This window comes from Streptomyces sp. NPDC018045 (genome assembly GCF_044327445.1).
GTDB lineage: Bacteria > Actinomycetota > Actinomycetes > Streptomycetales > Streptomycetaceae > Streptomyces.
On the sequence record NZ_JBIRFL010000001.1, the window covers coordinates 229,692 to 287,362 of the forward strand.

The 57,671-nt window shown below is 73.1% G+C and carries 50 protein-coding genes and 1 riboswitch (2 of these 51 cut by a window edge); of the genes, 16 read left to right on the forward strand and 34 right to left on the reverse strand.

Annotation, left to right across the window (positions count from 1 at the left end; translation table 11 throughout):
* The 4 genes from ACH4EB_RS00900 to ACH4EB_RS00915 all read right to left on the reverse strand — a co-directional run.
* Positions 1-184, reverse strand: the beginning of a protein-coding gene (locus ACH4EB_RS00900; RefSeq protein WP_398345101.1) for a Na+/H+ antiporter. The gene continues 1,418 nt to the left of window position 1, outside the view; the window shows 184 of its 1,602 coding nt (coding positions 1-184); the start codon lies at positions 182-184; the stop codon falls past the left edge of the window.
* Positions 185-333: 149 nt separating this feature from the next.
* Positions 334-1,275, reverse strand: coding sequence for an RluA family pseudouridine synthase (locus tag ACH4EB_RS00905; protein ID WP_398345102.1), 942 nt, complete (start codon positions 1,273-1,275; stop codon positions 334-336).
* A 95-nt stretch (positions 1,276-1,370) separates the two neighbouring features.
* A complete protein-coding gene (gene lspA, locus ACH4EB_RS00910; RefSeq protein ID WP_398345103.1) occupies positions 1,371-2,048 on the reverse strand; it encodes a signal peptidase II in 678 nt (225 codons plus the stop codon).
* A 160-nt stretch (positions 2,049-2,208) separates the two neighbouring features.
* Entirely contained in the window at positions 2,209-3,081 is an 873-nt protein-coding gene (locus tag ACH4EB_RS00915; RefSeq protein ID WP_398345104.1) for a TraR/DksA family transcriptional regulator, read from the reverse strand.
* Between the two features lie 615 nt (positions 3,082-3,696).
* On the opposite strand from ACH4EB_RS00915, the gene ileS reads away from it, so the two are divergent.
* Positions 3,697-6,837: an isoleucine--tRNA ligase gene (ileS, locus tag ACH4EB_RS00920; RefSeq protein ID WP_398345105.1), complete on the forward strand. Its 3,141-nt coding sequence runs from the start codon at positions 3,697-3,699 to the stop codon at positions 6,835-6,837.
* Between the two features lie 564 nt (positions 6,838-7,401).
* On the opposite strand, the gene ACH4EB_RS00925 is transcribed toward ileS, so the two are convergent.
* The 16 genes from ACH4EB_RS00925 to rsmH all read right to left on the reverse strand — a co-directional run bounded on the left by ACH4EB_RS00925 (position 7,402) and on the right by rsmH (position 26,022).
* On the reverse strand, positions 7,402-8,523 hold the full coding sequence (locus ACH4EB_RS00925) for a DivIVA domain-containing protein (RefSeq protein ID WP_398345106.1): 1,122 nt from the start codon (positions 8,521-8,523) through the stop codon (positions 7,402-7,404).
* Between the two features lie 49 nt (positions 8,524-8,572).
* The gene (locus tag ACH4EB_RS00930) at positions 8,573-8,866 is read right to left on the reverse strand and encodes a YggT family protein (protein ID WP_030676138.1); all 294 of its coding nucleotides are present in this window, start codon (positions 8,864-8,866) and stop codon (positions 8,573-8,575) included.
* A 70-nt stretch (positions 8,867-8,936) separates the two neighbouring features.
* Complete coding sequence (locus tag ACH4EB_RS00935) at positions 8,937-9,557, reverse strand: cell division protein SepF (RefSeq protein ID WP_030024677.1); 621 nt, start codon at positions 9,555-9,557, stop codon at positions 8,937-8,939.
* Between the two features lie 123 nt (positions 9,558-9,680).
* The gene (locus tag ACH4EB_RS00940) at positions 9,681-10,412 is read right to left on the reverse strand and encodes a YggS family pyridoxal phosphate-dependent enzyme (protein ID WP_398345107.1); all 732 of its coding nucleotides are present in this window, start codon (positions 10,410-10,412) and stop codon (positions 9,681-9,683) included.
* Positions 10,413-10,415: 3 nt separating this feature from the next.
* Positions 10,416-11,165: a peptidoglycan editing factor PgeF gene (pgeF, locus tag ACH4EB_RS00945; protein WP_398345108.1), complete on the reverse strand. Its 750-nt coding sequence runs from the start codon at positions 11,163-11,165 to the stop codon at positions 10,416-10,418.
* Between the two features lie 13 nt (positions 11,166-11,178).
* Positions 11,179-12,408 (reverse strand): cell division protein FtsZ, encoded by a 1,230-nt coding sequence (gene ftsZ, locus ACH4EB_RS00950; protein WP_398345109.1) that lies wholly within the window; start codon positions 12,406-12,408, stop codon positions 11,179-11,181.
* Positions 12,409-12,682: 274 nt separating this feature from the next.
* Positions 12,683-13,582, reverse strand: a complete 900-nt coding sequence (locus ACH4EB_RS00955; RefSeq protein ID WP_398345110.1) for a cell division protein FtsQ/DivIB — start codon at positions 13,580-13,582, stop codon at positions 12,683-12,685.
* Positions 13,583-13,644: 62 nt separating this feature from the next.
* On the reverse strand, positions 13,645-14,730 hold the full coding sequence (gene murG, locus ACH4EB_RS00960) for an undecaprenyldiphospho-muramoylpentapeptide beta-N-acetylglucosaminyltransferase (protein ID WP_398345111.1): 1,086 nt from the start codon (positions 14,728-14,730) through the stop codon (positions 13,645-13,647).
* Between the two features lie 6 nt (positions 14,731-14,736).
* Positions 14,737-16,077: a putative lipid II flippase FtsW gene (gene ftsW / locus ACH4EB_RS00965; RefSeq protein WP_398345112.1), complete on the reverse strand. Its 1,341-nt coding sequence runs from the start codon at positions 16,075-16,077 to the stop codon at positions 14,737-14,739.
* A gap of 61 nt (positions 16,078-16,138) precedes the next feature.
* A complete protein-coding gene (gene murD / locus ACH4EB_RS00970) occupies positions 16,139-17,557 on the reverse strand; it encodes a UDP-N-acetylmuramoyl-L-alanine--D-glutamate ligase (RefSeq protein WP_398345113.1) in 1,419 nt (472 codons plus the stop codon).
* Positions 17,554-18,618: a phospho-N-acetylmuramoyl-pentapeptide-transferase gene (gene mraY, locus ACH4EB_RS00975; RefSeq protein WP_398345114.1), complete on the reverse strand. Its 1,065-nt coding sequence runs from the start codon at positions 18,616-18,618 to the stop codon at positions 17,554-17,556. Before mraY ends, murD begins: the two co-directional genes overlap by 4 nt.
* Positions 18,615-20,048 (reverse strand): UDP-N-acetylmuramoyl-tripeptide--D-alanyl-D-alanine ligase, encoded by a 1,434-nt coding sequence (gene murF, locus ACH4EB_RS00980; RefSeq protein WP_398345115.1) that lies wholly within the window; start codon positions 20,046-20,048, stop codon positions 18,615-18,617. Before murF ends, mraY begins: the two co-directional genes overlap by 4 nt.
* Positions 20,049-20,110: 62 nt before the next feature.
* Positions 20,111-21,823 (reverse strand): UDP-N-acetylmuramoyl-L-alanyl-D-glutamate--2,6-diaminopimelate ligase, encoded by a 1,713-nt coding sequence (locus ACH4EB_RS00985; protein WP_398345116.1) that lies wholly within the window; start codon positions 21,821-21,823, stop codon positions 20,111-20,113.
* 18 nt (positions 21,824-21,841) lie between these two features.
* Positions 21,842-24,211: a penicillin-binding transpeptidase domain-containing protein gene (locus tag ACH4EB_RS00990; protein ID WP_398345117.1), complete on the reverse strand. Its 2,370-nt coding sequence runs from the start codon at positions 24,209-24,211 to the stop codon at positions 21,842-21,844.
* Positions 24,212-24,349: 138 nt separating this feature from the next.
* Positions 24,350-25,066 carry a septum formation initiator family protein gene (locus ACH4EB_RS00995; protein ID WP_398345118.1) on the reverse strand — a complete coding sequence of 239 codons (717 nt, stop codon included), beginning with the start codon at positions 25,064-25,066 and terminating at the stop codon, positions 24,350-24,352.
* A complete protein-coding gene (rsmH, locus tag ACH4EB_RS01000) occupies positions 25,063-26,022 on the reverse strand; it encodes a 16S rRNA (cytosine(1402)-N(4))-methyltransferase RsmH (RefSeq protein ID WP_398345119.1) in 960 nt (319 codons plus the stop codon). The genes ACH4EB_RS00995 and rsmH overlap by 4 nt, the downstream gene beginning before the upstream one ends.
* Positions 26,023-26,516: 494 nt before the next feature.
* Here rsmH and ACH4EB_RS01005 point away from each other — a divergent pair, with 494 nt between their 5' ends.
* The 4 genes from ACH4EB_RS01005 to ACH4EB_RS01020 all read left to right on the forward strand — a co-directional run bounded on the left by ACH4EB_RS01005 (position 26,517) and on the right by ACH4EB_RS01020 (position 32,458).
* The gene (locus tag ACH4EB_RS01005) at positions 26,517-27,074 is read left to right on the forward strand and encodes a beta-class carbonic anhydrase (RefSeq protein WP_398345120.1); all 558 of its coding nucleotides are present in this window, start codon (positions 26,517-26,519) and stop codon (positions 27,072-27,074) included.
* Between the two features lie 385 nt (positions 27,075-27,459).
* A complete protein-coding gene (locus ACH4EB_RS01010) occupies positions 27,460-28,518 on the forward strand; it encodes an AAA family ATPase (protein WP_398345121.1) in 1,059 nt (352 codons plus the stop codon).
* A complete protein-coding gene (locus tag ACH4EB_RS01015; protein ID WP_398345122.1) occupies positions 28,518-29,927 on the forward strand; it encodes a DUF58 domain-containing protein in 1,410 nt (469 codons plus the stop codon). Before ACH4EB_RS01010 ends, ACH4EB_RS01015 begins: the two co-directional genes overlap by 1 nt.
* The gene (locus ACH4EB_RS01020) at positions 29,924-32,458 is read left to right on the forward strand and encodes a transglutaminaseTgpA domain-containing protein (RefSeq protein ID WP_398345123.1); all 2,535 of its coding nucleotides are present in this window, start codon (positions 29,924-29,926) and stop codon (positions 32,456-32,458) included. The genes ACH4EB_RS01015 and ACH4EB_RS01020 overlap by 4 nt, the downstream gene beginning before the upstream one ends.
* 145 nt (positions 32,459-32,603) lie before the next feature.
* Here ACH4EB_RS01020 and ACH4EB_RS01025 read toward each other — a convergent pair whose 3' ends face one another.
* The 5 genes from ACH4EB_RS01025 to ACH4EB_RS01045 form a co-directional block, all read right to left on the reverse strand.
* Positions 32,604-33,203: an amidohydrolase family protein gene (locus ACH4EB_RS01025; RefSeq protein WP_398345124.1), complete on the reverse strand. Its 600-nt coding sequence runs from the start codon at positions 33,201-33,203 to the stop codon at positions 32,604-32,606.
* Between the two features lie 14 nt (positions 33,204-33,217).
* Positions 33,218-33,415, reverse strand: coding sequence for a hypothetical protein (locus tag ACH4EB_RS01030; RefSeq protein WP_398345125.1), 198 nt, complete (start codon positions 33,413-33,415; stop codon positions 33,218-33,220).
* 323 nt (positions 33,416-33,738) lie between these two features.
* Positions 33,739-34,152, reverse strand: coding sequence for a DUF3040 domain-containing protein (locus tag ACH4EB_RS01035; RefSeq protein ID WP_398345126.1), 414 nt, complete (start codon positions 34,150-34,152; stop codon positions 33,739-33,741).
* Positions 34,153-34,410: 258 nt separating this feature from the next.
* Positions 34,411-35,166, reverse strand: coding sequence for a methyltransferase (locus ACH4EB_RS01040; protein WP_398345127.1), 756 nt, complete (start codon positions 35,164-35,166; stop codon positions 34,411-34,413).
* 229 nt (positions 35,167-35,395) lie between these two features.
* Positions 35,396-35,881 carry an SAV_6107 family HEPN domain-containing protein gene (locus ACH4EB_RS01045; RefSeq protein ID WP_398345128.1) on the reverse strand — a complete coding sequence of 162 codons (486 nt, stop codon included), beginning with the start codon at positions 35,879-35,881 and terminating at the stop codon, positions 35,396-35,398.
* 225 nt (positions 35,882-36,106) lie between these two features.
* Between ACH4EB_RS01045 and ACH4EB_RS01050 the strand changes: the two genes are divergently transcribed.
* The 5 genes from ACH4EB_RS01050 to ACH4EB_RS01070 all read left to right on the forward strand — a co-directional run bounded on the left by ACH4EB_RS01050 (position 36,107) and on the right by ACH4EB_RS01070 (position 42,572).
* Entirely contained in the window at positions 36,107-36,910 is an 804-nt protein-coding gene (locus tag ACH4EB_RS01050) for an ATP-binding cassette domain-containing protein (RefSeq protein WP_398345129.1), read from the forward strand.
* Positions 36,882-39,089: a YhgE/Pip family protein gene (locus ACH4EB_RS01055; RefSeq protein ID WP_398345130.1), complete on the forward strand. Its 2,208-nt coding sequence runs from the start codon at positions 36,882-36,884 to the stop codon at positions 39,087-39,089. The genes ACH4EB_RS01050 and ACH4EB_RS01055 overlap by 29 nt, the downstream gene beginning before the upstream one ends.
* Before the next feature lie 35 nt (positions 39,090-39,124).
* Positions 39,125-39,736 carry a TetR/AcrR family transcriptional regulator gene (locus tag ACH4EB_RS01060; RefSeq protein WP_398345131.1) on the forward strand — a complete coding sequence of 204 codons (612 nt, stop codon included), beginning with the start codon at positions 39,125-39,127 and terminating at the stop codon, positions 39,734-39,736.
* 445 nt (positions 39,737-40,181) lie between these two features.
* Positions 40,182-40,802, forward strand: a complete 621-nt coding sequence (locus ACH4EB_RS01065) for a DUF4126 domain-containing protein (RefSeq protein WP_398345132.1) — start codon at positions 40,182-40,184, stop codon at positions 40,800-40,802.
* Positions 40,803-41,009: 207 nt separating this feature from the next.
* On the forward strand, positions 41,010-42,572 hold the full coding sequence (locus ACH4EB_RS01070; RefSeq protein ID WP_398345133.1) for a phytoene desaturase family protein: 1,563 nt from the start codon (positions 41,010-41,012) through the stop codon (positions 42,570-42,572).
* Between the two features lie 131 nt (positions 42,573-42,703).
* On the opposite strand, the gene ACH4EB_RS01075 is transcribed toward ACH4EB_RS01070, so the two are convergent.
* From ACH4EB_RS01075 to ACH4EB_RS01095, 5 genes are all read right to left on the reverse strand, one after another.
* On the reverse strand, positions 42,704-43,807 hold the full coding sequence (locus tag ACH4EB_RS01075) for a hypothetical protein (RefSeq protein WP_398345134.1): 1,104 nt from the start codon (positions 43,805-43,807) through the stop codon (positions 42,704-42,706).
* A 52-nt stretch (positions 43,808-43,859) separates the two neighbouring features.
* Positions 43,860-44,777 carry a methylenetetrahydrofolate reductase [NAD(P)H] gene (metF, locus tag ACH4EB_RS01080; RefSeq protein WP_398345135.1) on the reverse strand — a complete coding sequence of 306 codons (918 nt, stop codon included), beginning with the start codon at positions 44,775-44,777 and terminating at the stop codon, positions 43,860-43,862.
* A 288-nt stretch (positions 44,778-45,065) separates the two neighbouring features.
* Positions 45,066-45,716 carry a thiamine phosphate synthase gene (thiE, locus tag ACH4EB_RS01085; RefSeq protein WP_398345136.1) on the reverse strand — a complete coding sequence of 217 codons (651 nt, stop codon included), beginning with the start codon at positions 45,714-45,716 and terminating at the stop codon, positions 45,066-45,068.
* Between the two features lie 155 nt (positions 45,717-45,871).
* On the reverse strand, positions 45,872-46,237 hold the full coding sequence (locus tag ACH4EB_RS01090; RefSeq protein ID WP_398345137.1) for an Rv2175c family DNA-binding protein: 366 nt from the start codon (positions 46,235-46,237) through the stop codon (positions 45,872-45,874).
* A gap of 160 nt (positions 46,238-46,397) precedes the next feature.
* Positions 46,398-47,678, reverse strand: coding sequence for an NAD(P)/FAD-dependent oxidoreductase (locus tag ACH4EB_RS01095; protein WP_398345138.1), 1,281 nt, complete (start codon positions 47,676-47,678; stop codon positions 46,398-46,400).
* Between the two features lie 155 nt (positions 47,679-47,833).
* Positions 47,834-47,949, forward strand: a riboswitch (TPP riboswitch).
* Between the two features lie 99 nt (positions 47,950-48,048).
* Here ACH4EB_RS01095 and thiO point away from each other — a divergent pair.
* The 5 genes from thiO to ACH4EB_RS01120 all read left to right on the forward strand — a co-directional run bounded on the left by thiO (position 48,049) and on the right by ACH4EB_RS01120 (position 53,605).
* Positions 48,049-49,362 (forward strand): glycine oxidase ThiO, encoded by a 1,314-nt coding sequence (gene thiO, locus ACH4EB_RS01100; protein WP_398345710.1) that lies wholly within the window; start codon positions 48,049-48,051, stop codon positions 49,360-49,362.
* On the forward strand, positions 49,359-49,577 hold the full coding sequence (gene thiS, locus ACH4EB_RS01105; RefSeq protein WP_398345139.1) for a sulfur carrier protein ThiS: 219 nt from the start codon (positions 49,359-49,361) through the stop codon (positions 49,575-49,577). The genes thiO and thiS overlap by 4 nt, the downstream gene beginning before the upstream one ends.
* Positions 49,578-49,587: 10 nt before the next feature.
* Positions 49,588-50,382, forward strand: coding sequence for a thiazole synthase (locus ACH4EB_RS01110; protein ID WP_398345140.1), 795 nt, complete (start codon positions 49,588-49,590; stop codon positions 50,380-50,382).
* Between the two features lie 210 nt (positions 50,383-50,592).
* Positions 50,593-52,581: a Stk1 family PASTA domain-containing Ser/Thr kinase gene (gene pknB / locus ACH4EB_RS01115; protein WP_398345141.1), complete on the forward strand. Its 1,989-nt coding sequence runs from the start codon at positions 50,593-50,595 to the stop codon at positions 52,579-52,581.
* A gap of 133 nt (positions 52,582-52,714) precedes the next feature.
* Entirely contained in the window at positions 52,715-53,605 is an 891-nt protein-coding gene (locus ACH4EB_RS01120; RefSeq protein ID WP_398345142.1) for a deoxyribonuclease IV, read from the forward strand.
* Positions 53,606-53,636: 31 nt separating this feature from the next.
* On the opposite strand, the gene ACH4EB_RS01125 is transcribed toward ACH4EB_RS01120, so the two are convergent.
* Positions 53,637-54,269 carry a sulfite oxidase-like oxidoreductase gene (locus ACH4EB_RS01125; RefSeq protein WP_398345143.1) on the reverse strand — a complete coding sequence of 211 codons (633 nt, stop codon included), beginning with the start codon at positions 54,267-54,269 and terminating at the stop codon, positions 53,637-53,639.
* 146 nt (positions 54,270-54,415) lie between these two features.
* Between ACH4EB_RS01125 and bfr the strand changes: the two genes are divergently transcribed.
* Positions 54,416-54,895: a bacterioferritin gene (bfr, locus tag ACH4EB_RS01130; protein WP_398345144.1), complete on the forward strand. Its 480-nt coding sequence runs from the start codon at positions 54,416-54,418 to the stop codon at positions 54,893-54,895.
* A gap of 93 nt (positions 54,896-54,988) precedes the next feature.
* Here the strand turns inward: bfr and ACH4EB_RS01135 are convergent, their stop codons facing one another.
* The 3 genes from ACH4EB_RS01135 to ACH4EB_RS01145 all read right to left on the reverse strand — a co-directional run.
* Positions 54,989-55,300: a bacterioferritin-associated ferredoxin gene (locus ACH4EB_RS01135; RefSeq protein WP_398345145.1), complete on the reverse strand. Its 312-nt coding sequence runs from the start codon at positions 55,298-55,300 to the stop codon at positions 54,989-54,991.
* A gap of 144 nt (positions 55,301-55,444) precedes the next feature.
* Entirely contained in the window at positions 55,445-56,788 is a 1,344-nt protein-coding gene (locus ACH4EB_RS01140; RefSeq protein ID WP_398345711.1) for a class II 3-deoxy-7-phosphoheptulonate synthase, read from the reverse strand.
* A gap of 159 nt (positions 56,789-56,947) precedes the next feature.
* Positions 56,948-57,671 carry the 3' portion of a PLP-dependent aminotransferase family protein gene (locus ACH4EB_RS01145; RefSeq protein ID WP_398345146.1) on the reverse strand. The gene runs 659 nt beyond the window's last position, so the window shows 724 of its 1,383 coding nt (coding positions 660-1,383); the start codon falls outside the window, past its right edge; its stop codon occupies positions 56,948-56,950.

The window sequence follows — 57,671 nt, forward strand, 5'->3', positions numbered from 1 at the left end:
GTGGCAGCACCAGCGGGAGGATGAACTCCGGCGGTACCTCCACGTTGGGGACGAACGGCAGCAGCGCCAGCACCGCGCCCGCGAGCGTCATCAGGACCGGCGACGGCAGGCCCAGCCGGTCACCGACCGGGACCATGACCACGGCCCCGAGAAGTAGGACGAACATCAGGGCCAACTGGTCCACGGCGGCTGCACTCCGGGGTCGAAATCGATCACGTTCCGACACAAGCCTGCCATGAAGCGCACAAAACCAGCTCAGACGAACGGCCCGGCCTTTCGGCCGTCCGGTCTATCCGCTCACGGCGCCCGCCCCGCCCCCGCGGCGCGTACGGCTCAGGCGCTCTCGGCCCGCACCCGGTCCAGGGCGCGCTGGAGGTCGTCCGGGTAGGCGCTCTCGAACTCCACCCAGCGGCCGTCGGACGGGTGCTCGAAGCCCAGGCGCATCGCGTGCAGCCACTGGCGGGTCAGGCCCAGCCGCTTGGCGAGCGTCGGATCGGCGCCGTACGTCAGGTCACCGACGCACGGGTGACGGTGCGCGGACATGTGGACGCGGATCTGGTGCGTACGCCCCGTCTCCAGCTTGATGTCCAGCAGGCTCGCCGCGCGAAACGCCTCGATGAGGTCGTAGTGGGTGACCGACGGCTTGCCGTCGGCCGTCACCGCCCACTTGTAGTCGTGCTGCGGGTGGCGGCCGATGGGGGCGTCGATCGTGCCGCTCATCGGGTCCGGGTGGCCCTGCACCAGCGCGTGGTAGCGCTTGTCGACCGTACGCTCCCGGAACTGCTGCTTGAGCAGGGTGTACGCGCGCTCGGACTTGGCCACCACCATCAGACCGGAGGTGCCGACGTCGAGGCGGTGCACGATGCCCTGGCGCTCGGCGGCACCGGAGGTCGAGACGCGGAAACCCGCGGCGGCCAGCCCGCCGATGACGGTCGTGCCGGTCCAGCCGGGGCTGGGGTGCGCGGCGACACCGACCGGCTTGACGATCACCACGATGTCGTCGTCGTCATGGACGATCTCCATGCCCTCGACGGGCTCCGCGACGATCTCCACCGGTGGCGCGGCCTGCGGCATCTCCACCTCCAGCCAGGCGCCGCCGTGCACCCGCTCGGACTTCATGACTTCGGCGCCGTCCACCCGGACCTTCCCGCCGGCCGCCAGCTCGGCGGCCTTCGTACGGGAAAAGCCGAACATACGGGCCAGCGCGGCGTCGACGCGCTCGCCCTCCAGGCCGTCCGGTACGGGCAGGGTGCGGATCTCGGGAATCGTGCTCACATCACCGAGTATGTCAGTCCGCTGTGACACTCCCGCCGGCCCCGGTCGCCCGGAGCCCGTACCCGTACGACGCCGGGGCCGTCACGGGCCGGCCGTCAGTCCTTGTGGACCGTGCCGTCCGGGTCCAGGCCACGGAAGGACAGGATCACGATCAGGATGCCGCCGCAGACGATCGCCGAGTCCGCGAGGTTGAAGACCGCGAAGTGGGCGGGTGCGATGAAGTCCACCACCGCGCCCTCGAAGACGCCCGGCGTACGGAAGATCCGGTCGGTGAGATTGCCGAAGGCACCGCCCAGCAGCAGACCGAGCGCGATGCCCCACGGCAGGCTGTACAGCTTCCGGGCGATCCGGATGATCACCACGATCACGATCGCCGCGATGATGGTGAGGAAGATCGTCAGCGCCTCGCCGATGCTGAAGGCCGCACCGCGGTTGCGGATCACCTCCAGGCGCAGCAGCGAGCCGATCACCTCCACGGGGGCGTGGTGCTCCAGCTTCGCGACCACCAGGGCCTTGCTGCCCAGGTCGAGGAGGTAGACGAAGGCGGCGACCAGGAGCAGCGCGCCGATCTTCCGCTTGCCCCTGGCCTGGCCGGCGGTGGCACCGGCAGCGCCCCCCGCCGCGTCGGCGTCCGCGGCGCGATCGCGGTCCTCGTCCCGCTCCCGCGGCGCCGTCCCGCCGGCGTTCCCCCCGGATCCCGATGCCGCCGCCGTCCCCGGCCCGGAATCCGGCCCGGTCTCCGGCGTACCGGTGATGCGCTCCGCCTCTGCCACGTTGTGAGCCCCTCAGCCCGTCGAATCCCGCACGCCAGGCCGCCCCCGGCTGAGCACGAGGGTACGGCACAGGCGTACGGGTACCGCCGGTACGGGTGCTGCCGGCCCCGGGTGATTCGCCCGGCGGCCCTCCCCGGCCCTTCTCCCGGGCCGCCCGGCCCTACCGCCGCTCCTGCTTCTGCTTGCACTCCACACACAGCGTCGCCCGGGGGAACGCCTGCATCCGGGCCTTGCCGATGGGCTTGCCGCAGTTCTCGCACAGGCCGTACGTGCCCGCGTCGAGCCGTTCCAGCGCGCGTTCCGTCTGGAGCAGCATCTCGCGCGCGTTCGAGGCCAACGCCATCTCGTGTTCGCGGGTGATGTTCTTGCTGCCGGTGTCGGCCTCGTCGCCGGTTCCTTCACCGGAGTCCTGCATCAGCCCGGCGAGCGCGTTCTCGGACGCCTCGATCTCCGCACGCAGCCGTGTGACCTCGGCATCCAGTTCCGCGCGTGCCTCGGCGACCTCCGCCGGGCTCCAGGGGTCCTCGCCGGGCCGTACGGCCAGCTCGTCCGGCTCCGCGGTACGGGCCTTGGGCACCGGGCCGGCCCGGCCGGTCTGCGCCGCCTCGGCGGTCGGTGCCCCGCCCGGAGTCTGCTTCTCCACCACCGTCTTGGCTCCTGTCTTCTTCGCGGACACCGCCTTCTCGGCCGGTGCGGTCTTCTTGGCCGCCCGCTTCGCGGCGGCCTTCCGGGGCGCGGGCCCGCCGTCCGGCGGGGACCCCCCGGCCTCCTCCACCGCCTTCTTGGCCGCGGTCTTCTTCGCCGCGGCCTTCTTCCCCGGCGGCTTCTTCGCCGCCTTCTTGGCCACCTTCTTCGCCGCCTTCTTGGCCGCGGGCGGGTGCTCCGGCTCCGTCGCCGCGGTGTCCGGGGCGGCCTCCGCGCTCGTCGCCCCGGCGGCGGTCACCCGCTTCTTCGCCGCGCGCCCTGGTTTGTCGGCCGCGGCCTTCCCGGCACCCGCCGTGCTCTTCTCCGCGGCGGTCTTCTTCGCCACCATGGCCGCGACCCCTTCACGTATGTGATCATGTTCGCGAATCGTGACCGGAACGATAAATCGCCTCAAGGCACGCGGCAACGGGACGCACCGCCCTTTCCCCCTAGGTCTCCCCCGCGGCAGCCGGGTCTGCATCCGTTGTGCCCCCCTGCCCGCGCGGTAATCCGGCAGCCCACGGCCCGCGCGGCCGCCGGCGCCGGCCGCCCGCCGCACGGGCGCCGACTCCCGCGCCCTGCGTATCGCCATTCGGGTCACGCCCTCGGCGCCCGCTACCTCACTCGGCGCAGCCGGTGAAACCGGTCGGTCCGCACCGTCGGTGCCCCGTACACTGGGCACAGCGAAAGGCGCGGATGGGACGAGTAGCGTCGTACGCAGCCATGAGCGATCCGGGGACGGTGCGAGCCCGGAGGCGTGCGCGATGTGAAGATCAGCCCGGAGCCGCCGGAAGAACGCCCACGAGCGGCCAGCAGGCGGCCCGCGGGTCAGTAGAACCGGCCTCGCGACCCCAATGAGGGGGCGGTGCGGTCCGCGCCGCCAAGGAGGGTGGTACCGCGGGAGCCCAGGCTCTCGTCCCTCCGGACGGAGAACGCAGCAGGTGTCCGCCGGAGGAATGCCCCGATGTCACAGCCTCAGTACCGCCAGGTACCCGCCCAGGTAGACCTGCCCGCCCTTGAGCACGCGGTGCTCGACTTCTGGCGCGAGCAGAAGGTCTTCGCCCGTACCCTCCAGCAGTCCGAGGGACGGCCCGAGTGGGTGTTCTACGAGGGCCCGCCGACCGCCAACGGGATGCCCGGCGCCCACCACATCGAGGCCCGCGTCTTCAAGGACGTCTTCCCCCGCTTCCGTACGATGCGGGGCTACCACGTCGGCCGCAAGGCCGGCTGGGACTGCCACGGCCTGCCGGTCGAGCTGGCCGTCGAGAAGGAACTGGGCTTCAACGGCAAGAAGGACATCGAGGCGTACGGCATCGCCGAGTTCAACGCCAAGTGCCGCGAGTCGGTGACCCGCCACACCGACGCCTTCGCCGCCCTCACCACCCGCATGGGCTACTGGACGGACCTGGACGACCCGTACCGGACCATGGACCCCGACTACATCCAGTCGGTCTGGTGGTCCCTCAAGCAGATCTTCGACAAGGGCCTGCTGGCCCAGGACCACCGCGTCGCCCCCTGGTGCCCCCGCTGCGGCACCGGCCTGTCCGACCACGAGCTGGCCCAGGGCTACGAGACCGTCGTGGACCCCTCCGTCTTCGTCCGCCTCCCGCTCACCTCCGGCCCGCTGGCCGGCGAGGCGGCCCTCCTCATCTGGACGACCACCCCCTGGACGCTGGTCTCCAACACCGCCGTCGCCGCCCACCCCGACGTCACGTACGTGGTGGCCACCGACGGCACGGAACAGCTCGTCGTCGCCGAGCCGCTGCTCGAAAAGGCCCTCGGCGAGACCTGGACGGCCACCGGACAGACCTTCACCGGCCGCGAAATGGAGCGCTGGAGCTACCGCCGCCCCTTCGACCTGGTCGAGCTGGAGGACGCCAACTTCGTCGTCAACGCCGAGTACGTCACCACCGACGACGGTACGGGCCTGGTCCACCAGGCCCCCGCCTTCGGTGAGGACGACCTCAAGACCTGCCGCGGCTACGGCCTGCCGGTCGTCAACCCGGTGCGCCCCGACGGCACCTTCGAGGAGGGCCTGGCCCTCGTCGGCGGCCAGTTCTTCAAGAAGGCCGACGAGCGCCTCGTCGCGGACCTCGACGCCCGCGGCCTGCTCTTCCGGCACCTCGCCTACGAGCACAGCTACCCGCACTGCTGGCGCTGCCACACCGCGCTGCTCTACTACGCCCAGCCGTCCTGGTACATCCGCACCACCGCGGTCAAGGACGCCCTGCTGCGCGAGAACGAGCAGACCAACTGGTTCCCGGAGTCGGTCAAGCACGGCCGCTTCGGCGACTGGCTGAACAACAACATCGACTGGGCGCTGTCCCGCAACCGCTACTGGGGCACCCCGCTGCCCATCTGGCGCTGCGCCGAGGACCACCTCACCTGCGTCGGCTCCCTCGCCGAGCTGACCGAGCTGACCGGCACCGACCAGTCGGGCCTCGACCCGCACCGCCCATACATCGACGCCGTCACCTTCCCCTGCCCCACCTGCCAGGGCACCGCGACGCGCGTCCCCGAGGTCATCGACGCCTGGTACGACTCCGGCTCCATGCCGTTCGCCCAGTGGGGCTACCCGTACAAGAACAAGGAACTGTTCGAGAAGCGCTACCCGGCGCAGTTCATCTCCGAGGCCATCGACCAGACCCGCGGCTGGTTCTACACGCTGATGGCCGTCGGCACCCTGGTCTTCGACAAGTCGTCGTACGAGAACGTGGTCTGCCTGGGCCACATCCTCGCCGAGGACGGCCGCAAGATGTCCAAGCACCTGGGCAACACCCTCGACCCGATCCCGCTGATGGACCAGCACGGCGCCGATGCGGTCCGCTGGTTCATGGCGGCCGGCGGCTCCCCGTGGGCAGCCCGCCGCGTCGGCCACGGCACCATCCAGGAGGTCGTCCGCAAGACGCTCCTGACCTACTGGAACACCGTCGCCTTCCAGGCCCTGTACGCCCGCACCGGCAACTGGGCCCCCAGCACGTCCGACCCCGCCCCGGCCGACCGCCCGCTCCTCGACCGCTGGCTCCTGTCGGAACTGAACGCACTCACCCAGGGCGTCACCGAAGCCCTCGAAACCTACGACACCCAGCGCGCCGGCAAGCTCCTCTCCTCCTTCGTCGACGACCTCTCCAACTGGTACGTACGCCGCTCCCGCCGCCGCTTCTGGCAGGGCGACGCCGCGGCGCTGCGCACCCTCCACGAGGTCATCGAGACCGTCACCCGCCTGATGGCCCCCATCACCCCGTTCATCACCGAACGCGTGTGGCAGGACCTGATCGTCCCGGTCACCCCCGACGCCCCCGACTCGGTCCACCTCTCCACCTGGCCCGAGGCCGACCGGGCGCTCATCGACCCGACGCTCTCCACCCAGATGCACCTGGTCCGCCGCCTGGTCGAACTGGGCCGCGCCACCCGCGCGGAGTCCGGCGTCAAGACCCGCCAGCCCCTCTCCCGCGCCCTGGTCGCGGCCGCCGGCTTCGAGACCCTCTCCCCCGAGCTGCGCACCCAGATCACCGAAGAACTGAACGTCTCCGGCCTCGCCGCCCTCTCCGAGGTGGGCGGCTCCCTGGTCGACACCACGGCCAAGGCCAACTTCCGGGCCCTGGGCAAGCGGTTCGGCAAGGGCGTCCAGGCAGTCGCCAAGGCCATCGCCGAGACCGACGCCGCGGCCCTCTCCCTCGCCCTCCGCGAAGGCACCGCCACCGTCACCGTCGACGACGAAACGGTCCCCCTCTCCCCCGACGAGGTCATCATCACCGAGACCCCGCGCGAGGGCTGGTCGGTGGCCTCCGACACGGGCGCCACCGTGGCCCTCGACCTGGAGATCACCCCGGACCTGCGCCGCGCCGGCCTGGCCCGCGACGCGATCCGCCTCATCCAGGAGGCCCGCAAGAACAGCGGCCTGGACGTGGCCGACCGAATCGCCCTGCGCTGGCAGACCACCGACGAAGAGGTCCGTACCGCGCTGACGGAACACCGGACCCTCATCTCCGAGGAGGTCCTGGCCACCGACTTCGCCCAGGGCGAGGCCGACACCACATACGGCCCGGCCTTCGAGGACGAGGGCCTGACCCTGACCTTCCGCCTGCGGAAGACAGCGGCGTAACAGCACGAAGACACAAACGGCCCCCGACGCACAGAGCGCCGGGGGCCGTTCTCGTACAGGCGGCGGCCCAGTAGCTCCAGACGCACACCAGCACAAAAGCTACGAAAACCCGTATACGACACAGCCTAGGGGGCCATGCAGGGCCTCCTGGGCAACCAACCAGCCCACAACGGAAAGCCGCCCACCGGCCGGAACCCAGAGCGACGCGGGATTCCAGGCAACCAGCCCACGCCGGGAAAGCCGCCCACCGGCCGGGGCTCGGGGCCACGTAGGGGTCTCCCCGCAGGCAGCCCGGCACCAGGATTCACGAACGACAACACGTTGCCTCAAGGGTGCCGTGGGGGGCGCCTCCGGCCGGAGGCTGAGGGAGAGTGACCCCTGCGGGGCCCCGAGCCCCCCACCCACCGGCCCAACCGCGCCCCCCACCGGCCCAACCGCGCGGCACACCCACCCCCACCAGGGCCACACAAAAGAGCCGGGCCCCCGGGGAAACACCCCAGGGGCCCAGCCCTGATTGCCGACTACGCACTACGCGCGACGACTACGCGCGAAGCGCGCCTCCGCTCAGTTGTCGTCCTCGTCGATGAGGAACCCACGCATCGGCGACGGCGCCTGCTGCATGGGCTGCTGCCCCTGCGGCCGCACCGGAGCCATCGGCTGCGTCATCGCCGGCGACATCTGCTGCTGCCCGCCATAGGACGGAGCGCTGCCGGAGCCACCACCGTGACCACCCATCGACTGACCGCCACCCATGGAGTGGTTGCCCCCCATGGACCCGGCACCGGCCGACGCCATCGACGGCGACGGCGGCAGCGAGGCGGTCGCCGGCGTCCGCGGCGGCGCCAGCGAGTCGTCGGCCTGGTTCTCCAACTGGCGGAGCTGGCTCTCCAGGTACGACTTCAGCCGCGTACGGTACTCGCGCTCGAAGCCGCGCAGGTCCTCGACCTTGCGCTCCAGCGTGGCGCGGGCCGACTCCAGCGAGCCCATCGCGACGCGGTGCTTCTCCTGCGCGTCCCGCTCCAGCGCGTCCGCCTTGGCACGGGCGTCCCGCTCCAGACCCTCCGCACGGCTGCGCGCCTCGCCGACGATCTTGTTGGCCTCGGAACGGGCCTCCGCGATCGCCTGGTCGGCGGTCTGCTGCGCGAGCGAGAGCACGCGAGCGGCACTGTCACCGCCCGGACCCTGGCCCGGCTGCGGCAACTGCGGGCCGCCGTGCCCTCCGGGACCGCCCATCGGGCCGCCCAGCGGACCGCCGGGACCCATCGGGCCGGGGCCGTGCGGGCCCTGGGGGCCGTGGCCGCCGGGGCCGGCCGGCAACTGCGGGGCCCCTCCGGTGAGCTGCGGTGGGCCGCCCAACTGCTGCTGTTGCTGCTGTTGCTGCGGCGGCACCGGCTGCGGTCCGGATATGGCGGCGGGCACGGGAGCACCGGGCCTGCCCTGCTGGTGCTGCTGCTGGTCCTGCTGCTGCTGGTCCTGCTGCTTACGCATGTTCTGCTGCTGGTTCTGCGCGGCGGCTCGCGTCGCGGCGGCCAGCTTGGCGCGCAGGTCCTCGTTCTCCCGCAGCAGCCGGGTCAGTTCGGCTTCGACCTCATCGAGGAAGGCATCGACCTCGTCCTCGTCATAGCCTTCTCGGAGGCGGACGGTCGTGAACTGCTTGTTCCGCACGTCCTCGGGGGTCAACGGCATCTCTACTTCACCTCAACGTAGTCGTCGGCAATCGGCAAGACCGTATCGTTCACACCAACAACACCGACCTCACGACGGTGATCAGGATGTAGACGATGATCATCAATACGAAGAAGGACAGGTCGAGCGCCACGCCCCCGAGACGCAGCGGCGGAATGACCCGCCGCAAGAGCTTGAGTGGCGGATCAGTGACAGTGTAGGTGGCCTCCAGAACGACCACCATCGGCTTGCCGGGTTGCCATGAACGGGCGAACTGGAAGACATAGTCCATCACCAGCCGGAAGATCAACACGATGAGGAAGCAGTACAACGCGATGTAGATCACCTGTCCAGCGATGCTCATCCGCGGTGTCCTCTCCCCTTGCCATGCTGTCGTGTTGGGCGTTTCCGCCCGGTGTGCCCGGTGTTGCGTCTCAGCTCTGGTTGAAGAACCCGCCCTCTGCGATGCGGGCCTTGTCCTCCGCCGTGACATCGACGTTAGCAGGCGACAACAGGAACACCTTCTGCGTCACCCGCTCGATGCTGCCGTGCAGGCCGAAGACGAGACCGGCCGCAAAGTCGACAAGTCGCTTCGCGTCCGTGTCGTCCATCTCCGTGAGATTCATGATCACCGGAGTGCCCTCACGGAAGTGTTCCCCGATGGTACGGGCTTCGTTGTAGGTCCGGGGGTGCAGCGTGGTGATGCGGTACGGCTCCCGCTCGGACACAACCTTGGGCATGATCACCGGTGCGTTCTTCTCCAGATTCGGGCGGTCGGGTGTGATGGACGCCACGGGGGCGATTCGGGCGGGTCGTCCGCTTTCGGCAGCCAGGGGAGCGGACTCACGCTGAGCGGGCGGCTGGGCGACTCGGACGGGTTCGTCCCGTTCCGGGTGCGGTTCGGTGGGTACTTGGGTCTGCTGTCGCCGCCCCCGTTCGGGCTCCGGGTCAAGCTCGGGCTCGAACTCGTCGTCGGGGTCGAACCCCCGGCCGTCGTACCCATCGTCCTCCACGAGGCCGAGGTAGACCGCCATCTTGCGCATCGCGCCGGCCATTCTCTGCGTCCTCCGCTCTGTGGTGGATCGGCTCCGTCACCGGGTGCCTTGAATCCACGCGGCCTGCCCTTCTTTGGGGGCAATGACCATATTTTGTGCTGTGGTCCGACTTGCTTGGCGACGTTACCCGAGGCGTGGTCGGACTCCGAGTACCGCAGTGCCGACGCGCACATGTGTCGCCCCGGCAGCCACGGCTTCATCGAGGTCCGCGCTCATCCCTGCTGACACCATGTTCGCAGCAGGATGGTTCGCGCGCAGGCCGGATGAGATTTCCATCAAACGCTCGAAAGCGGCACCGGGACGTCCGGCATACGGGCCGGTCAGCGGAGCCACCGTCATCAGCCCGCCCAGGCGCAGCCCTTCGGCCTCCGCGATCGCGTCGGCGAGCGCCGCGACCCCGGCCGGCGACACTCCACCGCGGTCACCGGTCCCGCCCCGGGCGTCACCCGACTCGGCGTCAAGTGCCACCTGGAGCAGGCACCCCAGCTCACGGCCGGCCCGTACCGCTTCTTTCGACAGCGCGGTGACCAGCTTGGCGCGGTCGACCGACTGCACAATATCGGCGTAATTGACCACAGACCGCACTTTGTTGGTCTGCAACTGACCGACGAAATGCCAGGTAAGGGGCAGATCCGAGCAGGCCGCGGCCTTCGGTGCCGCGTCCTGGTCGCGGTTCTCCGCCACCTGGCGGACGCCGAGTTCCGCGAGCAGCCGGACGTCGCTCGCCGGATAAGTCTTCGTGACCACGATGAGGGTCACGTCCGCACGCCGGCGACCGGCCTTGTCGCACGCGGTGGAGATTCGTTCCTCCACGCGCGCCAGGTTGTCCGCCAGTTCGGTCCTACGATCCGTCACAGCTCAGCATCCCAGCCATACATAGCTCGCGAGCCGCCCGGTGATGCGGTCGCGCCGGTACGAGAAGTGGTCCGCCGACTCCAGCGTGCAGATGTGGGAATGTTCACGCATCTGCACGCCGTACGCGGCGAGTTGGGCACGGACCCCGGCGGCCATGTCCACCGCGGGCGTACCCCACGAGGTGGTGGCCCATGCCTCGGGCACCACCGCGGCGACCTCGGCGCGCATCGCCTCGGGCACCTCGTAGCAGCGTCCGCAGACCGCGGGTCCGGTACGGGCGATGATGCGGGCCGGGTCGGCGCCGAGCGCGGTCATCGCCTCGACGGTCGCCGGAACCACCCCGGCCACCAGGCCCGGCCGCCCCGCGTGCGCGGCACCGGTGACCCCGGCGACCGGGTCGGCGAGGAGCACCGGGGTGCAGTCGGCGGTCAGGACGGCGAGGGCCAGGCCCCGGCGGGCCGTCACCAGCGCGTCCACGCGGGGAACCTCCGCGTCGTCGCGCCACGGCCCGTCGACCACGGCCACGTCCCGGCCGTGCACCTGGTTCATCCACACGACCCCCGCCGGGTCCAGGCCCAGCGCCTTGGCCGCCAGTTCACGGTTGGTCCGTACCGCGCCGGGGTCGTCGCCGACCGCTCCCCCGAGGTTGAGCTCGGCATACGGAGCGGCGCTCACCCCGCCCCACCGGTCGGTGGAGGCGAAGTGCGCGCCGCTCGTGTCGTTCGTCAGCACCGGGTGCTGTTGCCCTATCACGTCGGGACTTCGGTCACTTCAGGAAGTCGGGGACGTCCAGTTCCTCGGCCGCGGTGTCCGAGTACGGACGGGCCGGCGGAACCTGCGGTGAGGCGGTCGGGGGCGGCGGCACCTCACCGAGCGGGGACGGGTCGGCCGGGGCCGGCTCCTCGTCCCGTACCGGCACCGAACCCAGGCTGCCGAAGGACGACGGCCGGGGCTCGGCCTGCGGGGCCGGGCGGCTGGGGGCCGGGGCCGGCTCCTCGCGCTTGCCGTTGTTCTGGCTGCCGAGCACGGTCTGCTGACGGGCCGGCGGCTGGCCGCCGTCGAAGCCCGCGGCGATGACGGTCACCCGGACCTCGTCGCCGAGCGCGTCGTCGATGACCGCGCCGAAGATGATGTTCGCCTCGGGGTGGGCCGCCTCGCTGACCAACTGCGCGGCCTCGTTGATCTCGAAGAGACCGAGGTCCGAGCCGCCGGAGATGGAGAGCAGCACGCCACGGGCGCCGTCGATGGACGCCTCCAGGAGCGGCGAGGAGATCGCCATCTCCGCCGCGGCCACCGCGCGGTCGTCGCCGCGCGCCGAACCGATGCCCATGAGCGCCGAGCCGGCCTCGGACATCACGGACTTGACGTCGGCGAAGTCGAGGTTGATCAGGCCCGGGGTGGTGATCAGGTCGGTGATGCCCTGGACACCCGACAGCAGTACCTGGTCCGCGGACTTGAACGCGTCGAGCACGCTCACCTGGCGGTCCGAGATGGACAGCAGTCGGTCGTTGGGGATCACGATGAGGGTGTCGACCTCGTCGCGCAGGCCGGCGATGCCGTCCTCGGCCTGGTTCGCGCGGCGACGGCCCTCGAAGGTGAACGGGCGGGTGACCACACCGATCGTCAGGGCGCCGAGCGAGCGGGCGATGTTGGCGACGACGGGGGCGCCGCCGGTGCCGGTGCCGCCGCCCTCGCCCGCGGTCACGAAGACCATGTCGGCCCCCTTGAGGACCTCCTCGATCTCCTCGCGGTGGTCTTCGGCCGCCTTGCGGCCGACATCGGGGTTGGCGCCTGCGCCCAGGCCACGGGTGAGTTCCCGGCCGACGTCGAGCTTGACGTCGGCGTCGCTCATCAGCAGGGCCTGTGCATCGGTGTTGATCGCGATGAACTCGACGCCCTTGAGCCCGACCTCGATCATCCGGTTGATGGCGTTCACGCCACCGCCGCCGATGCCGACGACCTTGATGACTGCGAGGTAGTTCTGCGGTGCTGCCACGTCGAAGGCCTCTCGCCTCGAGTTACGTGTCGCCGCCGCACCGGGGTGCGGACGCCGACTGATGCCGATGGGACGGTTCGTAGTGCCGACCCGAACCCTAACGCTGAAGTTTAGGGTTACCAGTGCCTGTGTTCCTGGGACTCTTTGGAACGAGACACTAAGTCGACAAGTGGCGCACGTTCAACGAACACGCCGAACCTCCCGTTTTTCTTTTCACCCTATGTGATCACCCATAGTGGTAGCCATCCAGGGTGCTGGCCTGCGGGTACACACGTCAACTCCCCGACACCGCGGGTGCGGTGGGGACGCTCACGTCGAAGTGGCGCGCGTCACGCGCCGCTTTCAGTGCCGCGGCGAGCACCTTGGCCTTCGCCGTACTGCGTTCGTCGCTCCCCCATACGACGGTACGGCCACCCGTCAGCTTCAGGGTGATGGAGTCGAAGGAGCGCACCTCGACGGCGCGAACATCCTGGTGGAGCGCCTTCGGGAGGGCGGTGACAACGGTACCGGCCGCGCGTCGGAGCCGGTCGGCACCGAACCGCCGCAGTCCCGGGCTGTCACGTACGGCCATTTCCAGAAGCGGGACGCCCTTGGGGGCGGCGGTGACCGTGGCGAAACGCGTCCCTTCGGCGTCCACTTCGACGAACTTTCCGCCCGTTTGAATAAGGAGTTCCGGCTGCCTTTCGGTCACTTTCAGACTGACCGTGTGCGGCCAGGACCGCCTGACCTGAACGGACTTGATACGCGGAAGTTTCGCGCGCAGCCGCTCGGCGACGGCCCCCTTGTCCACGGAGGCGAGCGGGGTGTCCATCGGCACCGCGGCGGCCCGTACGACCTCATCGACCGTCAACACACCGGTGCCGCTCACCTTGACGTGTTCGGTGCGCAGCCAGGTGGAGCCGTACAGGGACCACGCACCGAAGCCGGCCAGCAGCACGGCGCCGGCCAGTGTGATGATCAGAGCGCGACGGGAGGGCACGCGGAACCGGTCCCGCAGACCGGCCCCGCCCCGCAAGCCGGATCCGCCCCGCTTCGTGGACTTCTTGGACCCGCCCCCACCGCCGGACCCGCCGGCTTTTCCCGCCTTTCCGGACTTTCCCGGCTTTCCGGAAGAGGGCGGGCCGGAGCGCGCGGCCCGCTTCTCGCCGCGCCGGGCGGTCGTCGGTCCGGCCACGCTCCCTCTTCTCCCGGCCGCCGCCCCGGGGTACCCCCGGGGCAGCGCGGCCGTACCGTCCGTCAGCGGCCCGCGACCGCCTCGTACACCATGCCGACCAGCAGCTCGTCCGCGTCCCTGCGGCCGAACTCGGACGCCGCGCGGGACATCTCGTACAGCCGGTGCGGGTCGGCGAGCACCGGGAGCACCTGACCCTGCACCCACTCCGGCGTGAGCTGCGCGTCGTCGATGAGCAGTCCGCCGCCGGCGTTGACCACCGGCTGGGCGTTCAGCCGCTGTTCGCCGTTGCCGATGGGCAGCGGTACGTAGGCGGCCGGCAGCCCGACGGCGGAGAGTTCGGCGACGGTCATCGCGCCCGCGCGGCAGAGCATCATGTCGGCCGCGGCGTACGCGAGGTCCATCCGGTCCACGTACGGTACCGGTACATACGGGGGCATCCCGGGCATGTTGTCCACATGCGGCATTTCGTTCTTCGGGCCGACCGCGTGCAGCACCTGGATGCCGGAGCGCTGAAGCGCCGGCACGGCGGCCTGGATGACCTCGTTGAGCCGCCGGGCGCCCTGCGAGCCGCCGGAGACCAGCAGCGTCGGCAGGTTGGGGTCCAGACCGAAGGCGGCCCGCGCCTCGGGGCGGACCGCCGCCCGGTCCAGGGTCGCGATGGAGCGGCGCAGCGGGATGCCGACGTACCGGGCGTCCCGCAGCTTGCTGTCCGGGGTGCTGACCGCGACATACCGGGCGTAACGCGAGCCGATCTTGTTGGCCAGCCCGGGGCGGGCGTTGGCCTCGTGCACGATGATCGGCACCCCGCGCCGCTTGGCGGCCAGGTACCCGGGCAGCGCGACATAGCCGCCGAAACCGACGACGCAGTCCGCCTTCGTGCGCTCCAGGATCTGCTCGGCGGCCTTGATCGTGCCGCGCAGCCGCCCGGGGACGGTGATCAGTTCGGGCGTGGGCTTGCGTGGCAGTGGTACGGCCGGAATCAGTCCCAGCTCATAGCCCCGTTCCGGCACCAGCCGGGTCTCCAGCCCCTTCTCCGTGCCGAGTGCCGTGATCCCCACGGTCGGGTCCTGCCTGCGCAGGGCGTCCGCGAGGGCGAGCGCGGGCTCGATGTGGCCGGCGGTCCCCCCACCGGCGAGTACGACATGCACCGAAATTCACCGCTCTCCGGACGGTCGCTTCTTGACGCGCCGTCTCATCGTCTTCCGTCTCACCCCAGCCAGTTTCCTGCCGAAAACAGGCTGCCGCATGGCCAGTGCCGCCCGTGCAGCGGGCTCGTCACGCGCGAAGGCGATCAGCAGACCGATGGCGAACATCGTCGGCAGCAGGGCGGAGCCCCCGAAGGAGAACAGCGGCAGCGGGACCCCGGCGATCGGCAACAGACCGAGCACCGCACCGATGTTGATCACGGCCTGGGCCGTGATCCAGGTGGTCACGCCTCCCGCTGCGTACCTCACGAAGGGATCCTCCGTGCGTCCGGCCACGCGGATACCCGCATAGCCTAGAGCCGCGAAGAGGGCGAGCACCGACAGCGTCCCCGCAAGCCCCAGTTCCTCCCCGGTGATGGCGAAGATGAAGTCGGTGTGCGGTTCAGGGAGTTCACCCCATTTTTCCATACTCGCGCCGAGTCCCGAACCGAAGAAACCGCCGGAGGCCAGCGCATAGATGCCGTGCACGGCCTGCCAGCACTGGTCCTGCGGCCCGGGGTCGGTCGCGCCGATGCAGGCCAGCCGGGCCATCCGGTTGGCGCTGGTCTTGATCAGCAGCGCTCCTATGACGGTGGCGGCGCCGAGGACGCCCACGAAGAGCCGGGTGGGGGCGCCGGCCAGCCACAGCAGGCCGAACAGGATCGCGGTGAGAATGATCGCGGTGCCCATGTCACCGCCGAGCATGATCAGACCGAGCAGCAGGAAGGCCACCGGGATCAGCGGCACCAGCAGGTGCTTCCACTGCGCGAGGAGTTTCTTGTCCTGTTTGCGCGCCAGCAGGTCGGCGCCCCACAGGACCAGCGCCAGCTTGCCGAACTCACTGGGCTGCATCTGGAAGGGGCCGCCCAGGTTGATCCAGTTCTGATTGCCGTTGACCGCGACCCCTATCCCGGGGATCTGCACCAGGGTCATCAGGAAGACGGAGACGGCCAGCAGCGGGTAGGCCAGCGTGCGGTGCAGCCGTACCGTCATCCGGGCCGCCACCAGCATCAGGATGCCGCCGAGCACCGCCGCGAAAAGCTGCTTGCGGAAGAAGTACGTCGGTGCCAGGCCGAGCTGGAGCGCCTTGATCTGGGAGGCCGAGTAGACCATCACCAGGCCGAGCACGGTGATCAGCAGGCTGCCGCCGACCACCAGGTAGTAAGCGGTCAGCGGCCGGTCCCAGGCCCGGCGGACCTGGGTGTACAGGCCCCGCGGGGTGCGGGTGGCGCCGCCGCGCGGCAGGCGCGGGCCGAGGCCGGTGCGCCGTGCCGGGCGCGGCGGCGCGGCCTTCGCCGATCGGGCCGTCATCCTCGTCCCCTCCACGGGTGCGCTGCGCCGTGCGTCCTCGACGGCGGCGGGGACGTACGGACTACTGTTCCCGGGCGGCCAGTGTGCGGACCGCGTCGGCGAAGGCCTCGCCCCGCTTGTTGTAGTTCAGGTACATGTCCATCGAGGCGCAGGCCGGGGCCAGCAGGACCGTATCGCCCGGCCGGGCCAGACGCGCGGCTTCCCGTACGGCTTCGGACATCGCCCCAGTGTCGGTCCGGTCGAGGTCGACCACCGGGACATCCGGGGCGTGTCGCGCCAGGGCGTCCCGAATGAGCGCGCGGTCGGCGCCGATGAGGACCGCGCCGCGCAGCCGGCCGGCGGACTTCTGGACGAGTTCGTCGAAGGTGGCGCCCTTGGCCAGGCCGCCGGCGATCCAGACGATGTGCTCGTAGGCCGCCAACGACGCCTCGGTGGCGTGGGTGTTGGTGGCCTTGGAGTCGTCGACGTAGGCGACTCCGGCGACGTCCGCGACGTGCTCGATGCGGTGCGCGTCGGGGTGGAAGGCGCGCAGGCCGTCGCGTACGGACTGCGGGCGCACGCCGAAGGCGCGGGCCAGGGCCGCCGCGGCGAGCGCGTTGGCGATGTTGTGCGGGGCGGCCGGCGTCACGTCCGTGACCTCGGCGAGTTCCTGCGCCTGCTGCTGCCGGTTCTCGACGAAGGCGCGGTCGACGAGGATGCCCTCGACGACGCCGAGCTGCGAGGGGCCGGGGGTGCCGAGGGTGAAGCCGATGGCGCGGCAGCCCTCCTCGACGTCGGCCTCGCGCACCAGATCCTCGGTGATCTTGTCGGCGGCGTTGTAGACGCAGGCCACGGTGTTGCCCTCGTAGACGCGGCCCTTGTCGGCGGCGTACGCCTCCATGGAGCCGTGCCAGTCGAGGTGGTCCGGCGCGAGGTTGAGGACCGTGGCGGAGTGGGCGCGTACGGAGGGCGCCCAGTGGAGCTGGTAACTGGAGAGCTCGACGGCGAGCACGTCGTAGGGCTCGTCGGAGAGCACCACGTCGACCAGGGACACGCCGATGTTGCCGACGGCGGCCGTGCGCAGCCCCTCGGCCTCCAGGATGGCGGCCAGCATCCGTACGGTCGTGGTCTTGCCGTTGGTGCCGGTGACCACCAGCCACGGCGGGGAGTCCGGGCCGCGCAGCCGCCAGGCCAGCTCCACGTCGCCCCACACGGGGACGCCGGCCGCCTCGGCGGCCCGGAAGAGCGGGCTGGTGGGCTTCCAGCCGGGGGTGGTGACGACGAGGTCGGTGCCCGGGGGGAGGGTGTCGCCGTCGCCGAGGCGGACGGTGATGCCCTGTTCCCGCAGGGGGGCGGCCTGGGCGCGCTCGCGTTCGCCGTCGCTGCCGTTGACGACGGTGACGACGGCGCCGAGGCCGGCCAGGGCGCGGGCGGCGGGTACGCCGCTCACGCCGAGGCCGGCCACGGTCACGTGCTGTCCGGCGAGGTTCGGCGCGGTCACTTGGCGGCCTGCCAGCCGCCGTAGAAGAGGCCCAGGCCGACGATCACGCACATGCCCTGGATGATCCAGAACCGGACCACCACAAGGACTTCGGACCACCCCTTGAGTTCGAAGTGGTGCTGTAGTGGCGCCATCCGGAAGACCCGCTTGCCGGTGAGCCGGAAGGAGCCGACCTGGATGACCACGGACATGGTGATCAGGACGAACAGGCCGCCGAGGACGGCCATCAGCAGCTCCGTACGGGAGCAGATGGCCAGTCCCGCCAGCGCGCCGCCCAGGGCCAGCGAGCCGGTGTCACCCATGAAGATCTTGGCGGGTGAGGTGTTCCACCACAGGAAGCCGAAGCAGGAGCCCATCAGGGCGGAGGCGACGACCGCGAGGTCGAGTGGGTCACGAACCTCGTAACAGGCGGGTCCGGCGCTGATCGCGTTGGCGCAGGACTCCTGGTACTGCCAGATGCCGATGAAGGTGTACGCGCCGAAGACCATCACCGAGGCGCCGGTGGCCAGGCCGTCCAGGCCGTCGGTGAGGTTCACGCCGTTGGACATCGCCAGGATCATGAACAGCGCCCAGATGACGAAGAGCACCGGGCCGATCTGCCAGCCGAAGTCCTGGGTGAAGGACAGCCGGTCGGAGGCCGGGGTCTGGCCACGCAGGTCGGCGAACTGGAGCGAGAGCACCGCGAAGGCGATGCCGACGATGAGCTGGCCGGCCATCTTGGCCTTGGCCCGCAGCCCGAGCGACCGCTGCTTGACGATCTTGATGTAGTCGTCGAGGAAGCCCACCAGGCCCATGCCGGCCATCAGGAACAGCACCAGCACACCGGAGAAGCTCGGGTCGCTGCTGGTGATGACCTTGGTCAGCGCATACGCGATGAGCGTGGCCAGGATGAAGGCGATACCGCCCATGGTGGGCGTACCGCGCTTGCTGTGGTGGTCGCGCGGGCCGTCGTCACGGATGAACTGCCCGTAGCCCTTCCTGGCCAGCAGCTTGATCAGCAGCGGGGTGCCGATCAGCGTCAGGAAGAGTCCGATCATTCCGGAGAAGAGGATCTGCTTCATCGGGTGGCGGCTCCGCCCTCGACACCGTCGTCACCCAGCAACGCCGCGGCGACCCGTTCCAGACCGACCGACCTGGACGCCTTCACCAGCACGACGTCTCCCGGGCGCAGCTCGCTGCGCAACAGGTCGACCGCCGCCTGCGCGTCGGACACGTGCACCGACTCCTCACCCCACGAACCCTCGTTCTTGGCGCCCATGTCGAGCCAGGCCGCTTCCCTGCCGCCGACCGCCACGAGCTTGCTGACGTTGAGCCGGACGACCAGGCGTCCGACCGCGTCGTGTTCGGCGAGTGACTCCCCGCCGAGCTCGGCCATCTCACCGAGCACCGCCCACGTACGGCCTCCCTTGTCCTTGGAGGCTTCGCCCATCGCCACGAGCGCGCGGAGCGCCGCCCGTGTCGATTCCGGGTTCGCGTTGTAGGCGTCGTTGACGACCGTCACACCGTCCGCACGCTCGGTGACCTCCATCCGCCAGCGGGAGAGCGTGCCGGCTTCGGAGAGCGCGACGGCGATCTCGTCCACGGACATGCCCAACTCATGGGCGACGGCGGCCGCGGCAAGCGCGTTCGACACGTGGTGCTCACCGTACAGCCGCATGGTCACGTCGCTGCACCCGGAGGGTGTGTGAAGCGTGAAGGCGGGCTGCCCGAGCGCCGTGAGCCGGACATCCTCGGCACGTACGTCGGCCTGCGGCGACTCGCCGAAGAAGACCGTGCGGGCCTTCGTACGGGAAGCCATGGCGCGTACGTACGGGTCGTCCGCGTTGAGCACGGCGACGCCGCCCTCGGCCGCGGCGGGCAGCGCCTCGACCAGCTCGCCCTTGGCCTGCGCGATCTGCTCGCGGCCGCCGAACTCGCCGATGTGCGCGGAGCCGACGTTGAGGACCACGCCGATCCGCGGCGGGATCAGCCCCGCGAGGTAGCGGATGTGGCCGACGCCGCGGGCGCCCATCTCCAGGACGAGGAACTTCGTGCCGTCGTCCGCGCGCAGCGCGGTCACCGGCAGCCCGATCTCGTTGTTGAGGTTGCCCACCGGGCACACGGTCGGCCCGAGGCGCCCCAGGAGCTGGCCGATCAGGTCCTTGGTGCTGGTCTTGCCGGCCGAGCCGGTGAGCCCGACGACACCGGCGCCCAGCCGGCCGACGACCGCGCGGGCCAGCGCCCCGAGGGCGGCGACCACGTCGTCCACGACGATCGCGGGGACGCCGACGGGGCGGGCGGCGAGCACCGCCGCCGCGCCCGCCTCGACGGCGCGCCCGGCGTAGTCGTGGCCGTCCACGCGTTCGCCGGCGAAGGCCGCGAAGAGGCTGCCGGGGCGCACCTCACGGGAGTCGTACACGACCGGGCCGGTGACCTGGGCCTCGGCGTCCGGTATGTCGTGCTGCTGCCCGCCGACGATGGTCGCGATCTCGGCGAGGGACAGGGAGATCACTGCTCACCCCCGGCCGTGGGCAGGTAGTGCCGTTCGAAGGGTTTTGCGCGCATGGCGGTGTGTCATCCCTGGTGGTTCGGCTGCTGCGAGTTCAACGAAACCTCGATGGCCTCGCGCAGCACCTGACGGTCGTCGAAGGAGCGGACCACTCCGGCGATGTCCTGGCCCTGCTCGTGGCCCTTGCCCGCGACGATCACGGTGTCGCCGGGCTCGGCGCGGGCGACGGCGGCCGCGATGGCGGCGGCCCGCTCCTCCTCGACCAGCACGGTGCCGCGCTCGTGGACGGGCACCTCGGCGGCGCCCGCGAGCATGGTGGCGAGGATCGCGAGGGGGTCCTCGCCACGGGGGTTGTCGGAGGTCAGTACGGCGGTGTCGGCGAGGCGGGCGATGGCCGCGCCCATCGGCTTGCGCTTGTGCGGGTCGCGGTCGCCGCCGCAGCCCAGCACGGCGTGGATGCGGCCCCCGGTGACCTTGCGCAGGGCGCGCAGGACCGATTCGACCGCGTCGGTCTTGTGGGCGTAGTCGACGACCGCGAGGTAGTCCTGGCCCGCGTCGACGCGCTCCAGGCGGCCGGGGACGCCGGGCACCGCGGCGACGCCGTCGGCGGCGGTCTGCGGATCCACCCCGGCCACGGCCAGCGCCGTGACGGCGGCCAGCGCGTTGGCGACGTTGAAGGGGCCCGGGAGGGGCGAGGCGGCCCGTACGGAGACGCCGTCGGGGCCCAGCACGGTGAAGGTGGAGCCGAGCGCGCCCACCTCGACGTCCGCGGCGCGCCAGTCGGCGTCCGGGTGCCCCTCGGCGGAGAACGTGGTGACCGGCACCTCGGACTCGCCCGCGGCCAGCCGCTTGCCGTACTCGTCGTCGATGTTGACCACACCGGCCTTGCTGCGCGCCTTGGTGAAGAGCCGCGCCTTGGCCTGGAAGTAGTCCTCCATCCCGGAGTGGAACTCCATGTGCTCCGGGCTGAGGTTGTTGAAGATCGCCACGTCGAAGACGCAGCCGTCGACGCGGCCGAGCACCAGCGCGTGGCTGGAGACCTCCATCGTCACCGACCGCACGTCGCGCTCGCGCATCACGGCGAACAGCGCCTGGAGGTCGGTGGCCTCGGGCGTGGTGCGCTCCGACTTCAGGCGCTCGTCACCGATCCGGGACTCGACCGTGCCGATCAGGCCGGTGACCCCGCCGCCGGACTTCTCGGCCGCGGCCCGCAGGCCGCCGTCGATCAGGTACGCGGTGGTGGTCTTGCCGGAGGTGCCGGTGATGCCGATCTGCAGCAGATCGCTGCCCGGGTCGCCGTAGATCGAGACGGCCAGCGCACCCATCCGGGCCCGCGGCTCGTCCACGACCAGGACGGGCAGGCCCGTCGCCGCGGCGCGCTCACGGCCCGCCGGGTCGGTCAGGACCGCCGCGGCACCGAGGTCGGCCGCCTGGTTGGCGAAGTCGGCGCCGTGGAAGCGGGCACCGGGCAGCGCGGCGTAGACGTCTCCGGGGCGCACGGCCCGGGAGTCGTGCGTGATGCCGGTGACGACGGTGTCGGCGGCGTCTGCCGCGGCCGGCACCGAGGTGCCCAACTGCTCGGCGAGGTCCGCGAGGGGGGTGGGGCGGACCCGCTCTGGGCGGGGCGCTCCCGGATATTTCCCGGGGGCGTCCTTCTGGGCGTTGTGGGACTGATCAGCGTGTGACACGGCGGTGAGCGTACCGGGCGCGGCGGCCTCGGGGCGAAGTGAGGGCCGCGTGCCGGAGCGGTTCCCGGGGTCGGGGGTGATGGTCGTCACGGCGGTACTGCCTCGTTTTCATTCGCCTGGCTTGAAGGTGACGGGCAGGCGCGGGGGCTGGGCGCCGCTCGGCGGGACCTGGAGCGTCTTGAGCGCGAACTCCATGACCTGCTGGTAGATCGGGCCGCACACCTGGCCGCCGAAGTAGCTCCCCTTGGTCGGGTTCTGGACGGCGCAGTAGACGGTGATACGGGGCTGGTCGGCGGGCGCGAACCCGGCGAAGGAGGCGGTGTAGCCGTGGTACCGGCCGGTCTTGGGGTCCACCCGGTTGGACGTGCCGGTCTTGCCGCCGACGCGGTACCCGTCGATCTTCGCCTTGGCTCCGGTGCCCTCCTTGTCGTCGACCACCGATTCGAGCATGGCGGCCAGCGTCCTGGCGGTCTTCTCGCTCACCACCCGGCTCTTCTTCGGCTGCGGAGCGGGCCGGTACCGGCCGTCCGGGCCCGTGGTGCCCCTCGTCAGCATGGGTGCGACGCGCTCGCCGCCGTTGGCGATGGTCGAGTAGACCGAGGCGGCCTGGACGGCGTTGAGCGACAGTCCCTGTCCGAAGGGGATCGTGTACTGCTGTGAGGTGCTCCACTTCTGCGGCGCGGCGAGCAGGCCCGGGGTCTCGCCGGGGAAGCCCAGTCCGGTGGGCTGCCCGAGCCCGAACTTGCGCAGGTAGGAATAGAGCACCCGGTTGGCCTCCGGGCGGGTCCTGCCGAGCTGCTCGGTGGCCAGGATGGTGCCGATGTTGCTGGACTTGGCCAGGACGCCGTTGAGGGTCAGGTGCCAGGTGGGGTGGTCGATGTCGTCCGAGAAGAGCCGGTCGCCGCGGTGCAGCCGGTTGGGGACGGTGACGCGGGTGGCGGGGGTCGCCACGCCCTCCTCCAGGACCGCGGCCATCGACATGAGCTTGCTGGTCGAGCCGGGTTCGAAGGCGTCGGTGAGGGCGGCGTTGCCCAGTGCCTCCGGGTCGGCCTTCGCGATGTCGTTGGGGTCGAAGCCGGGAGCGTTGGCCAGGGCCAGGATCTCGCCGGTCTTCGTGTCCTGCACGACGACGTAGCCCCGGTCGGCCTGGGACGCGGCGACCTGCTTGGTGATCGCCTGCTGGGCCATCCACTGGATGTCGCGGTCCAGGGTCAGCTCGACGTCGGTGCCCGGGACGGCCGGGTGTTCCTGGGCGCCCGCGGTGGGCACCCGTCGCCCGCCGGACTGGGCGTAGACGAGCTTGCCGTCCTTGCCCGCCAGTTGCTTGTCCAGCCGGGCCTCCAGGCCGCCGCCGCCCCGGCCCTCGCTGTTGACGAAGCCGAGCACTCCGGAGGCGAGGTCCTTGTTCGGGTAGACGCGCTTGCTGTGCTTGTCCGCGAAGATCCCGACCAGGACGTTGGGGCGGCGCTCGCTCTTGGGCCGCTTGGCCGCCTTGGCGTCCAGCTCCTTGCGCAGGTCCTTGATCTGCTTCCAGACCTGCGGGGTCCGCTGCCGGGACAGCCGTACGTAGCGGGAGCCGGGGGTGGCCAGCTTCTTGGCCAGCGCGGCCCGGTCCTCGTGGAGGATCGGCGCGAGGAGGGCGGCGGCCCGCTGCGGCGCGTCCTGAATCTTGATCTTGTCGGGCGCGAGCAGGCTGGGGTCGGCGGTGATGTCGTACGCGTCGACCGTGGTCGCCAGGTCCACACCGTCCCGGTCGGTGATCGCCCCGCGCTCGGCCGCCAGCTTGACCGGCACGTACCGGTTGACGTTGGCCTTGGCCGCGTACGCGCCGGCGTCCACGGCCTGCACCTGGAACAGCCGGACGACGAAGACCAGCAGGATCAGCGTCAGGCCGAGGGAGACCAGGCGCAGCCGGGGGCGCGGGCTGCCGAGGCGCAGGGTCGGGCTGCCCGAGCGGGGGCGGGGCGGGCGGGCGGACGGGGCGCGCTTGGTGGTGGTGGATCGGGCGGCGGCGGGGCGGCTCTGGGCCGTACCGCGCTGGGTCCGGCCCGCGCGGCCGCCGGCCGGGGTGGGGCCGGGGACACGGCGGCGGGGGTCGGCGGAGCCGGGGGCCTTGGCGCCTGCGCCGGGGGCCTTGGGGCCCGAGCCGGAGGCTTTGACACCCGCGCCGGGGCGGGCGGCGGGGCTGCCGCCCGGGCGGGGGCTGGTACCGGAGGTGCTGCCGTTGCTGCCGTTGCGGGGACGCTGGGGTGGTGTGCCCTTCGAGGCGGGGGCCTTGGGGGCGGGGGCCTTCGGTGTGGAGGCTTTGGAACCGGTGGGCCGGGGGGCGGCGGGCCTCGACCCGGGAGTCTTGGGGCCGGGCGCTTTGGGCCCGGATGCTTTCGGGCCGGGCGTCCGGGGGCCGGGCTCCTTGGGGCCCGGCCCCTTCGCCCCGGAGCCGGAGCCGCTGCCGGAGCGCGGGCCCTTGGGGTCGGTCATACGGCGCCCTCCTCCGGTGCGGTCGTACGGGTGGGGGGCACGCACCCTGAGCCGGCCGGGGACACGTGCCCAACGGGCTCGGGCGCGGGCCCGGAGGCACCTTCGGGCAGGGTTTCGGCGTTCTCGTACGTCACGGGGTCACCTGCCGGAAGTCGTCGGAGCGGAGCCGGCCGCCGCGCCGGGGGCCTGGCGCGCGGGCCCCGCCGGCGTCCGGCCCCCGGCGTCCCGGACGCCGGGCAGGGGGCGGCCGGGTGCGGAGACGGCGGGCATCGGATGGTCGGGCAGCGGGCGGTCCGGCAGCGCCGGGCCGGGGGCGGCGGGCGCGGCGGGCGGCTTCGGCCCGGCGGACGGCCGGGGGGCGTGGGCCGGGCCGACGGCGGGGACCGGGCCGACGACGTGACCGGGTCCGGAGGCGTGGCCCGGCGCCGGCCGGGGGCCCGGCACGGCGATCCGCGCCGGGGTGCGCGCGCTCATCGGCCCCGTGCCGCCCGGGGCCGCGCCCGGCTTGCCGCGTACCGTGCCGTCCGGTTCCAGGAACGCCGGGCTGCCGCCGGGGACCATGCCCAGCTCACGGGCGCGCTCGTCCAGCGCACCCGGCGCCGAGTAGGCGTCCACCTCCTGCTGGAGCGCCTGCTGCTCGTCCGTCAGCTCGTTGGTCCGCTTCTCCAGCTTGCTCAGTTCGAAGGAGCCCTGGTTGAGCGCGGAGTTGAGCAGCAGCAGCGTGATCAGACCGGAGCCGAGCAGCACCACCACGAGGAGCACGAACGGCGTACGCGCCGGTGTGCCCCCCGGTCCCGAGGCGAACAGGCCCGAGAGCCGTCCCGGCCCCGAGCGCGTCCGCCCCGGCCGGTTCACGCGATGTCCTCGCGGATGCGCTCGGCGCCACGCAGCCGGGCGGGGGCCGCGCGGCGGTTCTCGGCGATCTCTTCCTCCGTCGGCAGCTCGGCGCCGCGGGTGAGCAGCTTCAGACGCGGCTGGTACTGCTCGGGGACGACGGGCAGGCCGGGCGGCGCGGTGTTGGCCGCGCCCGCCGCGAAGACCTGCTTGACGATCCGGTCCTCCAGGGACTGGTACGACAGCACGGCGATCCGGCCGCCCACCGCGAGGGCCCGTACGGCGGCCGGCACGGCGCTCTCCACGGCGGCCAGTTCGGCGTTGACCTCGATGCGCAGCGCCTGGAACGTGCGCTTGGCGGGGTTGCCGCCGGTGCGCTTGGCGGCCTGCGGCAGCGCGTCGCGGATCAGCTCCACCAGGCGCGCGCTGCGGGTGAAGGGCTCCTTGGCGCGCTCCCGTACGACCGCCTCGACGATCCGCTTGGCCTGCTTCTCCTCGCCGTACGCGCGCAGGATGCGGACCAGTTCGCCGGGCGGGTAGGTGTTGAGGACCTCGGCGGCGCTCATGCCGGTCGTCTGGTCCATGCGCATGTCGAGCGGCGCGTCCTGCGCGTACGCGAAGCCGCGGTCGGCCTCGTCGAGCTGCATCGAGGAGACCCCGAGGTCGAACAGGACGCCCTGGACGCGCGGGACGCCGAGGCGGTCCAGGACCTGCGGGAGCTCGTCGTAGACGGCGTGCACGAGGGTGGCGCGGTCCCCGTGGGGCGCCAGGCGCTCCCCCGCCAGCTTCAGGGCCGCCGGGTCGCGGTCGAGGGCGATCAGGCGCGCTGCCGGGAACGTGGCGAGCAGCGCCTCGCTGTGCCCCCCGAGGCCGAGCGTGCAGTCGACGACGACCGCGCCGGGCTCGGCGAGCGCGGGGGCGAGCATGTCCAGACACCTCTGGAGCATGACGGGTACGTGGCGATCGTTGCTGCTCATGCGCCTTCCGATGGGGTGGGCGGCAGGTGGGTCCCCCCGGCCGCTGGCTGGGGGAATGCCGCACGTACCGCTTGGTCCCCGCCCGCTCTGAAGGGGAAGTGGCCCTCCGACGACGGGGAAGTGCCGTCGGCGGACCGGCTGGAGCGGGAGGAGGCCGAGCCGTACGTGCAGATCGCACGTGAAAGATTCGGGATCCAAGGAGAGCGTCACGCCTCCCACTTCGCGCCACTTTAGTCCACTGCCGCGCGGGGTCAATCAACCGGTTCCGCGCGTCCCGCACCGGCCGTCCGGGTGTTTCCGAAGAAATTTCCGGTGGCTCCGGAGAGCCGTGGGACGGCCCGGGACGCGGGCCCCGACAAGGGCGAAAAGGCCGCTTTCACCCGATCGGCGGCGGTCGGCAGGGGCGTGTGGAAAACCTCACAAGACGCCTCGATGCCCCCGGTGACCGCCCCGACGTGCAGCCTTACCGGCCGAATGCCCCTTACCGTGTTGCCATGTCGATACCTGCCTCGCAGCCGCTGCCCCCGTCCGCCGACAGCGCCGTGGCCCCCACGGGTGGCACGGTCACCGACCGCCTCGTCGAGGCCAACCGGGAGTACGCCGCCGCCTTCACCGACCCGGGCATGGACGCCCGGCCCGTCCTCAAGGTCGCCGTCGTGGCGTGCATGGACGCGCGCCTCGACCTCCACGACGCGCTGGGCCTGGCGCTCGGCGACTGCCACACCATCCGCAACGCGGGCGGCGTCGTCACCGACGACATCATCCGCTCCCTGACGATCAGCCAGCGGGCGCTCGGCACCCGCTCGGTCGTGCTCATCCACCACACGGGCTGCGGGCTGCTCAGCCTGACCGAGGACTTCCGCCACGACCTGGCGGCCGAGGTCGGACAGCGCCCCACCTGGGCGGTCGAGGCCTTCAAGGACCTCGACGAGGACGTCCGGCAGTCCATGCAGCGGGTCCGGACCTCGCCCTTCCTCCTGCACACGGACGATGTGCGGGGATTCGTCTTCGATGTGACGACGGGTCTGCTGCGGGAGGTCGACCCGAAGTAGGCGCCGGAAGGACACCGATGATCCGCGGCCGGGAGGCCGTGAGCCACTGCCGTGGGGCCGGGCGGTCCGTCCGCCCGGCCCTGTCGTTCTCCCTGCTCAGCGGGCCGGAACGGGGTACTGCCGCCGGCCGGCGGGCGGCTTGGCACGGGTGCGTGGCCGAGCGGGGCGGCCGGGCGCGGGACCGTGCGAAGCGGCCCGGCGCCCGAGTTGTCCACAGGCCATGACGCGAAGTGGCGTGGGCGGCGAGAATGCGTGAGTGACGTCGTCACGGCCGTGCGGCCGGGGCGGCGCCTGGCGGGGAGGGCCGGTCCGTACGGAGGACGTGCGCCCGCGATGGGGTATCCCGTGCGCTGCGGAGCGCGGGGAAAGGGCCGAGGAGGGCCGGGTGACGACCTATGACGAGCAGGCGAGCCTTGGGGGTCCCCCCGCGCGGGCGGAACCGGGCGTGGGGAGAGATCTGACCACCACCGCGGAGCGGGTCCGCAGGTCGGTGGAGGGTGTGATCGAGGGCAAGCCGGACGTCGTGCGGCTCTCGCTGACCGTGCTGCTCGCCGAGGGCCATCTGCTCATCGAGGACGTGCCGGGCGTGGGCAAGACGATGCTCGCCAAGGCGCTGGCCCGGTCCATCGACTGCTCGGTGCGGCGCATCCAGTTCACCCCCGACCTGCTGCCGTCGGACATCACGGGCGTGAGCGTCTACGACCAGCAGCGGCGCGACTTCGAGTTCAAGCCCGGCGCGGTCTTCGCCCAGATCGTGATCGGTGACGAGATCAACCGCGCCTCGCCCAAGACCCAGTCCGCGCTGCTGGAGTCGATGGAGGAGCGCCAGGTCACCATGGACGGGCAGACCTACGAGCTGCCCGCGCCCTTCATGGTCGTCGCCACCCAGAACCCGGTCGAGATGGAGGGCACGTACCCCCTGCCGGAGGCGCAGCGGGACCGCTTCATGGCGCGGGTCTCGATCGGCTACCCGAGCCCGGAGGCCGAGCTGCGGATGCTGGACGTGCACGGTGCCGCCTCGCCCCTCGAAGAACTCCAGCCGGTCGCGCACGCCGACGAGATACTGAAGCTGATCGACACGGTGCGCGCGGTCCACGTCGCCGGCCCGGTCCGCCGATACGCGGTGGATCTGGTGGCCGCCACCCGCAGCCACCCCGAGCTGCGGCTGGGCGCCTCGCCGCGGGCGACGCTGCACCTGCTGCGCGCGGCGAAGGCCGCGGCGGCGCTGGCCGGTCGGGAGTACGCGCTCCCGGACGACGTGCAGGCGCTCGCGGTGGCCGTGCTGGCGCACCGGCTGCTGCCGACCGCTCAGGCCCAGTTGAACCGCCGTACGGCCGAGCAGGTCGTCGCCGAGATCCTGCGCCGTACGCCGGTTCCCGACCCCTCGGCGCAGCAGTGGCCCGGTCCGCCCGCGCAGCAGCCGCCCGGCGTCCGGGGGTACTGATGACGGCCGGGGGGATCGGAAACGCCGCAGAGCCCGGCGGGCTGCGGACCGCCTTCGCGGGGCTGACGACGCGCGGCCGGTCCTTCCTGGCGGCGGGCGTGGCGGCCGCCGTGTGTGCGTACGCCCTCGGGCAGACGGACCTGCTCCGGGTCGGGCTGCTGCTGGCCGCGCTGCCCCTGGTGTGCGCGGTCGTGCTGCACCGCACCCGCTACCGCGTCGCGGGCAGCCGGGCCCTCTCCCCCGGCCGGGTGCCGGCCGCCGCCGAGTCCCGGGTGCTCCTTCGTGTGGAGAACGTCTCGCGGCTGCCCACCGGGGTGCTGATGCTCCAGGACCGGGTGCCGTACGTGCTCGGTCCGCGGCCGCGGTTCGTGCTGGACCGGGTGGAGGCGGGCGGCCGCCGCGAGGTGTCCTACCGGGTCCGGTCCGACCTGCGCGGACGGTATCCACTGGGCCCGTTGCAGCTTCGGCTGTCCGACCCGTTCGGCATGTGCGAGCTGACCCGCTCCTTCAGCGACCAGGACACCCTGACGGTGGTGCCGCGGGTCGAGCCGCTGCCGCCGGGGCGGCTCGCGGGCGAGGCCGCCGGGTACGGCGACGGGCGGCAGCGCGCGCTCGCGCTGGCCGGCGAGGACGACGTCATCCCCCGCGGTTACCGCCACGGCGACGACCTGCGCCGCGTCCACTGGCGCTCCACCGCGCGCCACGGCGAGCTGATGGTCCGCCGGGAGGAGCAGCCGCAGAAGGCGCGCTGCACGGTCCTCCTGGACACACGGCGCACGGCCCACCAGGGGTCCGGGCCGGACTCGGCGTTCGAATGGGCGGTGTCCGGCGCCGCGTCGACGGCGGCCCACCTTCTGGAGCGCGGCTTCTCGGTGCGCTTCCTGACCGATACGGGAACCTCCGTGCCGGGTCCCGACGGGGCCGGCGGCTGGGCGGGCGGCAGCGAGTCCGCCGACGCCGCCGGGCTGCTGCTGGACACCCTGGCCGTGGTGGAGCACTCCGACGAGCCGGGCCTGACCCGGGCGTACGACGTCCTGCGCGGTGGCAACGAAGGGCTGCTGGTCGCGTTCTTCGGCGACCTGGACGAGGAGCAGGCCGCGGTGGCCGGGCGGATGCGGCAGCGCAGCGGGACGGCGGTCGCGTTCGTCCTGGACGGCGCCGCCTGGTCGCGGGGTACGGCCGGGTCGCGGCTCGACGAGCGGCTGCGGATGCTCCGTGAGGCGGGTTGGAAGGCGCTGCCGGTGTCGCCGGGCGATTCACTGGCGGCGCTGTGGCAGGAGGCGGGCCGGGTGGCCGGAGTACGGCAGGGGCCCTCGGGCAGCAGCGATCGCGCCACGGCAGGTGAGGCTGCCCCCGGTTCCGGGGCTGCCGGGCCGGTGGCGGCACCGGGAAGCGGAGCGACGACATGAGCGGGCGGGCGCGGCTGACGGTGTGCGCGGCGGTGGCGACGCTGTGCGCGTCCAGCGCGCTGCTGCCGCTGGCGGAGCCGGTCGGCTGGATGATGCAGGCGGCGGTCCTGCTGGTGATCGTGTCCGGGGCGGGCGCGCTGGCCCGCCGGGTGCCGCTGGCCCGGCCGCTGACCGTCGCGGCGCAGGCCGTGGTGGCACTGCTGCTGCTCACCGTGCTCTTCGCGCACGACCAGGCGATCGGCGCGGTGCTGCCCGGTCCCGACGCGTTCCGGGAGCTCGGCGAGCTGACGCAGGAGGGCGTCGCCGACGTCAGCCGCTACGCCATACCGGCTCCGGTGACGGCCGGCATCCGCCTGCTGCTGGTGGGCGGGGTGTTGCTGGTCGGCCTGGTGGTGGATGCGCTGGCCGTGACGTACCGCAGCGCGGCGCCTGCCGGACTGCCGCTGCTCGCGCTGTATTCGGTGGCGGCGGGCCTCTCCCGGGGCGGCGCGGGCTGGCTGTGGTTCCTGGTCGCCGGAGCCGGCTATCTGCTGCTGCTCCTGGCCGAGGGCCGGGACCGGCTCTCGCAGTGGGGCCGGGTGTTCGGCGGCCGGAGCCCCGGCGCCGGACGGCCGCCGATCGCCAAGGGGCAGAGCTACGCCTCCGCCGCGGGCGGACCGGCGCACGCCCCGGTCCGTACGGGCCGCCGGATCGGCGCGCTGGTGCTGGGCGTCGCCCTGGTGGTGCCCGCGGTGCTGCCCTCCCTCGGCGGCGGGCTGCTGGGCCCGGCCGCGGCCGGCCGCGGCCCCGGCGGCGGCACGATCTCCGCGGTGAACCCCCTGGTCTCCCTCCAGAACAGCCTGAACCAGCCGGAGGACCGGCAGGTCCTCAACTACCGCACCACCGCTTCGGACACCCGCGACCTGTATCTGCGGATCGTCGCGCTCGACCAGTTCGACGGTACGGCCTGGAAGCCGTCCGAGCGCGCCGTCAAGGACGTGCCCGACCGGTTGCCCGACCCCACGGGGCTGAGCCCGAAGGTGGACGTCACCACCGTCAACACCGCCATCTCCACCGCCCCTTGGTACGCCCAGAACTGGCTGCCGCTGCCCTACCCCGCCTCCCGTGTGGACATCGCCGGGCGCTGGCGCTTCGAACCGGAGGGCCGCACGCTGGTCGGCGACCGCGGGCAGAACACCCGTGGCGCGCAGTATCAGGTCGAGAGCCTGCTGGTGCGGCCCACGGCCCGGCAGCTCGAAGCGGCACCCGCACCGCCCGCCGAGCTGGCGCGGGAGTACACCAAGGTGCCGGACTCGCTGCCCCCGGTGGTGCGCGAGACCGCGCGGCAGGTGACGCGGGACGCCGGGTCGGCGTACGACAAGGCGGTCCGCCTCCAGGACTGGTTCTCGCTCAACGGCGGCTTCACCTACAACACGGAGGTGCGGGCCGGCAGCGGCACCGAAGCCATCGCCCGGTTCCTGGAGCAGAAGGAGGGCTTCTGCGTGCACTTCGCCTTCTCGATGGCGGCGATGGCCCGCACGCTGGGCATACCGGCCCGGGTCGCGGTCGGCTTCACTCCCGGCACCCGGCAGAGCGACGGCTCGACCTCGGTGGGGCTCAAGGACGCCCACGCCTGGCCCGAGCTGTACTTCGAGGGGGCGGGCTGGACGCGCTTCGAGCCGACCCCGAGCCGCGGCACACCGCCCGACTACACCCTCGCCGACACCCCGTCCACCGGCGGGACGAACGCCCCGGCGCCGCAGCCGTCGCGTTCGGCGGCGGCGCCCGTGGGGCCGTCGCCCTCGCAGAGCTGCGCCCCCGCCGAGCGGCGCGTCGGCCCCTGCTGGACGCCGCCCGCGCAGTCGACCAGCGGTCCGGCCGACGACGGGCTCTCGCCCTGGACGGTCACGGCCGGTGTCGTCGGCGCGCTGGTCCTGCTCCTGGTACCGGTGCTGCCGCTGCTGTGGCGACTGCGGGCCCGTTCCCGGCGCCTGCGGGGCAGCCGTCCGGGCCGGACCGGACCGGCGCACACGCTCACGGCGCAGCCCGCGGCGGCCGACTCCGCCACCGGGGCCGCCGCCGGGCCGCCGGAATCACCGGGCAGCGCCCCCGGGCAGTACGGCACCGCGCGTACGCTCGCGGCCTGGCGGGAGCTGGTCGACTCCGGCTGGGACTACGGCATCCTGCCGGACGACGCGCTGACCCCGCGCAAGGCGGCGGAGCGCATCGTACGCATAGGTGAGCTGCGCGGCACGGCGGCGGATGCGGCCCACCGCGTCGCGGCCTCGGTGGAACAGGTCCTCTACGCACCGGACCCGCGCCCGGCCCCCGGCCTCGCCGACGAGGTGCGCCGCGTCCGCACCGGGCTGCGGGACGCCGCGTCCCGGCGCCTGCGCCTGCGCGCGCTCCTGGCTCCGCGTTCGGCCGCCCGGGCCCTGTGGGCCCTCTCGTCCCGCTGGTCGGCGTTCCTGACCCGCTGCACGACGAGCCCGCCGGCCGCCGCCCTGCGCCGTGCGGCCGCTGCCTTGCGCCTGTCCCGCGAGCGGACGTAGGCCCCGGCCCGCCCAGGGACGGGCCGTGCACCGCACCGCACCGCGGCGGACCTGCGCGAAGGCCGCCTTCCTCGGTCGGATGCCGAGGCGTACGAGCAGCGCAACTCGCCGCGCTCCTCAGGGGCCCGGCGCTGACCCGGCGCGGTCAGAGGCTGAAGACCCGGCGGGCGTTGCCGGACAGGAACAGCTCGGTGGTCTCCTCGTCCAGGTCCAGTTCGCCGAGGTGTTCCAGCGCCCGGCCCGGAGTGATCATGGGGTGATTGGTGCCGAACAGCACCTTCCCGCGGCCCCGGCCGCGCAGGTAGTCGACCAGTTCGGGTGGGTGGCGGCGGGCGGTGCAGGCGCTGGTGTCGATGTGGACGCCCGCGTGCTTGTCGGCCACCGCGATCATTTCCGTGGTCCACGGGTAGCCGATGTGTCCGCACACGATGGTCAACTCGGGGAAGTCGAGCGCGATCCGGTCGATGTACGGGATGGGGCGGCCGGTCTCGGAAGGGCGCAGCGGGCCGGTGTGCCCGACCTGGGTGCACAACGGGATGCCGAGGTCGACGCAGGCGGCGCACAGCGGGTAGTACAGCCGGTCGGTGGGCGGGAGCTGCCAGAGCCAGGGCACGATCCGCAGGGCCACGAAGCCGCGTTCCGTCACCGCGCGGCGCAGTTCCCGTACGGCCCGGACCGGCCGGGTGAGGTCCGCACCGGCCACCCCGCGCAGCCGTCCGTCGGACCGGGCGACGAACTCGGCCACCTCATCGTTGCTGATCAGTGGCCCTGGGGCCCGTACCAGGCCGTCGACAGCCCGATCTCGACATCGGCGGCGGCCATCGCGGCCACCGTCGCCTCGACCGGCAGCGGCTCCTCCAGCGGGCCCTGCCCCGTCCACCGGCGCAACGGCTCGAACATCTCGTGGTGGGAGTGGCGGAGCGTGGGGTGCTGCATCCACGCGTCGATGACCGGCATCGGGTGCCCTGCCTCTCTGCCGGCGCTCCGACCGGCTGCGACGGAAGCGGCTAAGCGTTCGCTTACCCGGACCCCAGCCGGTGCGTGCCGGTGGACCGCTGGGCCGACCGACCGGCCGACCCGTCGGCGTACGGAAGCAGCTCGTGCGGAGGGCCGGAAAGTTGGCCGATTTGCGCTCGCGGGTGCAAAGAGCGAAGGCGGACGGACGGGAGGAGCCGGAGGCGTCCCGGGTATCGGCCCGGGCACGCGGAAGCGGCCGCCCGGTTCCGGACGGCCGCTTCCATGAGCTGAGGACGCGGACGAGGAGGAAGTCCGCGGGCCGGTCAGTGGCCCTGTTCGTCGCGGCGGCGCTGCCAGCGGCTCTCGATCCGGGCCATCATCGAGCGGCGCTGCCTGGCCTGGCGGCGGGCGGGTGTGCCGCCGGGGTCCGCGCGGCCGCCTGCCGCGGCCTGCTGCTCGCCCGGCTTGGGGGCCTTGCGCCATCCCGTGACCGCGAGCACCGCGCAGCCCAGCATGACGAGGAAGCCCACCACGCTGACCCAGATCTGCTGTGCGACCATTCCGGCCATGAGGAGCGCGATACCTACCAGGAAGCCCGCGACCGCTTGGTAGACCCGTCGCCGGGTGTACGTACGCAGCCCGCTTCCCTCAAGCGCTGTCGCGAACTTGGGATCTTCGGCGTACAGCGCTCGCTCCATTTGCTCGAGCATTCGCTGCTCGTGCTCCGAGAGCGGCACGGAGTCCTCCTACTCGTCGGTCGCGGGGGGCGACCGGGTGCGACCCTTTCAGGATAGGCAGGGAATCGCCCCCGTGAAACCCGCCCCTCTACGCCAATTCACTGTCCGGGCCGCCACGGCGGTCGGTGGTGCTTGCAGCCTGCATTCCCCACCCGCCAATCCGTCATGCCGGACGCTGTACCCCGATCATACGGGGCGAAGCGGCTGATCGGGTGGCCTGTGGCCGACTGCACGCACAGGGCGATCAGGCCGGGGGCGTCAGGCGCGCTCGGCGAGGACGTGGAGCTGGGTGGCGACCGAGTGGAACGCGGGCTGCTCGGCGGCGGCTGCCTCCAGTTCGAGCAGGGCGTCCATGGCGCCGGGCTCGGTGTCCACGAGCACGCCGGGCACCAGGTCGGCGAAGACCCGTACGCCGTGCACGGCGCCGACCTTCAGGCCGGTGTCCGAGACCAGCCCGGTGAGCTGCTCGGCGGTGAAGCGCCGGGGCACCGGGTCGCCGACGCCCCAGCGGCCCGCCGGGTCCGTCAGGGCGTTCCTGGCCTCGGTGAAGTGGCCCGCCAGGGCGCGGGCGAGGACGGCGCCGCCGAGTCCGGCGGCGAGCAGGCTCAGGGTGCCGGCCGGGCGCAGCGCGCCGACCGCGTTGCGTACGCCCTCGGCCGGGTCGTCCACGTACTCCAGCACGCCGTGACAGAGCACGGCGTCGTAGCCGCCGGGCTCGACCACGTCGAACAGCCCGTGGGCGTCGCCCTGCACCGCGCGCACCCGGTCGGCGACGCCGGCCTCGGCGGCCCGCCGCTCCAGGGCGAACAGGGCGTTGGGGCTGGGGTCCACCACCGTGACGCGGTGGCCCAGGCGCGCGACCGGCACGGCGAAGTTGCCCGTGCCGCCACCGGTGTCCAGGACGTCGAGGGCGTCCTGCCCGGCGGCCTCGGCCCGGCGCTCCAGGGCGTCTTTGAGAACCTCCCAGACCACGGCGGTACGAAGGGATGCGCGCGGGCGCAGCGGGTCAGACACGGCGGGTGGCTCCTCGACGGGGGCAGGAACTGATGGGTACCACCCTATTGCGTTCCACGCCGTACCCCCGCCGCGGTGCGGGTGCGCCGCGGCGGGTGAGGGCGGGCGCGCGGAGCGGTCACCCGCCGGACGGGCGGGGGCGCCGCCGGGGGGGCCCCGGTCGGCACCCGGCCGGGCAGGCCCCGGGCCGCCCTCCGTCTCGCCCCGGCCTCATCCCGGGCGCACCCCCTCACCCCGCCCGCTGCGAAGGCAGCACCGGCTGGAGGAGCAACATCCGTTCCACCAGGCGCAGGAACATCGCCACGTCGCGGAGCAGGTCGTCGGCGTCGCGCGGACCGGCCGCGCCGGCTATGCCCGCCTCGGCGCGGGCGCGACGCTGGGCGCCGGAGGCGAACAGCGCGCTCCACTCCGCCAGTTCGGGAGCGACTTCGGGCAACACCTCCCAGGCGCTGCGGATGCGCTGCCGGCGGCGGAGGCTGGTCTCCGGGCGGCCGCGCACGGCGAGGACGGCGGCCGCCGTACGCAGCGCGGCGAGGTGGGCGGTGGCATAGCGCTCGTTGGGGGTTTCCAGGCCGCGGGCCTCGTCGATGCCGCGCTGCGCCTGGGCGAGCAGGTCGAGGGCGGCGGGCGGCGCGGCCGCCCGGCGCAGGACGGGGTGGACATCGCCCGGAGGGCCGTACGCCGCGGAGCTGCCCGCGGCCGAACTGGCTGCCATGACGAACCTCCTGTCGTCGCATGACGGTTCGGGACCGTATGGGGCCATCGTGCGGCACACCACTGACAATCGGCTCTGACCTGCTCTTTCCCCGGAATACAGGGGTAATGCGAAGAGATCCCTCCGTTCGCCGGAAAGCGGGCGGCCTCCTCGGACCCTCTTGCGGAGACATGACAAGACTGCGCATACTTTTTGCACTGACTGGTCAGTTCAAGGGAGGGGAACGTGCACAGCACCCCGCACGGGGCGGCCGTCACCGCCACCGGCTACGGCCTCCGGGGCCCGCGCGGCTGGGCCTTCCGGGACGTCGGCCTCGCGGCGCGGCCCGGGTCGCTGATCGCCGTGGAGGGCCCGTCCGGCTCGGGACGTACCTGCCTGCTGCTCGCGCTCACCGGCCGGATGGCGACCACCGCCGGCACGGCCGAGGTCGCGGGCCTGCCGCTGCCGAAGAAGAAGGCGGCGGTACGAGCGGTCACCGCTCTTGCGCACGTACCCGGTGTCACCGATCTCGAACCCGCGCTGACCGTGGCCGAGCATCTGCGCGAACGCACCTTGCTGCAACGCCGGTTCGGTGACGCGCTGCGCGCGCTGCTGCGCCCGAGCCGGGAGCGTACCGCAGCGGCCCGCGCCCGGATCGACACGGCCCTGGAGGCGGCCGGTCTGGACCTGGACACCCTGCCCAAGGGCGACCGGACCGCCGTACGCGACCTGGAACGGCCGGAGGCGCTGCGCCTGTCGATCGCCCTGGCGCTGATCGGCCAACCGCGTCTGCTCGCTGTCGACGACACCGACCTGAAGCTCTCCGATGCCGAACGCGCGGACATCTGGGCGACACTGCGCGCCCTGGCGGAGTCCGGGACGACCGTGCTCGCGGTGTGCAGCCAGGCGCCGGACGGCGCGGTCGTGGTCCGTACCGCCGCGCGCGGCACCGGAAGCGGCGCGGAAACCGCGCGCGGCACCGACGGCACGAGGGCCCGCGACGACGGGAAGGGGGCGGCTGATGCGCTCGCCGAGGCTGGCCGCGCTTGAACTGAAACGGTTCGGGAGGGGCAAGCTGCCGATGGCGGCGCTGATCGCCCTGCTCCTCCTGCCGCTCCTGTACGGCGCGCTGTACCTGTTCTCCTTCTGGGACCCGTACGGGCGCCTGGACAAGATCCCCGTCGCGCTCGTCAACGAGGACGCGGGGGCCGAGGCCAAGGGCAAGAAGATCGCGGCCGGTGACAGCATCGTCGACGGCCTGCGCGACAGTCACACCTTCGACTGGCACGAGGTCGGCGCCCAGGAGGCCGAGCAGGGCGTCGAGGACGGCTCGTACTATCTGTCGCTGACCGTCCCCGAGGACTTCAGCAAGCGGATCGCGTCCAGTTCGGGCGACCACCCGGAGACCGGTGCCCTCCGGGTCCGCACGAACGACGCCAACAACTACATCGTCGGGCAGATCTCCCGCACGGTCTTCTCCGAGGTGCGCTCGGCGGCCTCGGCGAAGTCCTCGCGCGGCTTCTACGACAACATCTTCGTCTCCTTCTCGACGCTGCACGACAAGACCCAGGAGGCCGCGGACGGCGCCGGCCGGCTCAAGGACGGCATCGGGCGGGCCCAGGACGGCACCGGCAGGCTCAAGGACGGGCTGGGTACGGCGAAGGACGGCAGCGGCACGCTGGTCGCCGGCCTGAAGGACCTCGACGCGGGCGCCGGCGAGCTCTCCGCGGGCACCGCCGACCTCTCCGCGGGGGCGTCCGCCGCGTCCCGCGGAGCGGGCCGGCTGGCCGCCGGTTCCGGCCGGGTGGCGCAGGGCACCCGGCAACTGGCCGACAAGGTCAACGGCATGGCGGACGAGGTCGGCCCCTTCGTCCGGGCGCACGGCAAGGAGATCGGCCGCATCGCCCAGGTGGTCGCCGACGGTTCCCGGGCCGTACGCGACAACCTGGACAAGCTGCCGCGCGCGGCCGACGCGGGCGCCCGGCTCTCCCGGGGGATGGCGGACCACCTCGCGGCCTTCCACCGGCAGCGCTGCGGCACCGGGGCGCGGCCCGACGCCTCCTGCGCCGAACTGAAGCAGCTCACGGAGCAGGCGGCCGCCGCGGCGGACAAAGCCGAGGAGATCAGCGGCTACGTGCACGACCGGAAGAACCTCGACCGGCTCGGCCGCGACCTCGACGCGTTGCACCGCCTGGCGGGCGAACTGGCCCGGCGCGGCCCGACCCTGGGAGCCGACCTGGACGCCGCGGTCAAGAAGATCAACCAGCTCGACGCGGGCGCTCACCAGGTCTCCGCGGGCGCCGCCGAGCTGGCCGCCGGGACCGGGAAGCTGGCGGACGGCGCGGGGCAGGCGGCCGACGGCGCCCGGCGACTGCACGAGGGCGCCGGCCGCGCCGCGTCCGGCGCGGGCGACCTCGACCGGGGTGTCGGCAAGCTGCTGGACGGCGCTCAGTCGCTGTACGGCGGCATGTTCAAGCTGTCCGACGGCTCCGGCAAACTGGCGGGCGGACTGCACGACGGCGTGCGGCAGATCCCCGACTACGACAAGCGGGACCGGGACGCCCGTTCGCGCGTGATGTCCGACCCGGTCCAGCTCGCCTCCCAGGCGGCGCACCGCGCCCCCAACTACGGCACCGGCTTCGCCCCGTACTTCATCCCGCTCTCCCTCTGGGTCGGGGCGATGGTCGCGTACATGCTGATCCCGCCGCTCAACCGGCGCGCGCTCGCCATGGGCGCGGGCGCCTGGCGGATCGCGGTCTCCGGGTGGCTGCCGGTGTTCGCCCTCGGGGTGCTCCAGACGGCGGCCCTGATGAGCGTCCTGCACTTCGGACTCGGCCTCCGGATGGAACGGCCGGCCGGCACGATCGGGTTCCTGCTGCTCGCCACGGCGTGCTTCGCGGCGATCGTGCAGTGGCTGAACGCCCGCTTCGGACCGGCGGGACGCATCCTGGTCCTGGCGCTGCTGATGCTCCAGCTCACGTCGGCGGGCGGTACGTACCCGGTGCAGACCAGCCCCGGGTTCTTCAACGCCGTCCACCCGTATCTGCCGATGAGTTACATCGTCGAGGGGCTGCGGCGGCTCATCACGGGCGGTGACCTCACCCCGGTGTGGCAGGGCGGCGTCGTCCTGCTCGCCTTCACCGTGGCGGCGCTCGCGCTCACCGCCTGGGCGGCGCGCGGGAAGCAGGTCGTCCGGTTGAAGGACCTCCACCCGGAGCTGAGTCTGTGAGCGCGCGGGCCGCCGGGAACGGCACAATCTCCCCCATGGACAGCTCCAGCACGCGCCGCCAGGCCACCCGGCGCAAGCTCTTCGAGGCCGCCGTCACGCTCATCGCCGAACAGGGCTTCTCCTCGACGACGGTGGACGAGATCGCCGAGCGGGCGGGTGTCGCGAAGGGCACCGTGTACTACAACTTCGCGAGCAAGAACGAGCTCTTCGAGGAGTTGCTGCGGCACGGCATCGAGCTGCTGGCCACCTCCCTCCAGGAGGCCGCCGACGCGTCGGCGGCCCGGGGCGGCACCCGGGTGGACGCGCTGGACGCGATGATCCGGGCCGGGCTGGACTTCATCGCCCGCTATCCCGCGCTGACCCAGCTCTACGTCGCCGAGCTGTGGCGCACGAACCGGGCGTGGCAGTCGACGCTGATGGTGGTGCGGGAGCGGGCGATCACGGTCGTGGAGGGCGTGCTCCGGGAGGCGGTGGCGGACGGCGAGCTGAGCGAGGACATCGACATCCCGCTGACCGCGTCCGCGCTGTTCGGGATGGTGCTGGTGGCGGCGCTGGACTGGCGGTCCTACCAGCCGCACCGGTCGATCGACGACGTGCACGCGTCCCTGTCACGGCTCCTCCAGGGGCGGGTGAGCGGGCACCCGTAGGACGGGGACGTACGCACGCACCCGTAGGGCGGCCCGCGCGCCCACGCGCCCGCGCGGGCGCCCGTGCGACCGCCCCGGGGCGCACACAGCGGCGGCGGCCGGCATCGTGTGCCGGCCGCCGCCGCTGTCCGTACCAGGCGCGCTGCCCCGGCCGGATCGTTCCCCCGGCGATCCGTCCAGGACAGCGCCTCCCCCGTGGGGCTCCATCCCCCCGTGCTTTCCCCCGTGGAGCCCCCTTGCTTCCCCCGTGCTCCCCCGTCACGTCCGGGCTGCCGTGCCGTTCCGCCGCCCCGTGCCGGCGGTGCCGGCCCGGCGTCCCTTCCGTGGTGCCCACTCTTCCGTCTGCGCAGGTCGCGGCCCATCCGCGTACCTACTCATCTCGGCGACTGAGTACGGATACTCAAACCTGAGCACCGGCGCGCAGCGGCTGGTTACGATCTCCTGCGTGTCCGTACTCCCCCTTGTCTTCACCAGTGGATGGGCCAGCGGCATCAACGCCTATGCCGTCGTGCTGCTCCTCGGCCTGCTCGGCGCCACCGGGGCCGCCGACGAGGTGCCCGGCTCGTTGCAGCGCACCGATGTGCTGATCGTCGCGGGGGCGCTCTTCCTGTGCGAGGCGGTCGCCGACAAGATCCCGTACGTGGACTCGGTCTGGGACGCCGTGCACACGGTGATCCGGCCGGTGTCCGGCGGGGTCGTGGCGGCGCTGCTGGCGGGCCACGACGGGTCCCTGCCGGAGCTGGCGGCGGGCGCGGTGGGCGGCACCAGCGCGCTGGTCAGCCACCTGGTCAAGGCGGGTACGCGAATGGCGGTGAACACCTCGCCCGAACCGGCCAGCAACTTCGTGCTGAGCACCCTGGAGGACCTCGGGGTCGCGGGCATCGTCGTCTTCGCGGTGTTCCACCCGGTGGCGGCGGCGATCATCGCCGGGGTACTGCTGATCGGCGGGATCGTGCTGGTGGCGTTCCTGTGGTCGCGAGTACGGCGCTTCCTGCGGCGCAGGCGGCAGCGGCGGGCGGAGCGGCACCTTGCGGCGGCGCGCGAGGACCGGGCGCCGGCGGGCTGAGCCGGGAGCGGGAAACGGGCCCGGGAGCCGGACCGGTCGCGGCACGGACGGACCCGGGCGGCACGGGCCGGGGCGAGGCGGGGCGGCCGGCCGGGGGACGCAGGCCGGGCCGGGCGGCACAGGTCGGGCGGGGGTGGCCGGGCCGGGCGGGGCCGTCGCTGCCGGGCCGCAGCGGCGTTGTCAGTGGTGCCGGATAAAGTCGCAGGCATGGCACGGATTGCGGTGATCGGCGCCGGGATGGGCGCGATGGCGGCCGCCGCCCGGCTGGCCGTCGCGGGCCACCGGGTGGCGGTGTACGAGCGTGAGGCGACGTACGGCGGCGCGGTGCGCCGGTTCGAGCGGGCGGGGTTCGGCTTCGACACGGGCCCCGGGCTGCTGCATCTGCCCGCGGTCTACCGCGACCTGTTCGTCAAGACCGGCCGCGAGCCGCTGGAGAGCGTCGTCGAGCTGTCCCAGGTCGATCCGGCCGCCCGCCATGTCTTCGCCGACGGCACGGCCGTCTGCCTGCCGAACGCGTCGCGGGCCGGCGTCCTCGCGGCGCTGGACGACGCGCTGGGCGCGGGCGCGGGTGAGCGCTGGAGCGCGTTCCTGGGCCGCGCCCGCGACGCCTGGGACCGTACACGCCGGCCGCTGCTGGAGGAGCCGCTGTGGCCCGACTGGCAGGTGCTCGGGCGGGAGCCGTATCCGGCGCTGCCCCGGCGCGGGCTGTTCGGGCGCCGCAAGCCGGTGACGGACGCGACCCTCGCCGAGATCGCCGCGCATGAGCTGGCGGACCCGCGGCTGGCCGCCCTCCTGGAGAGCTACGCCCTGGCGTACGGCTTCGACCCGCGCACCGTTCCCGCGAGCGCCGCCATCCTGCCGTACATGGAGCAGACTTTCGGAAGTTGGTATCCGCGCGGCGGCATCCGGGCGCTGGCCGACGCGCTGTACGAGCGCTGCCTGGCGCGGAAGGTGGAGTTCGCCTTCGGCGCCGAGGTGACGCGCGTCGTCGAGGCGGACGGCCGGGCGGCGGGCCTGGAGTTGCGCGACGGCGGGTGCGTCGAGGCGGACACCGTCGTCGCGGGGGTGGCGCCCGGCCGGCTGACGGCGCTGCTCAAGGGCGCGGAGCCGTGGGGCGCGGACGACGTGCGGCCCGACGCCGACGCGGCCCGCCGGACGCCGGGGCGGTTCACGGTCGCCCTCGCGCTGCGCGGTCCCCGCCCGGCCGGCGCGGCCCACCGCACGGTGGTCCACGCGGCCGACCGGGCGGCGGAGCTGGCGGCGCTCTTCGGGGCGGGCCCGGGGGCGCTGTGCGACCGTCCGACGGTGACCGTGCTGCGCCCGGACGACCCGGAGTCCCGGCCCGACGACGGCCACGAGGCCGTGACACTGAGCGCCGCGGTCGCGCCGTACGGGGATCTGGCCCTGCCGCTGGCGGGCCCGGGGCCCGCGCGGACGGCGCCGGGAAGTCCGGTCGCCGAGGAGACGGCCGCGCAGGCGGCAGCCGCCGACCGACTGGTGGCGGCCGCCGAGGCGGCGATACCGGGGCTGCGGGAGCGGGTGCTGTGGCGGGCCGTGCTCCCGCCCGCCGAGGGCGAGTCGGTGCCGGGTCCGGCACTGGCCGGCGCCGGGGGCCGCTTCCTGCGCCCCGCCAACCGCACCCGCATACCGGGGCTTTACGCGGTCGGCGGGTGGACGCATCCGGGCGGCGGGCCGGCGCACGCGGGAATGTCGGGCGCCCTGGTCGCGGGCCTGATCGTCAACGGGGACGACTGGCGCGGCTCCGAGTGAGCGACGGGATCCCCGCAGGCCACGGGTGAGCCGGCGGCGTCCCTCGGCTGAACGGGGCGCACCGCGCCGGGCCGCTCGGCAGGGAGCGATGGCGCTGCCGCCGGGAGCCCCGGCCGCACCGGCCGCGCCCCTCAATACCGGTAGGGCTGCCCGTCGTAGCCCTGGGTCTGCGGGGGCTGGTAGGGCGGGTACGGCTCGTCCACGGTGGGTTCGTTGCCGCGCTGCTGGGGGACCCACACCCCGCCGGGCGGGGTGTCGCCGTAAGCGGGCTGCGCCTGGCCCTGCGACGGGTCCTGCACGCCGGTGTACTGCTGCGTCGGGTAGCCCCGGGTGCCCCCGAAGGCGTCGGGCTGGTCGTACGGGTCGTACTGCGCGGCGTACTGCTGCGGACCGGCGTACGGGTCGCAGTAGGGCTCCTGGCCATGGCCCTGAGCCGGGCTCTGGGCCTGCCCGTGGTCTTGGCCCTGCCCGTGGTCTTGGCCCTGGCCGTACTCCTGGCCCCGCCCCTGGTCCGCGCCGTAGGCGCTGTAGTGGTCGGCGTAGGCGCCCTGTCCGCTCTGGGCGGCGGCGCCGTATCCGCCGTCGTAACCGTAGGAGTCCTGCCCGTAGGCCCCGTAGCCGTCGTGAGCGGTGGCGTAACCGGGCTGCTGCGAGCGCGCGTCGGAGCTGTATATGCCGTACTGGCCGGTCTCGTCGGGGACCGGCTGCGGGGCGTACACCTCGGTGGGGTCCCCGGCTCCGTAACCTTCCGGGGCGCCGTCCCCCCGGGAGCCCGGGCCGCCGGTGAAGCCGTCCTGCCGGGCGAAGGAGTCCGTGCCGTCGTACGCGGCCGTACCGGCCGGTGGCGTGCCGCCGTCCGCTCGCCCGGCGCCCGCGCCCTCCGTGGCCGGGACCGCCTCCACACCGGAGACCTGGAGGGTCGGCCCGGCGGCCGCGGCCCTGCCGCCGCCCCGGGCCCGGCGCCGCCGGTTGTCGCCGCGCTTGCCGCGCAGCGCCCAGCCGGCGGAGAAGCCGCTGCGGAAGGAGAGCGTGACGTAGGTCTGCCCGACGGCGAAGGCGATGGCGCCCACCGCTATCACGATCACCGACGGGATGACGACGCCGACGACCACGCCGAGGAAGCCGGTGAAGGCCAGCAGCCGCCACCGCAGCCGGGCCTTGTACTGGAGCAGCAGTTCGCCGAGGAGCCAGAGCGCGACACAGCCGAATGCGATGTAGAGGACCACCCAGCCCATGTACGCCCCTCTTCCGCCGCCCCACAGGCCGCCGTGGTGCGGCAAACCGCCGTCAGGACTGCTGGTGCAGACCCAGATTCTCGTAGATTTCCAGCGTCGCCGTGGAGTGGTTCAGGGTAATGAAGTGCAACCCGGGACTTCCCTCGGCCATCAAGCGCGCACACAGTTCCGTCGCATACTCGATGCCAATGGAGCGTACAGCCGCCGGATCGTCCTTGACGGCGAGGATGCGCTCGGCCAGCTCGGGCGGGAAGGCGGCATTGCTGAGCTGCGCGAACCGTTCGATCTGGCGGACGTTGGTGACCGGCATGATCTCCGGGATGATGGGCGTCTCGCAACCCGCCGCCGCGACCCGGTCGCGCAGCCGGAAGTAGTCCTCGGCGTAGAAGAACATCTGGGTGATCGCGAAGTCCGCCCCGGCCCGGCACTTGTCGACGAAGTGCCGTACGTCGGCGTCCCAGTCCGTGGAGCGCGGGTGCATCTCCGGGAAGGCCGCCACGCCGACGCAGAAGTCGCCCGACTCCTTGATGAGCCGGACCAGTTCGGCGGCGTACAGGACGCCTTCGGGGTGCTGGATCCAGTCGCCCATGGGGTCGCCGGGCGGGTCGCCGCGCAGCGCGAGCATGTTGCGGATCCCGGCGTCGGCGTACTGCCCGATGATGTTGCGCAGGTCCGCCAGGGAGTGGTTGACGGCGGTCAGGTGGGCGACCGGGGTGAGGGTGGTGTCGGTGGCGATCCGCTCGGTCGCGCGCACCGTGCCCTCGCGGGAGGTGCCGCCCGCCCCGTACGTCACGGAGACGAAGGTCGGTGCGACCGCCTCGATCCGGCGAATGGCGTTCCACAACGTCCGCTCGCCCTTCTCCGTCTTCGGGGCGGCGAACTCGAACGAATACGACTGCTTGCCGGAAGCGAGCAGGTCGCGCACGGTCCGTGCGCGATCAGTCCTGGTGGAAGCTGTGCCTAGGGCCATACGTGCAGATTATCCACCGGCTCCCCGCACACCAACCGGCTCCGGGGAAATGCCCGGATAGCCGCGTTCCGGTCCACGCCTCGGACACCGGCCGGCCACCTCGCGTCCAGACGACCTGCGCCGACACGGTCCGGACGGCTCGGGGCGGTACGGCTCGGGCGGCCTGCGCCGGTACGGACCGGACGGCCCTCGTCGATACGGACCGGACGGCTAGCGCGAAGCCGCGCTCCGGCCACCGTGCGGCCGGAGCCACCCCGCGGGCCTGCCCGGAGCCGCCGCGCGCCCCGCTCACACGCCGTGCGCGCGCACCCGCTTCGCCAGGCCGGCGGCCGCGGCGCCCGGGTCCTCGGCCTCGGTGATCGCCCGGACGACGACCACCCGGCGGGCGCCCGCCGCCAGCACCTGGTCCAGGTTGGACGCGTCGATGCCGCCGATCGCGAACCAGGGGCGCTCCGGCCGGCGCGCGGCCGCGTACCGCACCAGGCCGAGGCCGGGGGCGTGCCGACCGGGCTTGGTGGGGGTGGGCCAGCAGGGGCCGGTGCAGAAATAGTCCACGCCGGGCTCGGCCAGCGCGGCGTCCACCTCCGCCTCGGCGTGGGTGGACCGGCCGATCAGCACCTCCGCGCCGAGGACGGCGCGGGCGGCGGGCACCGGCAGGTCGCCCTGGCCCAGGTGCAGTACGTCCGATCCGATGGCGTGGGCGACGTCGGCGCGGTCGTTGACCGCCAGCAGTTTGCCGTGCCGGCGGCAGGCGTCCGCGAAGACTTCCAGGTGGGACAGTTCCTCGGCGGCTTCCATGCCCTTGTCGCGAAGCTGCACGATGTCCACGCCCGACGCGAGCACCGCGTCCAGGAACTGCGCGAGGTCGCCCTGGCGCCTGCGGGCGTCCGTGCACAGGTAGAGCCGGGCGTCGGACAGGGCGTGGCGTGCGGTGGTCATCGGGCGGGTCCCCCCGGGTCTGCGGCGTGCGGGCCGGGCCTTCCGGCCCGCACGCCATGGGTGCGAAGACGGCCGCGGCCGCGGGTGCGGACGCGACGGCGCCGCGGCCGCGGCCGTGTCCGTGCACGGAACGCCCGCAGCCGGGCCGGACGAGCCTAGACGGCGAGCGCCTGGGCCCGGCGCTTCACCTCCGTACCGCGGTTCTCCCGCAGGGCCTGGGCGGGGGTGCCGGGCAGGGTGTCGTCGGCGGTGAAGAGCCACTCCAGCATTTCCTCGTCGGCGAAGCCGTCGTCCCGCAGGAGCGTGAGCGTCCCGACGAGGCCCTTGACGACCTTGCCGTCCTTGATGAAGTCGGCCGGCACGTGCAGGGCGCGGTTCTCGCCGCGGCGCACCGCGATGAGCTGGCCCTCCTTCACCAGCTGCCGCACACGCGTCACCTCGACGCCGATCATCTCTGCGATGTCGGGCAGGGTGAGCCAGGCGGGAACGAGTCCATCGATCTTTGCGTCAATCTCGGTCACGGGACAAGCCTGCCACCTCGCACTGACAGCCGGTAGCGGGGCATCCCCATCGGCGCAGCCCACGGCACCCGAACGCACCGCCGTCCGCCCCGTCGCACCGGCCCCGGCCGCCGGTCGGCGGACCCGGGCCCCGGCCGTCCCCGTCACCGCCGGTCCGCCCTCAGAGCGCCGCCGACTTCAGCGGCACGGACGCGTCCGCCGCCATCCGCCGGTCCAGCGCCGTGCCCCGCTCGATGAGCCGGCGCCCCTGGGCCAGGTCGCGGGGCCGGCCGACCGCCAGCAGCGCGACGAGTACGCCCTCGCGCAGCCAGATCACCGACCAGGCCGCGCTCTCCGGGTCACCGCGCCAGATCGTCTCGTCGGCGCCGGCGTGGTGCCCGGCGTACTGCACGAAGCGGCCGAACTGCTCGGACCAGAAGTACGGGACCGGGTCGTAGACCGGCCCCTCCGCCGCGCCGCGGACGATGGTCGCGGCGACCGTGCGCGGCCCGTGCAGGGCGTTGTCCCAGTGGTGGACCAGCAGGCGGCTGCCGTAGCGGGCGGACGGGAAGGAGACGCAGTCGCCGACCGCGTACACGTCGGGCAGCGTGGTGCGCAGCCGCTCGTCGGCCAGGACGGAGCGGTCCTCGGGCGACAGCTCGACGCCGGAGCCGGCCAGCCAGGAGGTCGCGGGGCGGGCGCCGATGCCGACGACGACCGCGTCGGCGGTGAGCGTCGCGCCGTCGGCGAGCGTCACCGCGCCCTCGGTGACGGCGGCGACCCGGGCGCCGGTGCGCAGCCGGGCGCCGCTGTCCTCGTACCAGGCCGCCATGGGGGCGGCGACCTCGGCGGGCAGCGCCCCGGCCAGCGGCCGGTCGGCGGCCTCGACGACCGTCACCCGGCAGCCCGCCTCACGCGCCGCGGTGGTGAACTCCGCGCCGATCCAGCCCGCGCCGACGACCACCACCTCGCGCTGCCCGGCCAGTACGGGCCGCAGCCGCTCGGCGTCGTCGAGGGTGCGCAGGACGTGTACGTCCGGCAGTCCGTCGCAGCCGGGCAGGGTGACCGGCTCGGCGCCGGTGGCGATCACCAGGTGGTCGTACGGGAGCGGCCCGGCGTCCGTCTCCAGCACCCGCGAGGCGCCCGCGAGCCCGGTGGCGCGCCGCCCGAGGAGCAGGTCGATGCCGAGCGCCTCGAAGTCCACGTCGAAGGTGGCCCCGTCGGCCTTGCCGAGCAGCACGGCCTTGGACAGCGGCGGGCGGTCGTACGGCCGGTGCGGCTCGTCGCCGAGCACCGTGATCGCGCCGCGCCAGCCCTGCTCGCGCAGGGCGACGGCGGTCTGCACACCGGCCAGGCCGGCGCCGACGATGACGGCGCTGCGGGCACGTTCGGCCGCGCGCTCGGCGGGTCCCCGGTCCGGGCGCGTGCGGTCAGGGTCCTGGGACTGGGTCTGCTCGCTCACCCGATCACTGTAGGACGGCGTGTCGCGCGACCATCAGCACCGCGCGACGAGATCTATGACACAACGTCACGGCCCGTCACCCGTCGGCACCGGCCCCGCGCCGCGCACCGGGCGCTCCCTTACGGCGCCTCGGCGGCCCGTACTAGGGTTGCCGGTGAACGCACACGCGGGAGCCCGGACGCGACCGGGCTGAGAGGGAGGCTGACGCGGCCTCCGACCGTACGAACCTGATCCGGGTCATGCCGGCGAAGGGAGGGGCTGGACGCCCATGCATCCACCTGCACACGAACCCGTACGGCCGACGGTACCGACGTCCTCGCGGCCGCCCGCGCAGGCGCCGGGTGCGGCCGGGTCCGACCGGACCCCGGACGTGCTCGTCATCGGCGGCGGCATCATCGGCCTGGTCACCGCCTGGCGGGCGGCCCAGCGTGGGCTGCGTACCGCCGTCGCCGACCCGGACCCCGGCGGCGGCGCCGCCCAGGTGGCGGCCGGGATGCTGGCCGCCGTCACCGAGCTGCACCACGGCGAGCAGACGCTGCTCGGCCTCAACCTCGCCTCCGCCCGCCGCTATCCGGAGTTCGCCGCCGAGCTGACGGAGGCGAGCGGCCTGGACCTCGGCTACCGCCGGTGCGGCACCCTGGCCGTCGCGCTGGACGCCGACGACCGCGCCCACCTGCGCGAGCTGCACGCCCTCCAGCGCCGCAGCGGCCTGGAGTCCGAGTGGCTGACCGGGCGCGAGTGCCGGCGTCTGGAGCCGATGCTCGCGCCGGGCGTGCGCGGCGGGCTGCGGGTGGACGGGGACCACCAGGTCGACCCGCGCCGGCTGGCCGCCGCGCTGCTCGCCGCCTGCGAGCGGGCCGGCGTCGCCTTCCACCGCGCGGCCGCCGGGCGGCTGACCGTCGAGCGGGGCCGTGCCACCGGTGCCGAGCTGGCCGATGGCGTCCGGATCGCGGCCGGGCAGGTCGTGCTGGCCGCGGGCAGTCGCAGCGGGCGGCTGGCGGGCGTCCCCGGGGACGTGCTGCCGCCGGTGCGCCCGGTCAAGGGCCAGGTGCTGCGGCTGCGGATGCCGGACGGCCGGCCCGGCGGCGTACCGTTTCTGTCCCGCACCGTACGGGCCGTGGTGCGCGGCGGCCCGCTCTATCTCGTGCCGCGCGAGAACGGCGAGCTGGTCGTCGGCGCCACCAGCGAGGAGCTGGGCTGGGACACCACGATCACCGCGGGCGGGGTGTACGAACTGCTGCGGGACGCCCACGAACTGATCCCCGGCATCACCGAACTGCCCCTGGTGGAGACCCGCGCCGGACTGCGCCCCGGCTCGCCCGACAACGCGCCGCTGCTGGGCCCGACCTCGCTGCCCGGCCTGCTGGTGGCGACCGGTCACTTCCGCAACGGGGTGCTGCTGACGCCCGTCACGGGCGACGTGATGGCGGCGGCACTGACCGGCGGCCCGCTGCCGGAGGAGGCGCGGGCGTTCGCCCCGGGCCGCTTCGCACCGAAGCCCTCCGACCGCTCGGCGTCGTCCGACCGCTCGACGCCATCCGATCCCGCAGCGCCGCCCGGCCCCTCGGCGCCGCCCGGCCGCTCGGCGTCAACCGGCCCCTCGGCGCCGTCCGGCGCCGCCCCGGCAACCGGCGCCCGGCAGGCCCCCGCGCCTTCCCCCGCCCCTCAGGAGCAGCCCGTATGACCGTCACCGCGCCCATCACCGTCTCCGTGAACGGCGAGCCCCGGGAGTTCCCCGGCGGGCTCACCCTGGACCGGCTCGTCGCCGGTCTGACCACGGCGCCCGGCGGCGTGGCCGCCGCCGTCAACGAGGCCGTGGTGCCGCGCGGCCAGTGGCCCGCCACCGCGCTCGGCGACGGCGACCGCGTCGAGGTCCTCACCGCAGTCCAGGGAGGCTGATCCGTACGTCATGGCCGACGATCTCCTCACCCTCGCCGGCACCGCCTTCGGCTCCCGTCTGATCATGGGCACGGGCGGGGCGCCCAGCCTCGACGTCCTGGAGCGGGCGCTGCTCGCCTCCGGTACGGAGCTGACGACGGTCGCCATGCGCCGCCTGGACCCGACCGTGCAGGGCTCGGTGCTGTCCGTACTGGAGCGGCACGGCATCCGCGTGCTGCCGAACACCGCCGGCTGCTTCACCGCGGGCGAGGCCGTCCTCACCGCCCGGCTGGCCCGCGAGGCACTGGGCACCGACTGGGTCAAGCTGGAGGTGGTCGCCGACGAGCGCACCCTGCTGCCCGATCCGGTCGAGCTGCTGGACGCCGCCGAGACGCTGGTGGACGACGGCTTCACCGTCCTGCCGTACACCAACGACGACCCGGTGCTGGCCCGGAAGCTGGAGGACGTGGGCTGCGCCGCGATCATGCCGCTGGGCTCCCCCATCGGCTCCGGGCTGGGCATCCGCAACCCGCACAACTTCCAGCTCATCACCGAGCGGGCCGGGGTCCCGGTGATCCTGGACGCGGGCGCGGGCACCGCCTCCGACGCCGCCCTGGCCATGGAGCTGGGCTGCGCCGCGGTGATGCTGGCGTCGGCGGTGACCCGTGCGCAGGAGCCCGTCCTGATGGCGGAGGCGATGCGGCACGCGGTCGAGGGCGGCCGGCTGGCGTTCCGGGCGGGGCGGATCCCGCGCCGCCACCACGCTCAGGCCTCCTCGCCCACGGAGGGCGTCGCCGCGCTGGACCCGGAGCGCCCCGCTTTCTGAGGCACGGGCCCGCCTTCCGAGGCGCGGGGCCCCGCCTTCCGAGGCACGGCGGGTGGCGCCCGGGACGGCCGCCGCCCGCCCCGCGAAACGGGCATCCCGCCCATCCCGGCTCGGCCGGTGGCCTGCCCCTGTCACTGTTCGGATGCAATGGCCCCGGGTTCACGGGCAGGGCGTCCGGCACCGCCGTGGCGGCTCGTAGACTCGTCTGCCGTGGATACGACCCTTCAGGACCCCCTGGTCGGGCACCTGCTCGACGGCCGCTACCAGGTGCAGGCGCGCGTCGCCGCCGGCGGCATGGCCACGGTCTACCGGGCCATGGACACCCGGCTGGACCGGGTGCTCGCCCTGAAGGTGATGCACCCCGCGCTGGCGGCCGACGCCGCGTTCGTCGACCGTTTCATCCGCGAGGCCAAGTCCGCCGCGCGGCTCGACCACCCCAATGTGGTGGGCGTCTACGACCAGGGTGCCGACGGCACGTACGTGTACCTGGCGATGGAGTACGTCGCCGGGTGCACGCTGCGCGACGTCCTGCGGGAGCGCGGCGCCCTCCAGCCGCGGGCCGCGCTGGACATCGTGGAGCCGATCCTGGCCGCGCTGGGCGCCGCCCACCGGGCCGGGCTGGTGCACCGCGACATGAAGCCGGAGAACGTCCTGATCGGCGACGACGGCCGGGTCAAGGTCGCCGACTTCGGCCTCGTGCGGACGGTGGACACCCACACCACCGCCTCGACCGGCTCGGTCCTGGGCACGGTCTCCTACCTGGCGCCCGAACAGATCGAGGACGGTACGGCCGGCCCGCCCGCGGACGTCTACGCGTGCGGTGTCGTGCTGTTCGAGATGCTGACCGGCGGCAAGCCGCACACCGGCGGCAGCGCGGCCCAGGTGCTCTACCAGCACCTGCACGAGGACGTGCCGGCCCCTTCCGCGTACGCGCCCGAGCTGGCGCCGCAGCTCGACGACCTGGTCGCCGCGGCCACCGCGCGCCGCCCCGAGCTGCGCCCGCAGGACGCGGTGACGCTGCTCGCACAGACCCGCGCGGTACGGGCCGAGCTGTCCGACGCGCAGTTGGACGCGGTGCCGCCGCAGGCCCACGAGGCGCCGGAGGACGGCTCGCGGACGGGCTCCGAGGACCGTACGAGCGTGCTGCCGCGGGTCGCCGGGCAGCCGCCGCTGCCCCCGGAGGAGCCGCTGAACCGGACCAGCAGACTGGAGGCCCCGGCACCGGACCCGGCGTCGGCGGACGGGCGGACCACCCGGCTGCGCCCGGCGGCCGCCGTCCCCCGGTCCGGGGCGTGGGCCGGGCTGCTGGGGGCCCGGCGCAGGACGGCCTCGGTGATCGCCGCCGTGCTGCTCACGCTGGTGGTGGGCGCGGGCGTCTGGTACATCAACTCCGGACAGTTCACCACCGTCCCGGCCGTGCTGGACATGACGCAGGCGAAGGCGGAGCAGACGCTGCGCGCGGAAGGCCTGGACGTGAAGGTCAGGCGGGCCTTCAGCCCCAACGTGGAGCGCGGCCACGTCATGGCCACGGACCCGGAGAACGGCGAGCGCATCCGCGGTACGGGCACGGTCACCGTCACCCTGTCCAAGGGCCCCGAGATCGTCCAGGTGCCCGACCTGGCGGGCACCCCGGTCGCCGACGCCAAGCGCAAGCTGCGCGACCTGGGGCTGACCGTCGGCACGGTGCACAAGGAATTCTCCGACGAGGTCGCCAAGGGGTCGGTGATCGGCACCGACCCGGCGGCGGGCAGCAAACGCCGGCCGGAGACCGCCGTCGCGCTCACGGTCAGCCGTGGTGCCGAGGTCGGCGTACCGGACGTGACCGGCCGGGACCGGGCGGACGCGGAGGCGACGCTGCGCGGCGCGGGCTTCGAGGTGAAGATCGCGGACGGTACGGTGCACTCCCCGCACGACAAGGGCACGGTCGCCCGGCAGTCGCCGGGACAGGGCGGCAAGCTGGGCCGGGGGGACACCGTGACGCTCACCCTCTCCGAGGGCCCCGAGATGGTGACCGTGCCGGACGTGACGGGCAAGAGCGCCGACGACGCGAAGCGGGCGCTGTCCGACGCGGGCTTCGAGGCCGAGGTCAAGAAGCCGTTCCTGTTCCCGAAGGACAAGGTCGAGAGCCAGTCGGTCGCGGGCGGCGAGCAGGCGGCGAAGGGCAGCAAGATCACGATCCGGCTGGCGAGCGTGCTGTGAGCCGGGGGCGCCCGCCCGGGGTCCGGGCGGGCCGCGCGCCACGGACGCGCCCGGCACGGGCTCCCGGCCGCTGTGAGCAAGGACGCCCGCCCGCGCTTCGGAACGGACGCTCCGCACCTGGCACCCTTGACGGGTGAGCATCTCCCCTTCCCCGCAGGACGCCCGTGCGCGCAACCCGGTCGGCGGCCATGTGCCGGTGGCCGGCGGCCTGGCCAAGGTCGGTATCCCGTACGCCCGTGACATCGGCGGCGAGGCCGTGCAGGTCTTCGTCGCCAACCCGCGTGGCTGGGCGACGCCGCCCGGCACCCCGCAGCAGGACGAGGCGTTCCGGGAGGCGTGCGAGCGGGAGTCCCTCCCGGCGTACGTGCACGCCCCGTACCTGATCAACTTCGGCTCGCACACCGCGGAGACCGTCGAGAAGTCCGTGGTCTCGCTGCGCCACTCGCTGCTGCGCGGCCGGGCGATCGGCGCGCGGGGCGTGGTGGTGCACACCGGCTCGGCGACCGGCGGGCGGCCCCGCGCCGAGGCCCTGGCGCAGGTACGCGAGCGGGTGCGCCCGCTGCTGGAGGAGCTGACGCACGACGACGACCCGTGGCTGCTGCTGGAGCCCACGGCGGGGCAGGGCGCCTCGCTGTGCGCGCTGGCTCAGGACCTGGGCCCGTACTTCGACGCGCTGGACCGGCATCCGAAGCTGGGTGTCTGCCTGGACACCTGCCACGCCTTCGCCGCCGGACACGACATGGCGGCGCCCGGCGGGATGAAGGCGCTGCTGGACGAGCTGGTCGACGTCACGGGCGAGGGGCGGCTGAAACTGATCCACGCCAACGACTCCAAGGATGTCGTCGGCGCCCACAAGGACCGCCACGAGAACATCGGCGCGGGGCACATCGGCGCCGACCCGTTCGGTGAACTGTTCCGTCACCCGGCCACGCTGGGCGTACCGCTGGTGATCGAGACGCCGGGCGGCAAAGAGGGGCACGCGGTGGACGTGGCCCGCCTGAAGGGGCTGCGCGACCCGGCCTGAGCCGGGAGGGCCGGCCGGTGGCCCGGCGCTGTCACGGCTCCGGGCCGTCGCCCGGTTCCTCCTGGTAGGAGTAGCGCTGCTCGCGCCACGGGTCGCCGAGGTTGTGGTAGCCGCGCTCTTCCCAGAAGCCGCGGCGGTCCGCCGTCATGTACTCGATGCCGCGCACCCATTTGGGGCCTTTCCAGGCGTACAGGTGCGGGACGATCAGCCGGACCGGGAAGCCGTGCTCGGCGGTGAGCAGTTCGCCGGAGCGGTGGGTGGCGAACAGGGATTTGGCGTCGGCGAAGTCGTCCAGCCCGAGGTTCGAACTGAACCCGTATTCGGCCCACACCATCACATGGGTGACGTCCGGGGCCGGCGGCGCGAGATCGAGGATCGTACGGGTGGAGACCCCGCCCCATTCGGCGCCGAGCATGCTGAATTTCGTGACGCAGTGCATGTCGGCCACAACGGTCGTATAGGGCAGCGCGGAGAATTCCTCGTGCGTCCAGCAGTGTTTGCCGCCGTCCGCGGTGGCGCCGAAAGCGCGGAACTCCCAGCGTTCGGGCCGGAACTTCGGCACCGGGCCGTAATGCGTGACCGGCCATCCCCGTTGCAGTCGCTGCCCCGGAGGCAGCAGAGGATGCTCCGCTTCGCGGCTTTCGGGCTGACCCATGCTCTCCATGGTGTCAGACCGTCCGGGGTGCCGGTGACCAGGGCGACAGCGATTCGGGCAACTCGTACTAAGCGTGCACTTACTGGACGCCCAGCTCGCGACGGTGCAAGGATGCGCGGCACCTGCCAGTACTCGCGTGGAAGGAGCCCGCTGCCATGCAGGGCGACCCCGAGGTCATCGAATTCCTCAACGAGCAGCTTACCGCCGAGCTGACCGCCATCAACCAGTACTTCCTGCACGCGAAAATGCAGGAGAACTTCGGCTGGACCAAGCTGGCCAAGTACACCCGGCACGAGTCGTTCGACGAGATGAAGCACGCGGAGATCCTCACCGACCGCATCCTCTTCCTCGACGGCCTGCCCAACTACCAGCGGCTCTTCCACGTCCGGGTGGGCCAGACCGTCACCGAGATGTTCCACGCGGACCGGCAGATCGAGGTGGAGGCGATCGACCGCCTCAAGCGGGGCATCGAGCTGATGCGGACCAAGGGGGACATCACCTCGGCCAACATCTTCGAGAGCATCCTGGCCGACGAGGAGCACCACATCGACTATCTGGACACGCAGCTCGAACTGATCGAGAAGCTCGGTGAGCCGCTGTACCTCGCCCAGGTGATCGAGCAGCCGGAGAGCTGAGGCGGTCCGCTCAAGCGAACCGTTCCTTCAGCGGGCCCGTACGGGTCGACGCCCCGGGCCGCACCCGATCGGCGCGCCACTCCCGGGGTCGCTTCAGGCTGCTTCCGGCAGGGCCCCGGGGGCCGTGTCCGGCGCTGCGGGAGGCGTGATGTCGTACGGGCCGCGCGACCCGGTGGCCGTCTCACCGGACGGCCCGGCGCCGAGCGGTTCGGGGGCGCCCTGGTCGATCAGCTCGCGCCGGGGGCACGCGCCCCGGCCGAGCAGCGCCTGGATGCGCCGGACGCAGCCACCGCAGTCGGTGCCGGCCTTGCAGGCGGAGGCGATCTGGCGCGGGGTGCAGGCACCGGACTCCGCGTGGTCACGGACCTGCTGCTCCGTGATGCCGAAGCACGAGCAGACGTACACGCGGGTCACCTCCGTCGACCTGTTCCGCAGTGAGGTTACCCTTACCTTACCCGGGACGAAAGACCGGTAACAACGCCGATGGGGCGCGGATCCTGTGATCCGCGCCCCATCGGCGTGTTCCGTACGGCCCGGCGGCCGCCGGGCTCACTGGTCCCGGTACATCTCCGCCACCAGGAACGCCAGGTCCAGCGACTGGCTGCGGTTGAGGCGCGGGTCGCAGGCGGTCTCGTAGCGCTGGTGCAGATCGTCGACGAAGATCTCGTCGCCGCCGCCCACGCACTCGGTGACGTCGTCGCCGGTCAGCTCGACGTGGATGCCGCCCGGGTGCGTACCGAGGCTCTTGTGCACCTCGAAGAAGCCCTTGACCTCGTCCAGCACGTCGTCGAAGCGCCGGGTCTTGTGACCGGAGGCGGCCTCGAAGGTGTTGCCGTGCATCGGGTCGCAGATCCAGGCGACCTGCGCGCCGGAGGCGGTGACCTTCTCGACCAGCTCCGGCAGCTTGGCGCGGATCTTGTCGGCGCCCATGCGGGTGATGAAGGTCAGCCGGCCCGGCTCGCGCTCCGGGTCGAGGCGCTCGATGAGCGTGAGCGCGTCCTCGGCCGTCGTCGTCGGGCCCAGCTTGACGCCGATCGGGTTGCGGATACGGGAGGCGAACTCGATGTGCGCGCCGTCCAGTTGACGGGTGCGCTCACCGATCCAGACCATGTGGCCCGAGACGTCGTACAGGTCGCCGGTGCGCGAGTCCGTACGGGTCAGCGCGGACTCGTAGTCCAGCACGAGCGCCTCGTGGGAGGCGAAGAACTCGACCGTCTTGAACTCCTCCGGGTCCACCCCGCAGGCGTTCATGAAGTTCAGCGCCCGGTCGATCTCGCGCGCCAGCGCCTCGTACCGCTGCCCGGAGGGGGAGGACTTCACGAAGTCCTGGTTCCAGGCGTGCACCTGACGCAGGTCGGCGTAGCCGCCGGTGGTGAAGGCCCGGACGAGGTTCAGCGTCGCGGCGGAGGCGTGGTACATCCGCTTCAGGCGCTGCGGGTCCGGGATGCGGGCCGCCTCGGTGAACTCGAAACCGTTGACGGAGTCGCCGCGGTAGGTCGGCAGCGTCACGCCGTCGCGGGTCTCGGTCGGCTTGGAGCGCGGCTTGCTGTACTGGCCGGCGATCCGGCCGACCTTGACGACCGGCACGGAGCCCGCGTACGTCAGGACCGCGCCCATCTGGAGCAGCGTCTTGAGCTTGTTGCGGATGTGCTCGGCCGAGACGGCGTCGAACGCCTCCGCGCAGTCGCCGCCCTGGAGCAGGAACGCCTCGCCGCGGGCGACCGCCGCCAGGCGCTCGCGCAGTTGGTCGCACTCGCCGGCGAAGACGAGCGGCGGATAGGACTCCAGCTCGGCGATCACATCGCGCAGAGCCTCTTGGTCCGGCCATTCAGGCTGCTGCGCCGCGGGCAGGTCTCGCCAGGTGTTGCCACCGGCGTGGGTTTCAGCGTTCACGGTCACGCGTCAACTTTACGGGGTCCGGACGGGGGTCCATCTCGCCGACCGGGATGTGAGACGAAGGTCCCACTCCGACGGTCCGGTTCCGCTTCGGTGGTCCGGTCCCTGATCACCGGCCCGGTCCCGCTCCGGTGGTCCGGCCGGCGGCGCGGGGCATCAGTCCGGTACGGAGTCCTCCGGAGCGCCGTGGGCGATGGCGGCCAGTGTGCCCAGCGCGTGCGCCAGGTCGTCGAGCGCGGGGGCCGCCAGGGCGACGCGGACGGCGTTGGGGGCGGGCGCGGCGCCGTGCGCGCCCTCCGGGCCGACGGCGAACGCGGCGGCCGGGGTGACGGCGATGCCGTGCCGGGCGGCGGCCGCGAGGAAGGTCTCGGCCCGCCACCCCTCGGGCAGCTCCCACCAGGCGAAGTACGAGGCCGGATCGGCCCGTACCCGGAAGCCGGCGAGGTGGTCGCGCAGCAGTGCCTGCCGGGCGGCGGCGTCCCGGCGCTTGGCCTCGACGATCGTCGCCAGCACGCCGTCGAGCAGCCAGCGGACCGCGGCGTTCAGGGCGAAACCGCCGGCCGTCCAGCCGCCGGAGCGCAGGGCGGCGGCGACCCGGCCGGTGTGCGCGGGCGGCGCGAGGACCAGGCCGACGGTCAGGCCGGGCGCCAGGCGCTTGGAGAGGCTGTCGACCAGGAGCGTGCGCTCGGGGGCCAGGGCGGCCAGTGGCGGGAGGCCGGCCTGCCGGGCGTCGTCGAGGAGGAAGGACCAGACGCTGTCCTCGACGGCCCACAGGTCCAGTGCGCGCAGCGTCTCGGCCAGCTCGGCGCGGCGTCCGGCGGGCATGGTCACGCCGAGCGGGTTGTGCAGGGTCGGCTGGAGGTAGACGGCGTGCAGCGGG

What these genes read in the sequence shown, in the direction of transcription:
- ACH4EB_RS00915 (WP_398345104.1), bottom strand. Translation starts at nt 3,081, where the DNA reads ATGGTGGCGAAGAAGACCGCCGCGGAGAAGAGCACGGCGGGTGCCGGG.
- ileS (WP_398345105.1), top strand. Translation starts at nt 3,697, where the DNA reads ATGTCACAGCCTCAGTACCGCCAGGTACCCGCCCAGGTAGACCTGCCC.
- ACH4EB_RS00925 (WP_398345106.1), bottom strand. Translation starts at nt 8,523, where the DNA reads ATGCCGTTGACCCCCGAGGACGTGCGGAACAAGCAGTTCACGACCGTC.
- ACH4EB_RS00930 (WP_030676138.1), bottom strand. Translation starts at nt 8,866, where the DNA reads ATGAGCATCGCTGGACAGGTGATCTACATCGCGTTGTACTGCTTCCTC.
- ACH4EB_RS00935 (WP_030024677.1), bottom strand. Translation starts at nt 9,557, where the DNA reads ATGGCCGGCGCGATGCGCAAGATGGCGGTCTACCTCGGCCTCGTGGAG.
- ftsW (WP_398345112.1), bottom strand. Translation starts at nt 16,077, where the DNA reads ATGACGGCCCGATCGGCGAAGGCCGCGCCGCCGCGCCCGGCACGGCGC.
- mraY (WP_398345114.1), bottom strand. Translation starts at nt 18,618, where the DNA reads ATGAAGCAGATCCTCTTCTCCGGAATGATCGGACTCTTCCTGACGCTG.
- ACH4EB_RS00990 (WP_398345117.1), bottom strand. Translation starts at nt 24,211, where the DNA reads ATGACCGACCCCAAGGGCCCGCGCTCCGGCAGCGGCTCCGGCTCCGGG.
- rsmH (WP_398345119.1), bottom strand. Translation starts at nt 26,022, where the DNA reads ATGAGCAGCAACGATCGCCACGTACCCGTCATGCTCCAGAGGTGTCTG.
- ACH4EB_RS01005 (WP_398345120.1), top strand. Translation starts at nt 26,517, where the DNA reads ATGTCGATACCTGCCTCGCAGCCGCTGCCCCCGTCCGCCGACAGCGCC.
- ACH4EB_RS01015 (WP_398345122.1), top strand. Translation starts at nt 28,518, where the DNA reads ATGACGGCCGGGGGGATCGGAAACGCCGCAGAGCCCGGCGGGCTGCGG.
- ACH4EB_RS01020 (WP_398345123.1), top strand. Translation starts at nt 29,924, where the DNA reads ATGAGCGGGCGGGCGCGGCTGACGGTGTGCGCGGCGGTGGCGACGCTG.
- ACH4EB_RS01030 (WP_398345125.1), bottom strand. Translation starts at nt 33,415, where the DNA reads ATGCCGGTCATCGACGCGTGGATGCAGCACCCCACGCTCCGCCACTCC.
- ACH4EB_RS01045 (WP_398345128.1), bottom strand. Translation starts at nt 35,881, where the DNA reads ATGGCAGCCAGTTCGGCCGCGGGCAGCTCCGCGGCGTACGGCCCTCCG.
- ACH4EB_RS01055 (WP_398345130.1), top strand. Translation starts at nt 36,882, where the DNA reads ATGCGCTCGCCGAGGCTGGCCGCGCTTGAACTGAAACGGTTCGGGAGG.
- ACH4EB_RS01060 (WP_398345131.1), top strand. Translation starts at nt 39,125, where the DNA reads ATGGACAGCTCCAGCACGCGCCGCCAGGCCACCCGGCGCAAGCTCTTC.
- ACH4EB_RS01070 (WP_398345133.1), top strand. Translation starts at nt 41,010, where the DNA reads ATGGCACGGATTGCGGTGATCGGCGCCGGGATGGGCGCGATGGCGGCC.
- ACH4EB_RS01075 (WP_398345134.1), bottom strand. Translation starts at nt 43,807, where the DNA reads ATGGGCTGGGTGGTCCTCTACATCGCATTCGGCTGTGTCGCGCTCTGG.
- metF (WP_398345135.1), bottom strand. Translation starts at nt 44,777, where the DNA reads ATGGCCCTAGGCACAGCTTCCACCAGGACTGATCGCGCACGGACCGTG.
- thiE (WP_398345136.1), bottom strand. Translation starts at nt 45,716, where the DNA reads ATGACCACCGCACGCCACGCCCTGTCCGACGCCCGGCTCTACCTGTGC.
- thiS (WP_398345139.1), top strand. Translation starts at nt 49,359, where the DNA reads ATGACCGTCACCGCGCCCATCACCGTCTCCGTGAACGGCGAGCCCCGG.
- ACH4EB_RS01110 (WP_398345140.1), top strand. Translation starts at nt 49,588, where the DNA reads ATGGCCGACGATCTCCTCACCCTCGCCGGCACCGCCTTCGGCTCCCGT.
- ACH4EB_RS01125 (WP_398345143.1), bottom strand. Translation starts at nt 54,269, where the DNA reads ATGGAGAGCATGGGTCAGCCCGAAAGCCGCGAAGCGGAGCATCCTCTG.
- bfr (WP_398345144.1), top strand. Translation starts at nt 54,416, where the DNA reads ATGCAGGGCGACCCCGAGGTCATCGAATTCCTCAACGAGCAGCTTACC.